The organism is Haloferax mucosum ATCC BAA-1512 (assembly GCF_000337815.1).
GTDB classification, from domain to species: Archaea; Halobacteriota; Halobacteria; order Halobacteriales; family Haloferacaceae; genus Haloferax; species Haloferax mucosum.
Genome location: NZ_AOLN01000011.1, coordinates 1 through 53,534, shown reverse-complemented (window position 1 = coordinate 53,534; position 53,534 = coordinate 1). Strand labels below are relative to the sequence as shown.

Annotated in this window: 65 protein-coding genes and 6 tRNA genes (1 of these 71 running past the window's edge); 29 read left to right on the top strand and 42 right to left on the bottom strand. The window is 62.0% G+C overall.

The features are described 5' to 3' along the window. The 12 genes from C440_RS06980 to ilvA all read right to left on the bottom strand — a co-directional run. Positions 1-765 carry the 5' portion of an alanine dehydrogenase gene (locus tag C440_RS06980; RefSeq protein WP_008319639.1) on the bottom strand. 234 nt of this gene lie to the left of the window's left edge, so 765 of the gene's 999 nt are visible here — the first part of the coding sequence; its start codon is at positions 763-765; the stop codon falls past the left edge of the window. Positions 766-880: 115 nt separating this feature from the next. Further along, positions 881-1,747, bottom strand: a complete 867-nt coding sequence (locus C440_RS18045; protein WP_008319638.1) for a hypothetical protein — start codon at positions 1,745-1,747, stop codon at positions 881-883. 108 nt (positions 1,748-1,855) lie between these two features. Next, complete coding sequence (gene thsB / locus C440_RS06965; RefSeq protein ID WP_008319637.1) at positions 1,856-3,502, bottom strand: thermosome subunit beta; 1,647 nt, start codon at positions 3,500-3,502, stop codon at positions 1,856-1,858. Positions 3,503-3,717: 215 nt separating this feature from the next. After that, on the bottom strand, positions 3,718-4,110 hold the full coding sequence (locus C440_RS06960) for a DUF7383 domain-containing protein (RefSeq protein WP_008319636.1): 393 nt from the start codon (positions 4,108-4,110) through the stop codon (positions 3,718-3,720). Between the two features lie 65 nt (positions 4,111-4,175). Next, positions 4,176-4,346, bottom strand: coding sequence for a hypothetical protein (locus C440_RS17705; protein WP_008319635.1), 171 nt, complete (start codon positions 4,344-4,346; stop codon positions 4,176-4,178). A gap of 454 nt (positions 4,347-4,800) precedes the next feature. Continuing rightward, positions 4,801-4,881 (bottom strand) — tRNA-Ser (locus tag C440_RS06955). 29 nt (positions 4,882-4,910) lie between these two features. Continuing rightward, a complete protein-coding gene (locus C440_RS06950) occupies positions 4,911-5,117 on the bottom strand; it encodes a hypothetical protein (protein ID WP_008319634.1) in 207 nt (68 codons plus the stop codon). After that, complete coding sequence (locus C440_RS06945) at positions 5,114-5,500, bottom strand: Rid family detoxifying hydrolase (RefSeq protein WP_008319632.1); 387 nt, start codon at positions 5,498-5,500, stop codon at positions 5,114-5,116. The genes C440_RS06950 and C440_RS06945 overlap by 4 nt, the downstream gene beginning before the upstream one ends. A gap of 61 nt (positions 5,501-5,561) precedes the next feature. Next, positions 5,562-5,768 carry a hypothetical protein gene (locus C440_RS06940; protein ID WP_008319630.1) on the bottom strand — a complete coding sequence of 69 codons (207 nt, stop codon included), beginning with the start codon at positions 5,766-5,768 and terminating at the stop codon, positions 5,562-5,564. Between the two features lie 32 nt (positions 5,769-5,800). Then, positions 5,801-6,799, bottom strand: a complete 999-nt coding sequence (locus tag C440_RS06935) for a cytochrome d ubiquinol oxidase subunit II (RefSeq protein ID WP_008319629.1) — start codon at positions 6,797-6,799, stop codon at positions 5,801-5,803. Beyond that, complete coding sequence (locus C440_RS06930) at positions 6,792-8,213, bottom strand: cytochrome ubiquinol oxidase subunit I (RefSeq protein ID WP_008319628.1); 1,422 nt, start codon at positions 8,211-8,213, stop codon at positions 6,792-6,794. The genes C440_RS06935 and C440_RS06930 overlap by 8 nt, the downstream gene beginning before the upstream one ends. A 249-nt stretch (positions 8,214-8,462) precedes the next feature. Next, positions 8,463-9,674: a threonine ammonia-lyase gene (gene ilvA / locus C440_RS06925; protein WP_008319627.1), complete on the bottom strand. Its 1,212-nt coding sequence runs from the start codon at positions 9,672-9,674 to the stop codon at positions 8,463-8,465. 366 nt (positions 9,675-10,040) lie between these two features. On the opposite strand from ilvA, the gene C440_RS17500 reads away from it, so the two are divergent. Then, positions 10,041-10,187, top strand: coding sequence for a hypothetical protein (locus C440_RS17500; RefSeq protein WP_161605920.1), 147 nt, complete (start codon positions 10,041-10,043; stop codon positions 10,185-10,187). Between the two features lie 67 nt (positions 10,188-10,254). Here the strand turns inward: C440_RS17500 and citZ are convergent, their stop codons facing one another. Next, positions 10,255-11,394 carry a citrate synthase gene (gene citZ, locus C440_RS06920; protein WP_008319626.1) on the bottom strand — a complete coding sequence of 380 codons (1,140 nt, stop codon included), beginning with the start codon at positions 11,392-11,394 and terminating at the stop codon, positions 10,255-10,257. A 283-nt stretch (positions 11,395-11,677) separates the two neighbouring features. Here citZ and C440_RS06915 point away from each other — a divergent pair, with 283 nt between their 5' ends. Further along, on the top strand, positions 11,678-12,886 hold the full coding sequence (locus tag C440_RS06915; RefSeq protein ID WP_008319625.1) for a potassium channel family protein: 1,209 nt from the start codon (positions 11,678-11,680) through the stop codon (positions 12,884-12,886). A 107-nt stretch (positions 12,887-12,993) separates the two neighbouring features. Here the strand turns inward: C440_RS06915 and C440_RS06910 are convergent, their stop codons facing one another. Continuing rightward, complete coding sequence (locus C440_RS06910) at positions 12,994-13,311, bottom strand: DUF7536 family protein (RefSeq protein ID WP_008319624.1); 318 nt, start codon at positions 13,309-13,311, stop codon at positions 12,994-12,996. 73 nt (positions 13,312-13,384) lie between these two features. Between C440_RS06910 and C440_RS06905 the strand changes: the two genes are divergently transcribed. Together C440_RS06905 and C440_RS06900 are read left to right on the top strand one after the other, a co-directional pair. Beyond that, on the top strand, positions 13,385-14,341 hold the full coding sequence (locus C440_RS06905) for a succinylglutamate desuccinylase/aspartoacylase family protein (RefSeq protein WP_008319623.1): 957 nt from the start codon (positions 13,385-13,387) through the stop codon (positions 14,339-14,341). A gap of 12 nt (positions 14,342-14,353) precedes the next feature. Then, positions 14,354-15,460, top strand: a complete 1,107-nt coding sequence (locus tag C440_RS06900; RefSeq protein ID WP_008319622.1) for a pyridoxal-phosphate dependent enzyme — start codon at positions 14,354-14,356, stop codon at positions 15,458-15,460. Between the two features lie 68 nt (positions 15,461-15,528). Here the strand turns inward: C440_RS06900 and C440_RS06895 are convergent, their stop codons facing one another. Next, the gene (locus tag C440_RS06895) at positions 15,529-15,804 is read right to left on the bottom strand and encodes a YgaP family membrane protein (protein WP_008319620.1); all 276 of its coding nucleotides are present in this window, start codon (positions 15,802-15,804) and stop codon (positions 15,529-15,531) included. Between the two features lie 135 nt (positions 15,805-15,939). Here C440_RS06895 and C440_RS06890 point away from each other — a divergent pair, with 135 nt between their 5' ends. Beyond that, a complete protein-coding gene (locus tag C440_RS06890; RefSeq protein WP_008319619.1) occupies positions 15,940-16,143 on the top strand; it encodes a hypothetical protein in 204 nt (67 codons plus the stop codon). A 25-nt stretch (positions 16,144-16,168) separates the two neighbouring features. Here the strand turns inward: C440_RS06890 and C440_RS06885 are convergent, their stop codons facing one another. From C440_RS06885 to C440_RS06875, 3 genes are read right to left on the bottom strand one after another with little or no spacing between them, the layout of a single operon-like run. Then, positions 16,169-16,903, bottom strand: a complete 735-nt coding sequence (locus C440_RS06885; RefSeq protein WP_008319618.1) for a protein-L-isoaspartate O-methyltransferase family protein — start codon at positions 16,901-16,903, stop codon at positions 16,169-16,171. A gap of 21 nt (positions 16,904-16,924) precedes the next feature. Next, positions 16,925-17,863, bottom strand: coding sequence for a class I SAM-dependent methyltransferase (locus C440_RS06880; protein WP_008319617.1), 939 nt, complete (start codon positions 17,861-17,863; stop codon positions 16,925-16,927). A 52-nt stretch (positions 17,864-17,915) separates the two neighbouring features. Beyond that, positions 17,916-18,572 carry an HVO_0476 family zinc finger protein gene (locus tag C440_RS06875; protein WP_008319616.1) on the bottom strand — a complete coding sequence of 219 codons (657 nt, stop codon included), beginning with the start codon at positions 18,570-18,572 and terminating at the stop codon, positions 17,916-17,918. 111 nt (positions 18,573-18,683) lie between these two features. Between C440_RS06875 and C440_RS06870 the strand changes: the two genes are divergently transcribed. Next, positions 18,684-19,958, top strand: a complete 1,275-nt coding sequence (locus C440_RS06870) for an outer membrane protein assembly factor BamB family protein (protein ID WP_008319614.1) — start codon at positions 18,684-18,686, stop codon at positions 19,956-19,958. Positions 19,959-19,985: 27 nt separating this feature from the next. On the opposite strand, the gene C440_RS06865 is transcribed toward C440_RS06870, so the two are convergent. Beyond that, the gene (locus C440_RS06865; protein WP_008319613.1) at positions 19,986-20,945 is read right to left on the bottom strand and encodes an aminopeptidase; all 960 of its coding nucleotides are present in this window, start codon (positions 20,943-20,945) and stop codon (positions 19,986-19,988) included. Between the two features lie 201 nt (positions 20,946-21,146). Between C440_RS06865 and C440_RS06860 the strand changes: the two genes are divergently transcribed. Beyond that, complete coding sequence (locus C440_RS06860) at positions 21,147-22,214, top strand: type II glyceraldehyde-3-phosphate dehydrogenase (RefSeq protein ID WP_008319612.1); 1,068 nt, start codon at positions 21,147-21,149, stop codon at positions 22,212-22,214. Between the two features lie 102 nt (positions 22,215-22,316). Here the strand turns inward: C440_RS06860 and C440_RS06855 are convergent, their stop codons facing one another. Further along, positions 22,317-22,808, bottom strand: a complete 492-nt coding sequence (locus tag C440_RS06855) for a metallophosphoesterase (RefSeq protein ID WP_008319611.1) — start codon at positions 22,806-22,808, stop codon at positions 22,317-22,319. 109 nt (positions 22,809-22,917) lie between these two features. Here C440_RS06855 and C440_RS06850 point away from each other — a divergent pair, with 109 nt between their 5' ends. Further along, complete coding sequence (locus C440_RS06850) at positions 22,918-23,217, top strand: hypothetical protein (protein WP_008319610.1); 300 nt, start codon at positions 22,918-22,920, stop codon at positions 23,215-23,217. A gap of 9 nt (positions 23,218-23,226) precedes the next feature. On the opposite strand, the gene C440_RS06845 is transcribed toward C440_RS06850, so the two are convergent. Both C440_RS06845 and gap read right to left on the bottom strand, forming a co-directional pair. Then, entirely contained in the window at positions 23,227-24,432 is a 1,206-nt protein-coding gene (locus C440_RS06845; RefSeq protein WP_008319608.1) for a phosphoglycerate kinase, read from the bottom strand. Positions 24,433-24,507: 75 nt separating this feature from the next. Further along, complete coding sequence (gap, locus tag C440_RS06840; protein WP_008319606.1) at positions 24,508-25,560, bottom strand: type I glyceraldehyde-3-phosphate dehydrogenase; 1,053 nt, start codon at positions 25,558-25,560, stop codon at positions 24,508-24,510. A gap of 245 nt (positions 25,561-25,805) precedes the next feature. Between gap and C440_RS06835 the strand changes: the two genes are divergently transcribed. Further along, entirely contained in the window at positions 25,806-26,168 is a 363-nt protein-coding gene (locus C440_RS06835; protein ID WP_008319605.1) for an Hsp20/alpha crystallin family protein, read from the top strand. A 19-nt stretch (positions 26,169-26,187) separates the two neighbouring features. On the opposite strand, the gene C440_RS06830 is transcribed toward C440_RS06835, so the two are convergent. The 3 genes from C440_RS06830 to nucS all read right to left on the bottom strand — a co-directional run bounded on the left by C440_RS06830 (position 26,188) and on the right by nucS (position 28,614). Beyond that, a complete protein-coding gene (locus tag C440_RS06830; RefSeq protein WP_008319604.1) occupies positions 26,188-27,060 on the bottom strand; it encodes an ATP-grasp domain-containing protein in 873 nt (290 codons plus the stop codon). Positions 27,061-27,127: 67 nt separating this feature from the next. Beyond that, positions 27,128-27,658 (bottom strand): 50S ribosomal protein L16, encoded by a 531-nt coding sequence (locus C440_RS06825; RefSeq protein WP_008319603.1) that lies wholly within the window; start codon positions 27,656-27,658, stop codon positions 27,128-27,130. 149 nt (positions 27,659-27,807) lie between these two features. Then, entirely contained in the window at positions 27,808-28,614 is an 807-nt protein-coding gene (nucS, locus tag C440_RS06820) for an endonuclease NucS (RefSeq protein ID WP_008319602.1), read from the bottom strand. A gap of 108 nt (positions 28,615-28,722) precedes the next feature. Between nucS and C440_RS06815 the strand changes: the two genes are divergently transcribed. The 7 genes from C440_RS06815 to C440_RS06790 all read left to right on the top strand — a co-directional run bounded on the left by C440_RS06815 (position 28,723) and on the right by C440_RS06790 (position 31,998). Further along, entirely contained in the window at positions 28,723-29,178 is a 456-nt protein-coding gene (locus tag C440_RS06815) for a pyridoxamine 5'-phosphate oxidase family protein (RefSeq protein ID WP_008319600.1), read from the top strand. A 169-nt stretch (positions 29,179-29,347) separates the two neighbouring features. Further along, a complete protein-coding gene (locus tag C440_RS06810; protein ID WP_008319599.1) occupies positions 29,348-29,746 on the top strand; it encodes a winged helix-turn-helix domain-containing protein in 399 nt (132 codons plus the stop codon). Positions 29,747-29,816: 70 nt separating this feature from the next. Next, a complete protein-coding gene (locus C440_RS06805; protein ID WP_008319598.1) occupies positions 29,817-29,978 on the top strand; it encodes a DUF7560 family zinc ribbon protein in 162 nt (53 codons plus the stop codon). Between the two features lie 109 nt (positions 29,979-30,087). After that, on the top strand, positions 30,088-30,234 hold the full coding sequence (locus C440_RS17700) for a DUF7560 family zinc ribbon protein (protein WP_008319597.1): 147 nt from the start codon (positions 30,088-30,090) through the stop codon (positions 30,232-30,234). A 119-nt stretch (positions 30,235-30,353) separates the two neighbouring features. After that, a complete protein-coding gene (locus C440_RS06800) occupies positions 30,354-30,815 on the top strand; it encodes a pyridoxamine 5'-phosphate oxidase family protein (RefSeq protein WP_049915590.1) in 462 nt (153 codons plus the stop codon). A gap of 54 nt (positions 30,816-30,869) precedes the next feature. Next, on the top strand, positions 30,870-31,517 hold the full coding sequence (locus tag C440_RS06795) for a DNA-binding protein (protein ID WP_008319595.1): 648 nt from the start codon (positions 30,870-30,872) through the stop codon (positions 31,515-31,517). Between the two features lie 79 nt (positions 31,518-31,596). Then, complete coding sequence (locus C440_RS06790) at positions 31,597-31,998, top strand: ArsR/SmtB family transcription factor (protein ID WP_008319594.1); 402 nt, start codon at positions 31,597-31,599, stop codon at positions 31,996-31,998. A gap of 272 nt (positions 31,999-32,270) precedes the next feature. Here C440_RS06790 and C440_RS06785 read toward each other — a convergent pair. The 4 genes from C440_RS06785 to C440_RS06770 all read right to left on the bottom strand — a co-directional run bounded on the left by C440_RS06785 (position 32,271) and on the right by C440_RS06770 (position 33,838). Next, a tRNA-Phe gene (locus tag C440_RS06785) sits at positions 32,271-32,344 on the bottom strand. A gap of 49 nt (positions 32,345-32,393) precedes the next feature. Beyond that, complete coding sequence (locus C440_RS06780) at positions 32,394-33,119, bottom strand: DUF2270 domain-containing protein (protein ID WP_008319593.1); 726 nt, start codon at positions 33,117-33,119, stop codon at positions 32,394-32,396. Positions 33,120-33,283: 164 nt separating this feature from the next. Further along, positions 33,284-33,478, bottom strand: a complete 195-nt coding sequence (locus C440_RS06775) for a cold-shock protein (RefSeq protein WP_008319592.1) — start codon at positions 33,476-33,478, stop codon at positions 33,284-33,286. Positions 33,479-33,643: 165 nt separating this feature from the next. Continuing rightward, complete coding sequence (locus C440_RS06770) at positions 33,644-33,838, bottom strand: cold-shock protein (RefSeq protein ID WP_004057907.1); 195 nt, start codon at positions 33,836-33,838, stop codon at positions 33,644-33,646. 181 nt (positions 33,839-34,019) lie between these two features. On the opposite strand from C440_RS06770, the gene C440_RS06765 reads away from it, so the two are divergent. Beyond that, the gene (locus C440_RS06765; protein ID WP_008319591.1) at positions 34,020-35,396 is read left to right on the top strand and encodes a sulfatase; all 1,377 of its coding nucleotides are present in this window, start codon (positions 34,020-34,022) and stop codon (positions 35,394-35,396) included. Positions 35,397-36,596: 1,200 nt separating this feature from the next. On the opposite strand, the gene C440_RS06760 is transcribed toward C440_RS06765, so the two are convergent. The 7 genes from C440_RS06760 to C440_RS06730 form a co-directional block, all read right to left on the bottom strand. Then, positions 36,597-36,791 carry a hypothetical protein gene (locus C440_RS06760; RefSeq protein ID WP_241432005.1) on the bottom strand — a complete coding sequence of 65 codons (195 nt, stop codon included), beginning with the start codon at positions 36,789-36,791 and terminating at the stop codon, positions 36,597-36,599. A gap of 21 nt (positions 36,792-36,812) precedes the next feature. Continuing rightward, on the bottom strand, positions 36,813-37,022 hold the full coding sequence (locus C440_RS06755; protein ID WP_008319589.1) for a hypothetical protein: 210 nt from the start codon (positions 37,020-37,022) through the stop codon (positions 36,813-36,815). Between the two features lie 142 nt (positions 37,023-37,164). Further along, on the bottom strand, positions 37,165-37,479 hold the full coding sequence (locus tag C440_RS06750) for a hypothetical protein (protein ID WP_008319588.1): 315 nt from the start codon (positions 37,477-37,479) through the stop codon (positions 37,165-37,167). A 325-nt stretch (positions 37,480-37,804) separates the two neighbouring features. Next, positions 37,805-37,878: transfer RNA gene (locus tag C440_RS06745), tRNA-Phe, on the bottom strand. A gap of 61 nt (positions 37,879-37,939) precedes the next feature. Then, positions 37,940-38,608 carry an SRPBCC family protein gene (locus C440_RS06740; RefSeq protein WP_008319587.1) on the bottom strand — a complete coding sequence of 223 codons (669 nt, stop codon included), beginning with the start codon at positions 38,606-38,608 and terminating at the stop codon, positions 37,940-37,942. 44 nt (positions 38,609-38,652) lie between these two features. Beyond that, positions 38,653-39,048, bottom strand: a complete 396-nt coding sequence (locus tag C440_RS06735) for a VanZ family protein (protein WP_008319586.1) — start codon at positions 39,046-39,048, stop codon at positions 38,653-38,655. Between the two features lie 310 nt (positions 39,049-39,358). Beyond that, positions 39,359-39,432, bottom strand: a tRNA-Val gene (locus C440_RS06730). A gap of 93 nt (positions 39,433-39,525) precedes the next feature. On the opposite strand from C440_RS06730, the gene C440_RS06725 reads away from it, so the two are divergent. From C440_RS06725 to C440_RS06705, 5 genes are all read left to right on the top strand, one after another. Then, complete coding sequence (locus C440_RS06725; protein WP_008319585.1) at positions 39,526-40,023, top strand: DUF192 domain-containing protein; 498 nt, start codon at positions 39,526-39,528, stop codon at positions 40,021-40,023. 99 nt (positions 40,024-40,122) lie between these two features. Continuing rightward, positions 40,123-41,151 carry a NosD domain-containing protein gene (locus C440_RS06720; RefSeq protein WP_241432004.1) on the top strand — a complete coding sequence of 343 codons (1,029 nt, stop codon included), beginning with the start codon at positions 40,123-40,125 and terminating at the stop codon, positions 41,149-41,151. A gap of 54 nt (positions 41,152-41,205) precedes the next feature. Beyond that, positions 41,206-41,475: a DUF7538 family protein gene (locus C440_RS06715; RefSeq protein ID WP_008319583.1), complete on the top strand. Its 270-nt coding sequence runs from the start codon at positions 41,206-41,208 to the stop codon at positions 41,473-41,475. 125 nt (positions 41,476-41,600) lie between these two features. After that, positions 41,601-43,538, top strand: a complete 1,938-nt coding sequence (locus tag C440_RS06710; protein ID WP_008319581.1) for an ABC transporter ATP-binding protein — start codon at positions 41,601-41,603, stop codon at positions 43,536-43,538. Positions 43,539-43,642: 104 nt separating this feature from the next. Beyond that, positions 43,643-44,365, top strand: a complete 723-nt coding sequence (locus C440_RS06705) for a creatininase family protein (protein ID WP_008319578.1) — start codon at positions 43,643-43,645, stop codon at positions 44,363-44,365. A 10-nt stretch (positions 44,366-44,375) separates the two neighbouring features. On the opposite strand, the gene C440_RS06700 is transcribed toward C440_RS06705, so the two are convergent. The 3 genes from C440_RS06700 to C440_RS06690 form a co-directional block, all read right to left on the bottom strand. Next, positions 44,376-44,810, bottom strand: a complete 435-nt coding sequence (locus tag C440_RS06700) for a DUF5790 family protein (protein ID WP_008319577.1) — start codon at positions 44,808-44,810, stop codon at positions 44,376-44,378. A gap of 88 nt (positions 44,811-44,898) precedes the next feature. Further along, positions 44,899-45,357: an NUDIX domain-containing protein gene (locus tag C440_RS06695; RefSeq protein WP_008319575.1), complete on the bottom strand. Its 459-nt coding sequence runs from the start codon at positions 45,355-45,357 to the stop codon at positions 44,899-44,901. Further along, positions 45,354-45,698, bottom strand: coding sequence for a dihydroneopterin aldolase family protein (locus C440_RS06690; protein ID WP_008319574.1), 345 nt, complete (start codon positions 45,696-45,698; stop codon positions 45,354-45,356). The genes C440_RS06695 and C440_RS06690 overlap by 4 nt, the downstream gene beginning before the upstream one ends. 102 nt (positions 45,699-45,800) lie before the next feature. On the opposite strand from C440_RS06690, the gene azf reads away from it, so the two are divergent. Continuing rightward, complete coding sequence (azf, locus tag C440_RS06685) at positions 45,801-46,589, top strand: NAD-dependent glucose-6-phosphate dehydrogenase (protein WP_008319571.1); 789 nt, start codon at positions 45,801-45,803, stop codon at positions 46,587-46,589. Positions 46,590-46,602: 13 nt separating this feature from the next. On the opposite strand, the gene C440_RS06680 is transcribed toward azf, so the two are convergent. Further along, a complete protein-coding gene (locus tag C440_RS06680; protein WP_008319570.1) occupies positions 46,603-47,379 on the bottom strand; it encodes a DUF309 domain-containing protein in 777 nt (258 codons plus the stop codon). Between the two features lie 142 nt (positions 47,380-47,521). Here C440_RS06680 and C440_RS18260 point away from each other — a divergent pair, with 142 nt between their 5' ends. After that, on the top strand, positions 47,522-47,746 hold the full coding sequence (locus C440_RS18260; RefSeq protein WP_083894004.1) for a DUF7564 family protein: 225 nt from the start codon (positions 47,522-47,524) through the stop codon (positions 47,744-47,746). Positions 47,747-47,916: 170 nt separating this feature from the next. Here C440_RS18260 and C440_RS06675 read toward each other — a convergent pair. Then, positions 47,917-47,989 (bottom strand) — tRNA-Arg (locus tag C440_RS06675). 161 nt (positions 47,990-48,150) lie between these two features. Between C440_RS06675 and C440_RS06670 the strand changes: the two genes are divergently transcribed. The 4 genes from C440_RS06670 to C440_RS06655 all read left to right on the top strand — a co-directional run bounded on the left by C440_RS06670 (position 48,151) and on the right by C440_RS06655 (position 51,953). After that, positions 48,151-48,684, top strand: coding sequence for a hypothetical protein (locus tag C440_RS06670; protein ID WP_008319568.1), 534 nt, complete (start codon positions 48,151-48,153; stop codon positions 48,682-48,684). Between the two features lie 256 nt (positions 48,685-48,940). Further along, positions 48,941-50,401: a single-stranded DNA binding protein gene (locus C440_RS06665; RefSeq protein ID WP_008319566.1), complete on the top strand. Its 1,461-nt coding sequence runs from the start codon at positions 48,941-48,943 to the stop codon at positions 50,399-50,401. 107 nt (positions 50,402-50,508) lie between these two features. Then, on the top strand, positions 50,509-50,940 hold the full coding sequence (locus C440_RS06660; protein ID WP_008319563.1) for a histone: 432 nt from the start codon (positions 50,509-50,511) through the stop codon (positions 50,938-50,940). Then, positions 50,940-51,953: a histone deacetylase family protein gene (locus tag C440_RS06655; RefSeq protein ID WP_008319562.1), complete on the top strand. Its 1,014-nt coding sequence runs from the start codon at positions 50,940-50,942 to the stop codon at positions 51,951-51,953. Before C440_RS06660 ends, C440_RS06655 begins: the two co-directional genes overlap by 1 nt. Here the strand turns inward: C440_RS06655 and cca are convergent. Continuing rightward, complete coding sequence (gene cca, locus C440_RS06650; RefSeq protein WP_008319561.1) at positions 51,932-53,293, bottom strand: CCA tRNA nucleotidyltransferase; 1,362 nt, start codon at positions 53,291-53,293, stop codon at positions 51,932-51,934. The genes C440_RS06655 and cca overlap by 22 nt on opposite strands. 136 nt (positions 53,294-53,429) lie before the next feature. On the opposite strand from cca, the gene C440_RS06645 reads away from it, so the two are divergent. Beyond that, a tRNA-Asn gene (locus C440_RS06645) sits at positions 53,430-53,502 on the top strand. The last annotated feature ends 32 nt before the right edge of the window (positions 53,503-53,534 follow it).

The following is a 53,534-nucleotide window of genomic DNA, read 5'->3' as shown; positions in this document are numbered from 1 at the left end:
ACCGGAGTGAGTCGTCTGCGCGTGGTCGTCGATGACGAGTTTCGCGTCGAGGAGAATCTCGTCTGCAAGTTCGTGTTTCCCTTCGGCGTCGGCACCCATCGCGTTGATATGGGTGTGCTCGCCGACGGCGTCACGCGGGACGACGGGCGATTCGACGGGCGTCACCGTGGAGAGCACGTCGCATCCGGCGGCCGCTTCGATGGAGCCTGCGCGGATGTCGAAGTCGTCTTCGAAGGCGTCGATGAAGTCGGCGACGCGCTCTTCGTCGAGGTCGGAGACGACGACTTCCTCGATGTCGCGGACTTCGCTGATTGCACGAAGTTGGGTGTACGACTGGACGCCGGCACCGATGATACCCATCGAGGAGGCGTCCTCGACGGCGAGGTGGTCGGTGGCGACGGCGGCGGCCGCGCCCGTGCGGAGCATCGTCAGTTCGGTTCCGTCGAGAAGCGCGAGCGGGAAGGCCGTCTCGGGGTCCGAGTAAATCATCGTGCCCATGACGGTTGGCAGGTCGAACTTGTCGCCGTTGTCGGGGTGGACGTTGACCCACTTGATGCCCGCCGCGTCCCAGTCGCCCGCGTCGAGGTAGGCTGGCATCGACCGGAAGTCGCCGTTGTACTGCGGCAGGTCGATGTAGGATTTCGGCGGCATCTGAGCGTCACCGGACTCGTACGCACCGAAGGCGTCCTCGATTGCCGAGATAAGCTCCGGCATCTGAACGTTCTCGTGAACGTCGTCTTTGTTCAGGAGTAGCGTCTTGCGCATGGAGACACGTTGCCGTACCACCTACTTAGTTCGTTCTATTTCTGCATGGAAGTCCAAGCCTTTTAGAAAAAGTGAGATAATTATCCAACTTGTCCGAACTGTATCTATTTCACAGTTAGCTGTCTTCGGACGTTGGGGCGGCGGTAATCGATATCCTTCGTTCGGTTTCGGCGGTTCGTAGGGTACACGAGAACGTGCTGTTTGGTTCGCTGACGTAGTCCGAAACGTCCAGTTGGTGTGTCGCCGTCGCCTCGGCACCTGCTTCGACAGGGAACGAAAACTCGTTGAACGAATACATCCCCGTCATGTTGAGACACACACGAAAGACGCCATCGGTGGACGACGTGTTTCGAACTGTAATCGTCAATTCAGCCGCCTCGTCAATCGGAATCCGGTTTGGTCCCTCGAACGAGACGAGTTCGAACGTGGGGTGAGGACCAGCGATTCGCTCGGTTGTGTCGGTCGAAAGCGACCACGAAACGCCAGAGCCACCGTGTTCGAACTGTAGTCTGAGTTCAGTTGCGAACTCGTATTCTGCTGGAACGGTGAAGGCGAGCCATCCACGTTTTCCTGACGCTGGCGGATACGCGTCGCTGACCGTCGCCGTGTCCGGTTGGATGGCGTGGAGAGCGGCGTTCCCAACGTTCTCTCGCGGGGCGAAGTCGTCGTCTCCCGCGAGGAGACGGAACGATTCTTTTTCGGGTGGCGTTCCCGAGTCCGACTCGGCAGAGACGTTCACGAACACGACCCACTCGTCGTCGAGTCGCTCGATTGCGCCCCAATCGACGTTCGAGACGTAGAAAATTGACGCCTGCGGATGCACCCATCTCGGGGTGACGACCGCGTCTCCGACGGTCGCTTCTTCGCCGAACGACAGTGGTCCGGCCACTCCGGAGTCGGTTCGTCCGAGACATCCAGCGAGTCCGACTGCGGACCCAAGACCGCCGCCGATTCCGGCGAGGTAGTCACGTCTGGAGGGCATAGCCGCGGCTACTCGGGAGTCCACAATATGTCTTCTGTCTAAAATAATCGGGTTGTCGCGCGATACAGCAGTGGAAAGCGTGTGAGTGTGGCAGTTACGTGCCTAAGTTCACATCGCGCCGCCCATACCGCCCATGCCGCCCATGCCACCCATGCCGCCAGCGGGTGCGCCGCCTTCGTCGTCGTCGTTGCCGCCCGTGGAGAGGTCACCAGCGGCGATGATGTCGTCAATCTTGAGGACGAGGTTCGCGGCTTCGGAAGCAGAGGCAACGGCCTGCTCTTTCGCGTGGGCCGTCTCGACGACGCCGGCTTCGAAGGCGTCTTCGACTTCGCCCGTGAAGACGTTCAGGCCAGCGCGGACCTGTCCTTCTTCGTGGGCCGCGCGGAGATCGACGAGCGTGTCGATGGAGTCGAGACCGGCGTTTTCGGCGAGGACGCGCGGGACGAGTTCGAGCGCGTCGGCGAACGCCTCGACGGCGAGTTGCTCGCGGCCGGAGACGGAGTCAGCGTAGTTGCGGAGACGCGACGCGAGTTCGACTTCGATGGCACCGCCGCCAGCGAGGACGCGACCGTCCGCAACCGTCGAAGCAACGACATCGAGGGCGTCCTGTACGCCGCGTTCGAGTTCGTCAACGACGTGGTCGGTCGAGCCACGGAGGAGTAGCGTGACACCGTGGATGTCGTCGCCGATGCCTTCGACGTAGAACAGGTCGTCGTTGCTGTCGCGGCGGATGGACGCGCGACCGAGGTCGGCCGCTTCGATGGAGTCGAGGTCCGAGACGACGGCCGCACCCGTGAGGTTCTTGAGGAACTTGATATCGGACTTCTTCGTGCGGCGGACCGCGAGGATGCCTTCCTTGGCGAGGTAGTGCTGTGCGAGGTCGTCGATGCCCTTCTGACAGAAGACGACGTCTGCGCCGGATTCGACGATCTGTTCGACCTTCGATTTCAGCTGTGCCTCTTCTTGGTCGAGGAACTTCTGAAGCTGGTCGGGGCTTTCGATGGAGACGTTGGTGTCGATGTCCGTCTCTTCGACTTCGACCGGTTCGTTGAGGAGCAGGATGTCGGCCTCGTCGAACTGGGTCGGCATGTCGTCGTGGACCGGGTCCTTGTCGATGACGGCACCGGTGAGGAGTTCGGACTCGGACGCGGAGCGGCCGGTCTGCGTCTCGATGGAGATGTTTTCGAGGTCAACGACGTGAGAGCCGTCGTGGGCTTCGACGGTGACCTGCTTGACGGCGCGAACGATGAGGTCGGCGAGAAGCTCCTTGTTGAGTTCGGAGCTTTTGCCGGTCATCGAGGTCTCTGCGACCTTCTTCAGGAGGTCTTCGTCGTCGGGTTCGACGGACTCCGCGATGTCGTCGATTTCCTCGCGGGCCTTCTCGGAAGCGAGGTTGAAGCCGCGGATGATGGCCGTCGGGTGGATGTCCTGTTCGAGGAGGTCCTCGGCGTTCTTGAGGAGTTCACCCGCGATAGCGACCGCCGTCGTCGTGCCGTCGCCGGCTTCGTCTTCCTGCGTCTCGGCGACTTCAACGATCATTTCGGCCGTCGGGTTGTCGATGTCCATCTCCTTGAGGATGGTGACGCCGTCGTTCGTGATGGTCACGTCGCCCATCGAATCGACGAGCATCTTGTCCATCCCTTTGGGACCGAGTGTGGAACGTACTGCCTCGGCGACCGCTCGTGCGGCCCGGATGTTGTACGCCTGCGCGTCGCGGTCTTTGACGCGCTGTGCGTCCTCTCCCATGATGATCATCGGCTGACCCTGTTGCATTCGCTGGCTCATAGACACCTCCTGATTGTTTGTGATTCTATATAAGACTTGTGCTGGTTGCACTCATAGAAGAATCGAATCGAACGACTCGATTCGCGCGCAATCGCGTGACTGAGTCACCCTCCGTTCGATTCCCGGGAAACCTTTGTTATGCTATTTCACACCACAATGTGGGTCGATTCACCCGTATTTATATACTACTTGGGGGTTGATTCCTTCCAATGAATTGTCACTGTTCCGACGGCGAATGCGTCGTATCCCGAGTCGTCGCGGACGATTTGAATCGTGTTCGTTCCCTCGACGAGGTCCGCGCCGGTGATGGTATCCACCCAGTACTGCCAGCCGTCGTTCGGCGGGATATCGAATCCCGAGAGTGATTCACCGTTGATTTTGATTTCGTGTTCGTACTCGCCGACGTCGAACGCTTGGATGCCTATGTACGGCTCTCGCGGTTCGTCGGTCGGCACTTCGAACTCGAACGCGTCGGTCTCGTCGCCGACGTCGTCAGCCCAGTCGAGGGCCAACGTCTCGGTAGTCGGATGGAGATGCGACCCGATGAAGACGGTCGCGTAGTTCGCGTGGTGTGGCACGCTCTGGCATTTCGATGCTGTCGATAAAAATTCGCGTGGTCGAGTCGATACCGCCGCGCGCGGCGTCAGTCGTCCTCCGGTAGTTCGTCCGCGAGGAACTCGCCGGACGTCTCGTCGAGCATCGGCTCGTCGTCTTCTTCGTCTAACACCTCTAATTCTTGTTCGTACAACCGCTCGGTGAGTTGGGTCCGCTTGTTGAGGCCCTTCTTCTCGCGGCCAGATTTGGTGTCAGGCATTGTCAGTCGTGCTATTGGCACCCATGGGGATGAATGTTTTGTCCGCTATACTGATACAGACACTATGAAGACACCACCGAGTGGTGTCGATACGGGTGATATGGCAGGCACACCGTGACAGCACGTTCGAGTGCAGCGAAGTTGGTTCGCTCGAATCTTCTCATTCGGAGAAAACGAGGAGAAAAGTTACCTTCCTATCGTGCGTACGAAAGCGGTCGAAGTTCCGAGTCGGCGACGATGGGCGAGTCGAATTTAGCCGCGACGACGACGCGTCGCTTGGGGCATCGTTTCGAGCGACGTGCCAAGCGAGGCATTTGAGGTGCCGAGTGAATGTGAACTGCCGTAGTGGACGACGTGAGCGAATAGCCCTCGACCCGCTCTGTCAGCGCTCGCCCGAACGCACCGCCCGTGGCGCGACGAGCGGCGTCGCTATGTGAGTTGCGTTCGGAAGAAGCGCCAGGAGAGGGATTTGAACCCCCGATCCCAGAGGGAACACGCTTTCCAGGCGTGCGCCTTACCGCTCGGCCATCCTGGCTTACAACGCAACGTTCCCGCCTGGATAATTTAAGCCCTTCCTTTCCGTTCGAATCGCGGCTCGGTGACGTATGTCACAGCCGCGACGACGACGCCGGCGGCGACCGCCACTGCGGCGACCGCCGCGACCGACGCGCCGATACCGAGTCCGAGGAGGACCGCGCCCTGTGCGAGAACGCCGACGAGGAGTACACTTACGGCACCCCACGCGAGCGCGGACCGGCCCCGCGGACTCACTCCTCTTCGACGACCGCGATGGCCTCGATTTCGACGCCGACGCCCTTCGGGAGGTTACCGGCTTGGACGGCGGAGCGCGCCGGCGGCTCGTCGTCGAAGTACGTCTTGTACGTGTCGTTCATCTCCTCGAAGTCGTCGATATCGGCGAGGAAGACGGTCGTCTTCATCACGTCGCTCGCGTCCGCCCCAGCCTCGTCGAGGATGGCCATCACGTTGTCGAGCGACTGCGTGGTCTGGGTGGTGATGTCCTCGTCGTCGAGGAGTTCACCCTCCGGCGTCATGGGAATCTGGCCCGCCGTAAAGAGAAGCGAACCGTTGGTCGTTGCCTGACTGTACGCACCGACTGCGGCCGGCGCTTCGTCTGTTTCGATAATGCGCTTCATACGCGGCACGATTCGCCACGACATGATAAATTACGCGGGAACGGTCCGCGTCGTCGCCGACTCAGACCGACTTTCCGGACAGGCCGATACCCGTGGCGAACACGCCGGACGTGAGTAAAAGCCCCATCCCGAGCGCGGTGACGACGTCGCCCTCGCTGAGTGCGACTCCGGCGACGACGACACTCGACACGATCAGAAAGAGGCCGAGGAGCGTGAGCGGTTTCGTGAGCGATTCGAGGGTCGAGTTGGTGTTGGGGAGTGTGACCATGGGTTGTCTGGGTTTGGTGGAGTGTGGTTCGTTCAGGAGTACGATTCGCCCGTTTCGATGGGACCGCTGAACGTCGAATAGAGGATGCCGAAGTAGGTGAATACGAGCGGCAACAACAGAGCGGAGGCGACGCTCAGGATGTTCAGCGGCAGTATCGAGATGATGGCGTCCGAGACGGTCAGCCCCGCCGCGGGGTCGGCTAACGGGAACAGCAACACCGCGACGAGCGCGACGAGCGCGAATACGAGAATCGGGACGGTCCCGAACGCGAGCGTGTAGCGTTCCGCTCGGAGCGTAGCGAGGTAGCCGCCGGCCGCGACGAGGGTGACCACGACGAGCGCGAGCGGAAGTGGCGCGAGCAGTCCGATATCGGTCCGGAACACCACGAGATAGACGAGGGTGGCCACGACGAGCGCGAGATACGCGCCGATCGCTTTCGGTCCGTAGCCGACGATGTCGCGCCGGAGTGCGCCGCGCGTCTTCATGCCGAGAAAGCCGACGCCAGCAACGACGGTGAGCGCAACGACTGCCAGTCCGACGACGACGCCCGGAATCGACACGAGCGAGTCGATGCCGAGGAGCCAGTGTGCGGTGAACACGCCGAGGAAAAACGGCGCGCTCACGCTACCGGCGACGAAAGAGCGCCCCCACCACGTCTGCCACGTCTCGTCGTGGCGCTGTTCGTACATCTCGGGGGCGAGACCGCGGAGGATGAGCGCCCCGAGGATAGCGAACATGAGCAGGTAGTGGCGGCTAAAGAGGTTCGCGTACACGGCCGGGAACGCGGCGAAAAGCGCCCCGCCGAAGACGACGAGCCACACCTCGTTGCCGTCCCAAAACGGGCCGATTGCGGCCAGAAGCGTTTCGCGCTCTGCTTCGTCCTCTCGGGTCGCAAACAACGCCCCAACGCCGAAGTCGAAGCCGTCGAGGAACAGGAACATCCCGAGGATGAAAAACACAAGCCCGAACCAAAGCTCTTCGAGCGGAAGCCCGAACAGCGGGTCGGTTGCGAACGCGCCGTAATCAGTCATCGCCGGTCACCCCCGTGGATGCGGTTTGGGGAGTCGTTTTGAGACTGTCGAGGCTCGGCGGTCCCTCGCGGATGATACGCCGGATGACGTAGGTGTACAACCCGAGTAGTCCGGTGTACACCACCGCGAAGCCGACGAGCGTGAGCGTGGCCTCGAAGCCGGTGAGTCCCGGTGAGACGCCGTCGCTCGTCTTCAGAACGCCCTGAATGACCCACGGTTGGCGGCCGACTTCGGTGACAATCCAGCCGACTTCGACGGCGAAGATACCGAGGAGCGACGACCCGACGAACGCCTTGTGCAACAGGTCGTCGTCGTACAACTCGTCGGTCCACCAACGATACGCCGCCCAGAAGGCGAGCAAGATGAACCAGAAGCCAGCGGCGACCATGAGTCGGAACGACCAGAAGACGATGGCGACCGGCGGAGCCTCCGTCTCGAACTCGTTCAAGCCGGTGATTTCGGCTTGTGGGTCACCCCCACTTGCTAACCACGACGCGCCGCCGGGAATCCCGATGCCGAGCAGTTCCTTGGCGCGCGGGTCGGTGATGTGTTCGAGACTTGTCGGGACGGCGAAGATGTACTCCGGGACGTAGCTGTCCGTCTCCCAGACGGCCTCCATGGCGGCGAACTTCTGTGGTTGCGTCTCGTAGACGTGGCGACCGTAGGCGTCGCCGTGAATCGCCTGAAACGGCGCGGTCACCAAGAGGACGACGAGCGCGATTTTGAGTGTCTTCCGCCAGAAGCGCGCGTCGCCGCCGTCGTCATCGTTACCGATATCGCGTTGCCAGATGTGATACGCCGCGACGCCGGCCATGAACAGCGCGACCGAAAGTACCGCGGCGTTCTGCATGTGGACGAACATCCACGGGAACCGCGGGTTGGCGTATGCCGCGATTGGGTCAACGAGCGAGACGACGAGTTGGCCGCTCTCGCTGGCGAGTTCGTAGCCACGGGGCGTCTGCATCCACGAGTTGGCGATAAGAATCCAGACCGCTGAGAGCCACGTTCCGAGACCCACTGCGACGGCAGAAACCATGTAGAGCGCGTCCGAGACCTTCTCGCGGCCGAAGACGAACACGCCGAGGAACGTCGCCTCAAGCATGAACGCCATCATCCCCTCCGCCGCTAACGGCCCGCCGAACAACTCGCCCGCGGCGGTCGAGAACGCGGCGAAGTTCGTCCCGAACTCGAATTCGAGGACGATACCGGTCACCGTCCCGACGACGAAGGAGATGGCGAAAATCTTCGTCCAGAACCGTCTGAGTTGTTCGTACACCGGGTCGTCGGTGCGGATGTCCTTCCACGTGAAGTAGATGAGAAACGGTGCGAGACCCATGCTCATCACGGGGAAGATGATGTGGACGATGGTGGTAAGCGCGAACTGCAACCGGCTGGCGATTACTGGGTCGAGCATAGTTGAGGGTGGTGGGCGCAGGGCAGACGGCTGGCTGGCGACAGGGTGCCCGTAAAACACCTCTGTATGCAGGGGACGTTAATGCAATCGTGCTTCCCAAAATCTGAAAACCATCAGAGGAGGCTTGAGACCGGTGAATTCTACATAATCATACAGCAAAAAAGCGGTCCGACGGGGGCTGGGGTGTCCCAGTGCGTCTCGATGTGGGTCGAGAGGCGGGACGTCGGTAGCCGACACCCGAGACGTGTTTCAGTCGAGGACTTCGACGTCGTACCCCTGCCCACGGAGGGCCGACAGCACTTCATCTACGTGTTCCGGCCCCCGCATTTCGAGGTCGAGTTCGACTTCGGTGGCGTTCAACGCAATCTTCCGTGAGGTGCGGTCGTGGCGGACGGCGTAGATGTTCGCCTTCTTGTCGGCGATAATCTCGATGAGTTGTTCGAGCGACCCGGGTCGGTCCTTGAGTTCGGTTCGAATCTTGAGGTACCGGCCCGTCTCGACGAGACCGCGCATCAACACGGTCGTCAGCGTGTTCATGTCGATGTTCCCGCCGCACAGCGCGGGGACGATGACCTCGTCGTCCTCGTAGTCGAATCTCTCGAAGAGAAGCGCCGCGAGTGCGACCGCGCCCGCGCCCTCGACGAGCGTCTTCGAGCGTTCGAGCAGGTACGTGAGCGCGACGGCGATTTCCTCGTCGGAGACCGTCACGACCTCGTCGACGCGCTCTTGGATGACTTCGAAGGTCTTGTCGCCCATCCGGCGGACGGCGATGCCGTCGGCGATTGTGTCGGCCTCGTCAAGCGTCTGTACCGACCCCTTCTTGAGCGAGTCGGCGACGCTGGAGGCCTTTTCGGCCTGCACACCGATGACGCGCGCGTCGGGATGCTGCTCTTTGATTGCGGTCGAGATACCCGAGATGAGACCGCCGCCGCCGATTGGAACGACGACGGTGTCGAGAGACGGACAGTCTTCGAGAATTTCGAGTCCGATAGTTCCCTGTCCGGCCATCACGTACTCGTCGTCGAAGGCGTGGACGTACGTCCGGCCTTCCGCGGCTTCGATTTCGTGGGCTTTCGCCTGCGCCTCGTCGTAGTCCGTGCCGTGGAGGACGACGTTGCCGCCGTAGCGCTCCGTGGCTTTCACCTTGGAGATGGGCGCGTGCTCGGGCATCACGATTTTCGAATCGACGCCCGCCCGCGTTGCCGCGAGTGCGACGCCTTGCGCGTGGTTTCCGGCGCTGGCGGTCACGACGCCCGCGTCCTTTTCTTCCTCCGAGAGCGTGGTGATGCGGTTCGTCGCGCCGCGAATCTTGAACGACCCCGTCCGCTGTGAGTTTTCGAGTTTCAGGTGCACTTCGGCACCTGTCATGTCGGAGAACGTGTGGGAGTACTCAAGTGGTGTCCGTCGTGCAACATTTTCGACGCGTTCACGAGCGGCGTGAATATCGGCAAGAGAGAGCATAAACGGAACTCTATGGGGTTGGTGTTTAATCGTTTGGGATTCGCTCGCCCTGAGTCCGTGCTGGCGATGCACACGTCGCCCGCGCGCGAACATCTCGCAGACCGGAGTCTGACGAGCGATTCGGCTACCGAGGTAAGAATGGGGGAAAGGGGGAATGCACGCGTGTGACGTGCAAGTTGTCTACTGGTCTCTGTACATATAAACGTCCCCCACCCGGAGTGAAAGTGTAATCGCAAGACATAATCGGGGTCCGAAGCTCGTCTGACGCTCGTCATTCGTGTGTCGGCTTCGCCAGAGTGCCCGCGAGCGATAGTCGAATCTCTGATAGTTTGGGTGATAGTAACACGCTCTGTCCCGAGGCGAACGATGGAGCGACGGCGCGACGGCACGACGGAACGACGTGCACACTCCCGAGCGCCACAGGTCACACGCGACCGTGAGTCGCCCGAAGCCGACGGTACCGGGTCGCTCACGTTCGAACGCGCATCCGCTCGTCGGTTCTCGCCGTCGTAGTCGTCTCAAAAAACGGGCAGTCGTCGGTCGCCGCCGTCTAGTGGGTCGTGAATACCGTCTGCGTCTCTTATCGCTCGTCGAGCGCCGGGAAGTCGAGGTCTGTGTCCCCGGTGTAGCGAGCGCGCGGGCGAATGAGACGGTTGTCGTCGTACTGTTCGAGGACGTGCGCAATCCACCCGCCGACGCGGGAGACAGCGAAGATGGGCGTGTAGAGGTCTATCGGGATGCCCATCTGGTAGTACGTCGAAGCGGAGTAGAAGTCGACGTTGGGTGCGAGACCCTTCTCGCCGCTGATGTACTCCTCGACTGCGACCGACATCTCGTACCACTTCATGTCGCCTGCGGCCTTGCCGAGCGCCTCGGACTTCTCGCCGAGAATCTTCGCGCGCGGGTCCTTGACGTTGTAGACGCGGTGTCCGAATCCGGCGACGCGCTCGCCGCGGTCGAGGGCGTCTTTGACCCACTCGACGGGGTCCATGTCGCTGTCGTCAACGTCCTTCAGCATGCGCATGACGTTCGCGTTCGCGCCGCCGTGGAGCGACCCCGAGAGCGTACCGACCGCGGAGGTGACCGCGCTGTACATATCCGAGAGCGTGGACGCGGTGACCATCGCGGAGAACGTCGAGGCGTTCAGTCCGTGGTCGGCGTGCAACACGAGCGCCATGTCGAACGTCTCGGCGAGTACCTCGTTCGGTTCTTCGCCGTTGAGCATGTAGAGGAAATTCGCGGCGTGATTCAGGTCGCTATTCGGTGCGACGTAGTCGTCGCCGCGGCGGAACCGAGCGTAAGCGGCGAGCACCGACGGCATCTTGGCCGTGATGCGCTTTGCCTTTTCGAGGTTGACCTCGCGGTCGGTCACGTCCTCGAAGTCGGCGTGTTCGTCGTACGCCGACATCGCGGAGACGAGCGTCCGAAGCGCGGCCATCGGCGACTCGTCCTGTTCGGCGAGTTCGCGTGCCACGTCGAGGATGCCGTCGCCGAGGTCGCGGTGGGCCGCCAGTTCGTCGGAGAACTCGTCGAGTTCCGAACTGGTCGGAAGTTCACCGTGCCACAGGAGATAGAGAACCTCCTCGTAACTCGCGTCGCGTGCGAGGTCTTCGATGGCGTAGCCGCGATAGATAAGTTGTCCCGCGTCGCCGTCGATGAAACTGAGCTCCGATTCGGTGACCAGCACACCTTCCAGCCCCCGCTTCAGTTCGCCTGACATACCCGGAAGATTGCTTACCATATCAAAAAAGCGTTATCGTTTTATCGCATATGTTATCGACCGCCATACACATACCATAGCAACGCTATCTTGCGATTTTTCACATCCACCGAGCCTAACCCCGACTTCGACGATTGTCGTCATTCAATAGCCTCTTAAAATCCCGCTCGGTTTGTCGGACTCACCCGCGAGGTCATATGGTCTGCCGGCGTACCACGACCGAGAGACGGTGCCACCGATATTCCTGACAAGTCTTTTAGCGTCACGTCGTGAAGGCGGGCGCATGAATCCGGAGGACATCGAGTACGAGCCTGTCAGCGTGAAGGCGGTCCTCGCCGAGATGAAAGACACCGCCGAGTTGCTCATCGACCTCTCGTACTCGGCTGTCCTCCACGGGAACGACGAACTCGCGGCCGAGGTCCTCGGTCTCGAAGAGCGGATGGACATCCTCCAGTTGCAAGCGCGCATGAGCCTGATGATGGCCGCGCGCAGTCCCGAGGACGCCGAAGAACTCGCGCCCGTTCTCGGCGTCGTCGGCGCGGCGGAGAAGATTTCCGACGCCGCGGGCGACATCGCCAAGATCGTCATCGAGGACATCGGCCTGCCGGACGCTATCCGCGCCGCGCTCCCCGAGGCCATCGAGACGACGATTCGGTGCGAACTCACCGACGATTCGGTCTACGCCGACCGGACGCTCGGCGACATCAACATGGAGACCGAGACGGGCGTCCGCATCGTCGCTATCCACCGCTCCGGCGAGTGGGTGACGAACCCGGACCACGAGACGATGCTCCGCGCGGGCGACGTGCTTCTCCTCCGTGGCCGCGACGACGGTCTCAGAACCGTCCACGAAGCGGCGACCGGCGTCAAATACGACCCGCCGGACGTGCCGGAACCGACGATAGAAGACCTCGAACGCGCTGTCGATTCCATCGTGCTCATGAAAGACATGAGCGAACTCGCTGTGGACCTCGCTTACGGAGCCGTCTTGTTCGACAGCGAGGGCGTCGCAGAAGAGGTCGAAGAACTCGAAGCGGAAGTCGATGCGCTCAAATCGCGGTTCGAGGCGTGGACGCTCCGGGCCGCGAGTCGCATCGAAGACCCCGTGTCGCTCCGCGGACTCGTCCATCTCGCGGGCGCGACCGAGATGATAAGCGACGCCGCCCTCGAAATCGCCGAGGGCGTCCTCCGCGGCATCGACGCACACCCCGTCGTCGCCGCCGCGGTCAAAGAGTCCGACGAAGTCATCATCCGCCTCCGCGTCGCACCCAAAAGCACCCTCGCGGAGGCCACACTCGGCGACCGGCGCGTCAAAACCGAAACCGGGATGCGCGTCATCGCGGTCCGCCGCACCGGTGGCCGCGAGTGGGTCGTCTCGCCGGGGTCGGACACCCGCCTCCACGGCGGCGACCTCATCATCGCCAAGGGAACCCGCGCCGGGGCCGAACGCCTCGGCGAACTCGTCGGCGACGAACGCGAATTCGACGGGTAACGCGAGTAACGCGGTCGGCGTGGGGTGTCTGAACCGGCGTTTCGCCGCTTTGTCTCTTCACCGTCTCGTCGCTTCGCTGTTTGGCCGCTTCCCACTCTGTCGCTCTCTCAGACCGTCTTGCTCAACCGATACGCCGACACGACCGTCAGCACCGTCGCAACGAGGAGCGCTGTCGCCGACGCGAGGACGAACGCGAGAATGAGGAACCAGCCTTCCGGACCGAGAACGGGGTATTGGCGCGTCCCTTGGAACGGCCCGAACAGTTCGAGGACGCGGAAGAGGTAGGCGGTCGCGGCGAGGCCGAACCCGACAACTACGCCGATAGCGGCGTTTCGCGGCACGTCGAGTGCCTGTACGAGACCCCCCGCTGGCGGCCGCTCGGGAACGTCGTCTGTCACGGTCGCCAGTTGCAACCGCGAGACCAAAGCGGCACCGCTTTTCGCCGACGAGTATTGCCGGACCGAACTCCTAAAGGGAAATGGGGCCGAGTTTCGCGGTATGATTACCTTGGGAACGGCGAGTGCGGCCCCCGGGGAGATGGACGTGGGCCGCCTCGAGGTGGGTGAGTCCCGCGACGGCGGGACTGTCGGCCTGCCCGTCGCCGTCATCAACGGTGCGTCGCCCGGAAAGACGCTCTACATGCAGGCCGCCTCGGATGGCGACGAACTCAACGGCGTCGGCGTCGTCCAGCGCGTCGTTCCGCAACTCGACCCCGCAGAGATTTCGGGAACGATTCTCGTCGTCGGTATCGTCAACTATCACGCGTTTCAGGTCGCCCAACACCGCAACCCCATCGACGACACGAAGATGAATCGCGCGTACCCGGGCGACGAACGCGGCACCTCGTCGGAACGCATCGCCGCCGCGACGTTCGAGGCCGCCCGTCGCGCCGACCTCATCTTGGACCTCCATCAGGGTTCGACGAGCCGGATGATAAACGAGGTTCGCGTCCGCTGTGGTCGCCACCACCGAATGCACGCGAAGTGTCTCCGCCTCGCCAAGACCTTCGGGTGCGGCTACGTCCTCGACCAGAAAGGCCCGGACGGCCAACTGGCGCGCGCCGGCCCGGACGCCGGTATCCCGACTATCGACCCCGAACTCGGTGGCTGTGTCGGCTGGGACGAAGAGAGCATCGAGAAGGGCGTCCAAGGCGTCCACAACGTCCTCCGCGACTACGGCTTCGTTGACGGCGACGTGGAACTCGAAGCGCAGACTCGCGCCCGTGGATTCGACCAGTACGGGTCGCCCGTCGGCGGTCTCGTCCGGTTCAAACGCGAACTCGGCGAACGCATCTCGACCGGCGACGTCGTCTTCGAAGTGACAGACGTGTTCGGGTCGCTCAAGGCCCGCGTCACAGCCGACCACGACGGCATCTTCTGGCGCGCTCGCCGCCTTCCACAGGTCGCCTCCGGCGAGTACGTCTGTTCTGTCGGCATCGACCTCGATACGTACTAAGCTCACCCTACCATGACTACACCTTCCCTCCCGTCCCGACTTCGACTCGCGTGTGATTCCTGTGAAACCACGTACGACGAGTGGCGCTGGCGCTGTTCGTGCGGTGCGCCGCTCGACTTCGATGTACAACCACGACCGACGCCCGCCTCGGCGACACCCGCTGACGCCGACTTCGACTACCGCCGCGGTCTCTGGGCGTTCGACGACTTCCTCCCGACGACGCCGCAGGCCAGCCTCGGCGAGGGAATGACGCCGCTCGTGGATGCGCCCGAGTGGGAAGCCTCGTTCAAGCTTGAGTACGTCTTTCCCACCGGGTCGTTCAAAGACCGCGGCGCGACGTCGACGCTCTCTGTCGCGTTGGAACTCGGCGTTGACCGCGTCGTCGAGGATTCGTCGGGGAACGCCGGTGCCGCAATCGCAACCTACGCCGCCCGCGCCGGCATCGACGCGGAAATCTACGTCCCCGCGTCGGTCAAGCCCGCGAAAGTGCGCGCTATCGAGCGCGCCGGTGCGAACCCGGTCCGTATCGAAGGGACGCGCCAAGATGTGACCGACGCGTGCATCGAGGAAGTCGAAAACGGAAACGCATGGTACGCGAGCCACGCGTGGAACCCGGCGTTCTTCGCGGGGACGGCGACTTTTGCGTACGAAGTCGCCGCCCAGCGAGACTGGTCGGTCCCCGACGCCGTGGTCACGCCGCTGGGTCACGGAACGCTCTTTCTCGGCGCGTACCGCGGGTTCCGCGCGCTCTACGACGCCGGGTGGATAGACCGGATGCCGGAACTCTACGGCGCGCAGGCCGCCGGCTACGCCCCAATCGCCGACGCCCGACACCACACGACAGACGAGACAAACGACGTGGCCGACGGCATCCAGATTCACAATCCCGTCCACGAGACGGAGATTCACGAGGCACTCGACGAGACCGGCGGCGACGCAATCGCGCTCTCGGCCGACGCCGTCGAAGACGAACTCGACAGACTCCACCGGCACGGCTTTTACACCGAACCGACGTGCGCCGTCGCGCCCGCCGCGCTCCGCGAACTCCGACTCGCAGGCACGCTCTCGGCCGACGCCGACGTGGTCGTGCCGCTGACAGGGAGCGGTCTGAAGTCCTAACTCGCGGTGAGGCCGTGACTCGCGGCGTTTTCGACGTCCGAACGACTCGTTTTAGCTCCGAAAAAAGCTCACTGCGCGCGGGTGTCGCCCGTGGTTCCGGCGTCAGTGTTTTGCGTCTCTTTGTAGGTGTTGAAGTCGAGCGCGTCGTTGAGCGGGCATTTCTGAGTTACCGCGGTCGTCGCAAGGACTGCGCCGACGAGGAGCGCCGCAACTGCGATAACGACCCCGAGTGTTCCCGCGGCAATCGTCAGGAATCCCGCCAGTGCCGCGGCGCCGACGATGATGAGCGCCGGTCCGAGGACGGCGCGCGCGATACGGTCGTATCCGCCAACATTCTTCTCCATGGTTGTCTCACCGTGTATGTGTATGACGCCCACACATGAATCAGTTACCGGAGATTCTCAGAAGCGAAGAACTGTGAGTGTCGCGGCGGCGTATGTGTCGATGATGATTTGATTTCCGCTGTCGATACTCGAGCGATGTCTTCACTCGCGTTTCTCCTCCCCAGCGACGACGAACCAATCGGGCGCTTTCTCGCCCTCACGCTCGTTGTCTACCTCGTGTTGACTGGTTTCGCAGGCGTCTGGCAACTGCTTTTGGCGATGGTCATCGCGCTTACCATCTGGACCATCGTGGTGACGATTCAGGGGTACCGGTACGGGCTCCTCGAAGGAACAGTCTGACTGAGACCGACCCGCGCCGCCGAGGTCACTGCCGCGTTTCCCAATCGATCCACTCTTGTTCCCAGCCGTGGCCGGCGTGCCAGCCGCGGCCTTCGTACTCGGGGTCCTCACGACGGGTTCGGTTTCGAACGATGCTGCCGGTCTGTTCGCCATCGACGAGCAACGGTTTGAACGAGAGCGGGCCGAACGTCTCGGCGACGTCACCATCTTCGATGGCGACGAGCGTCTGCTCGCCGACGCCTTTCGGCATGACCAGTCGGCCGCCGTCTTCGAGTTGCGCGAGGAGCGTACGCGGCGGTTCGACCGCCGAGGCTTCGACGAGGATACCGTCGAACGGGGCGTACTCTGCGAGTCCGTCCGCACCGTCGCGGCAGTCTACGAGGACGCCCCCGTAGCCCGCGCGCTGGAGGTTTTCCCGCGCTTCGTAGACGAGTCGACGGGTGATATCGACCGCGTGCACCCGGGAGTCGCCGACGATTTCGGCGAGTACGGCGGCCGTGTAGCCAACGCCCGCGCCGACGACGAGCACGTTATCTTCGGGTTGCGGGTCGAACGCGGCGAGGAGGCGAGCGACTGTCGTGGGCGAGAGAATGGTCGTGTTCGTCTCGCGGTGTTCTGTCGGGCGGTTCTGGTACGGTGAATCGGTGACGAACTCGTGGCGCGGGACACTGCGCAGTGCGAGGCCGACGGCCTCGGGGAGCGGGCCGAGCGACTGCTCTAACCCGTCCACCATGTCTTCGCGCAGGACCGAATTGTCCATGTTCGAACTCGGAGGTCGGCACTAATCAACCGCACGTTCGGCGACCACCGCCTGCAACTCCGTTCCCGGCACCTCTCGGACCATCTGGCGCTCGAATCCGGCCGATTCGACCCACGACCGAATCGTCGCGTCGTCGTAGAGGGCACCGCGACCGGTGGCGAGTGCGGCGGCCGCCCGCCGAGTCGTCGCCGCGGTCGAACACCGCCCGTGAATCGTGTCGATAAACACGGCGACGCCGCCAGGCGCGAGAGCGCGATATGCTCCCGCAACGAGCGATTTCGCTTCGGCTGGGTCTCGTCCCGCGAACGCGTCGCCGACGAACACGAGACCGAACCCGCTCACTGGCGGTGTCGTCGGGTCGCCCGCGACGAGTTCGATACCTGCCCGCGAGAGAAGCGGTCGAACGACTTCGACGGTTTCGGCGTCGTCGAGAACGGTCACGTTGCGGCCGCGGGCGCGGAACTCGCGGGCGAAGACGCCCGACGCGGCGGCGAGGTCGAGGACACGGGTCGCATCGGGTGACTCCCGGACGGCCGCGGTCACGCAGGCCCGGACGACGGCGTCGTCGGTGGCGTCGTGCGCGCCGAGTCGGTTTCGAAGCCAGTCGTCGGGGAGCGTCGGCGGTTCGCCGGTCGCCATCGTCTCCGGGAGGTCGGTGTACAACGAAAACGAGTCGAGGGCGTGCGGTAGTCGGCCAATCGAGCGCACGTCGCGTTTGGCGAGAAATCCGAGCGCGCGATTCGTGATTTCGTACTCGTCGCCGACGCGTTTGATAAATCCTATCTCGGCCAACGATTCGACGGCGATGCTGGCCGCTCGCGGCTCGATACCGGCCTCCGCGGCGACTGCGTCGGCGGTTCCAGCGTTCGTCGTGAGCGCGTCGATGACGCCGGTCTCTCGGGCGGCCCAGAGGAGTGCGAGCGATTCGACCGACGATTGCGACCGGTCCCAGGTGGGCATGGTCGCATCGACGGGGTACGAAAAGAAAGGTCGTGTGTTGTCGAAGCTGGCGTTACCAGACGGACCACGCCGACGAGGTCTGGTCCCGCGCGTAGACGCGCTTTGCGTCTTTCGCGTACACCATGTCGCCGGGGTGGTCGAGTTTTCCATGGCGGTATTCGGGCGCGTCCGAGCGAACGACGAGACCTTCGATTTCGACCTCTTCGTCGCCGAACGACTCCGTCTCGCCGACGACGAACTCGTAGTCACCGGGGACGTTGACGGTGACGCTCCGGGTCTCTTCGCGCTTTCCGTCTTTCGGGTGGATAGTGACGTTGACGCCGACGTTATCGACCACGCGGGTCCAGACGGTTTTCACGTCTTGTACCTGTGCTTCCTCGGCGCGCTCTTCGGGGCCGACTTCGATGCCCGTGATGCGGACGAGTTGAATCGCTTCGGGCGTATCGACGATGAACTCCTCGCCGAGCGAGATAGTCGCTTCTTTGGGCGCGGCGACCTCGGTCGAGACGGACGACCCGTCCTGCGAGACGACGACGTTCATGTCGATTTCATCGGGGAGCTCGACTTTCTCTTTGTGGACCTGACCGCACTCGGTACACCGGACGGTCGAGTGACCGCCGGGCTTCAGCACCTCGTGGACGGTGGGTTCGTCGGGCGAACACGACGGACAAGAAAGGGGGACGCGTTCACCGGCGTCGGGTTGGCTCATAGAGGCTGTTACCCCATCAGGCCGTAAAAAGCCGCCTTTCTCTTCGTGCGCGTGGGAGTCGGTGTCGGGGTAGATTGTGACGCTTTTCCGGCCGCGTCGCCTATCTCTGTTGTGCTCCGAACGACTCGCCGCCGGTACCTCGCAACTTTCGGAACTGCGGGTCTCGCGGTGACCGCCGGATGCATCTCCAGCGACGACCCGTCCTACGAGGGGACGTGGTCGCGTCGCGGCTTCGACGACGCGAGAACCGGCGTCTCGCCCGCGAGGGGGCCGACCGGCGGTCTCCACATCGCGTGGCGGGCGAGCGTACACGGTGGGTATCCGGTCAGTACGCCCGTCATCGCCGACGAAACGGTCTACCACCTTCACACCCGCGGGGGTATCGACCGCCGACACGACACTGCCGTCTCCGCGTTCGACGCCGCGACCGGCGAGGAGCGCTGGCGAACGACCGTTTCGGTCTCGGGGACCGACAGCCTCGCGTATCATCACGACTCGGTGGTCGTCGCCGACGACCGACTCTACGTTCGGACGTTCGAGGGACTCCACGCGCTTTCGACAGTGGGTGAACACCTGTGGACGCACCCGGTTCCCACGACGGCACAACCCTACCCAATCGTCGCACCGCCGGTGGTCACAGACGACGTCGTCGTGACCGCAACCTACGGCGTCCGCACCCCGCCGGTCGCCGTCGTCGCGGTGGACGCGGACACCGGCGAGACGAGATGGCGAGTCGGATTCGATGCTCGTCGAATACCGTGGACACTATCGGCCGCCGACGGAACCGTCTTTGTCCCCTTCCTGCGCGGCGACGCCGGCGTGGTCGCGCTCGACCTCACGACCGGGACGAATCAGTGGTCGCGGTCGCTTCCGGTCGATGGTCCGGTGACGATTTCGGCCGACACGATGCTCGTTCCGCTTCGTGAGAACGCGACGGAGTTCGTCGCGGCGGTCGCCCGCCGCACTCGACGGCTCGTTTGGCGAGTGCCGGCGGGGCGACGAACCGAATCGGGGGTCGCCGTCACCGATGACCTCGCGTACTACTGCGCCGACGGCGTGGTCGTGGCACGACGCCTCGACAGCGGCGACCGCGTCTGGTCGTTCGGCCCTGACCCGCGAGTCTCGCTCGGGTGGACGCCTGTCGTCGCCGACGAACTCGTCTACGCCGTCTCCGCCCGGGCGCGCGAAGGGAGCGCGCCTGCTACCCTCTACGCGCTCGACCGGGAGACCGGGACCCCACGCGGTCGCGGACGGCTTCCACGGTCGGTGACGCGCTCCGGGCTTGCCGTCGTCGGCGGAGCGGCGTACGTGGCGCTCGGGCACGGCGAACTGCTGTGTGTCGAATCCTGTTCCGGTGCGGTTGCCGGTCGCTGTCTTCTCGAATAACGTGGAAAAACGCGGTGTGGCGCGTGCTCAGGGCTGTGGCAGTTCGACCGCGTCGCCGTCGGCGTAGACCGTCGGGTCGCGGATGATGCCGTCGAGGTGGAGCGGCGCGTCGGTGTCGCCGCCGATGCCCGCGTCGTCGCCGATGGCGATGTGGACCGTCCCGGCGGCCTTCTCGTCGAGGAGGACGGAGCCGACGAGGTCGGTCACGCCGACGTTGGTACCGATGCCGAGTTCGGCGAGGTTGTAGGCGTCTCGCCCCACTTCCTCTGCCGCGGCTTCGACCTGTTCGCGGATGTCGTCGTCAGAAATCTCGGTGACATAGCCGTCTTCGACTTCGAATCGGAGGTCCTGTCCGTCGTCGAGGAGTCCATGCGGCATCATCGTCCCGTCAACGACGTAGGTGCCAGTCGCGGACGCGGGGCTGAGGAAGACCTCGCCCGCCGGAAGATTGGAAAACGAGCCAGAGTCGGCGATTGCGCCGGTGTCGGCGAGCCATTCGCGGTCACCGCGGACGAACGTGATGTCCGTCCCCTTCTCTGTGGTGACGCGGACTTCGTCGGCGTCGCCGACGGCGTCCAACATCGCCTTGCTGTGGTCGTAGATGGTGTCGTAGTCGGCGTCGAGACCGGTGACGAAGACCTCCTCGGTGATGCCGGGGAGCGTCGCACCGCGAGCACCCGCGTCGCAGGCGTCACCGCGTGCGCGAGTGTGACTGAGGCTTTTCGTCGTCGGCGCGAGGAAGGCGTCGCAAGACTGCATCGCGGCGGCGACCGGCGCGGGCGGCTCTTCTCCGTGTTGGTTCCCCGGCGGATAGCGGATGATCGAGGCGTCGTCGGTCACGTCGCAGGCGACGTCGTAGAGCGCTTCGCCGATGCGCGTTCGCTTGTCGTCGGTGACGACGAGGAGCGACTCGTCGGCGGCGAGGTCGAGACACTGATGGACCGCCGTCTCGCTCGCGGCGCGGAGAGAAGCATCGTCTGTTGGCATGTGGGTGCCTGCGTCACCTGTCGTGTTAGGCGTTCCCATCTGTACGCCCGCGCCCGGTTTTCGGCACCAAACGGGCGAGTTCACCCGCCACGACCGACTTCACTCACTTCGGAGATAATCCAGCGACTCACTCGCTCGAGAGTTAGTTTCTGTAAATTAACCATCGAAATAACTATGTTCGACTACGGTCGTTGCTCATCCATGATACGAGTGGGTGTCAACGGCTACGGTACAATCGGAAAGCGCGTCGCCGACGCAATCGAGGCGCAACCCGATATGGAACTCATCGGCGTGGCCAAGACGCAACCCAATTTCGAGGCACACACTGCAGTCGAACGCGGCTACCCGATGTACGCCGCCATCCCAGAGCGGTCCCCGTTGTTCGCCGAGGCGGGCATCGACCTCGCTGGCGAGGTAGACGAACTCGTCGCCGAGGCCGACGTCATCGTCGATTGTACGCCCTCCGGTATCGGTGCCCAAAACCGCGAACTGTACGAGACGCACCACACACCCGCTATCTTCCAAGGCGGCGAAGACGCCGACGTCGCCGACGTCAGCTTCAACGCCCGGTCGAACTTCGACGCCGCACGCGACGCCGACTACGTTCGCGTCGTCTCGTGTAACACGACTGGACTCTCGCGCATCATCGCGCCGCTCGAAGAGGAATACGGCGTCGAGAAGGTTCGTGCGACCCTCGTCCGCCGCGGCGGCGACCCCGGACAGAACTCTCGTGGGCCTATCAACGATATTCTGCCCAACCCGATCAAAGTCCCCTCTCACCACGGTCCCGACGTCAAGACGATTTTCCCCGACCTCGAAATCGACACCCTCGGACTGAAAGTTCCGGCGACGCTGATGCACGTCCACGCCCTCAACGTCACGCTCGAAGACGACGTGACCGGCGCGCACGTCCGGCAACTCCTCGAAGGCGAAGACCGTGTCTACGTCATTCCCGAAGGGCTCGGCATCGACGGCGCTGGCAAACTCAAAGACTTCGCGCTCGATGCGGGTCGCCCACGCGGTGACATGTGGGAAAACTGCGTCTGGGGCGAATCCATCGGCGTCAACGGCCGCGACCTCTATCTGTTCCAGGCTATCCACCAGGAATCCGACGTGATTCCGGAGAACATCGACGCCATCCGCGCGATGTTCGACACCGAAGACAAACGCGACAGCATGGAGCTGACGGACCGAACCCTCGGCGTCGGCATCTCCGGCGACCCTTCTGGGTTCTCTGAGCAGGCGCGCGCGGAGTTCGCTGACGACTAATCGGCGAATCGCCTGTTCAGCTTTCTACTCTTCTTACGGTTTCACGGCTGACTCACTCGACACGTACGTTTCATTGCGCGCCCGCCCGCTTGTTTTCGCCGTCTACTTCACCCGCTCGAACGCCACGGTTCCGGTTCCGAGGTCGATGACGGCCACGTAGAACGCGTCGTCAGCGCCGGGAATCGGGAGTCCGCCGGGGTTGACGTGCGTCGTTCCGTTTCGGTGTTCGACCGTCTTCTCGTGGGTGTGGCCGCGCAGGACGTAGTCGTAGGTTCCCGCGTCGATGAGGGCGTCCACTAGCCCCGATTCGGTCCCGTGATAGACGGCGATATCGTCGCCGCCGAGCGTCAGGTGCGCGAACTCGTCGTGATACGTGCCGAACGACTCGACCACCTCGCGCAGTTTCCACTCGCCGTCGTTGTTCCCGCGAACCGCGTGGAAGTCGAACCCCGCGTCGAACGGGGTTGCAGAGAAGGGCGCGACGATGTCGCCGCAGTGGACGACCGCGTCCACGCCTTCGGTTTCGAAGTGTGAGACGGCGGCTTCGACGGAGTCGAGGTTGTCGTGGGTGTCGGAGACGACGCCGAGTTTCATGGATGTCGACTCGACTCGACGGCGTCGGCTATCAATCTTGACCGACACTTATAGTCCGAGCGCCCGCTGTCGTCTGTATGTCCACTTTGCCATCGACTCGGAGGCCGTTATGAACGTTGACCCGAACCGCCACCGTGACGACGCCCACGACGACGAGTCGCCAGACGCGACTGACTCGGACATTCTCGTCCTCGCAACCGGCGACCGCGGAACCGTCTTCATCGGCGCGGTGCTCGTCGGGGGTTCGTCGTACGGCGCATTCCACACACTCGCAGTCCGCGCGGCTGGCTCGTTCCCGACCGGTGAGGCTCTCTCCGCGATTTTCACGCTCGCTGTCTTCGCAAGTGGCGTGGTCTTCCTCGTCGAGGGGGCTGCCAGTATCGTCGCCAAAAAGAACGCAGATTCCTAATTTCGACCTTCAGTCCTGCGTCAGCACTTCAACACCCGCCAGCGGCGCGCCAGTCAGCGCACGGATGTACGCGCCGCCAGCGATAGAGACGTGACCGAAGTCGGCTTCGTCCATGCCGTACATCTCGATGGCGCGGGAGGTGTCGCCGCCGCCGACGACCGAAAAGCAGTCGGTCTCCGAGATGGCTTCGAGGACGCCGACGGTGCCCGTGGCGAAGCGCTCGTCTTCGAATAGGCCGAGTGCGCCCTTCACGAAGACGGCCTCGGAGTCGCGGATGATGGGTTCGTACTCGTCAACCGTCATCGTGCCGACGTCGAGATAGGCGCGGTCCTTCGTCGTGATGTTGGCGACGGCGATTTCACCGCGCTCGTCCGTGTCGTCCTCGTAGGCGAGGTCAACGGCGAGTTTGATTTGGTCGCCGCGTTCGTCGAGGAGGGCTTCGATGGTCTCGCGGTTCGCCTCCCACTGGTCGTCGAAAAAGTCCATGCCGTCGAGGTCGAAGCCGACCTCGTGGCCGGCGGCGCGGAGGAAGAGTTCGCCCGCGATGCCGCCGAGCAAGAACTGGTCGACCTTGTCGCCGAGGTTGTTCATCACGTTGATGACGTCGGTCGCTTTCGTCCCGCCGACGACCATCGTCACCTGTCCGTCGAACTCGCGCGTCGCAATCGAGGAGTTCGCCTCGTATTCGGTCTCCATCACGCGGCCCGCGTAGGCTGGCAGTTCGAGGGCAAACCCGACGAGCGAGGCGTGCGAGCGGTGGGCCGCCGAGTAAGCGTCGTTGATGTACGCGTCGAAGTGAGGTGCGAGCGTCTGGACGAACTCGGTGTCGGCTTTGACTTCTGGGTCTTCTTCGGGGAGTTCCTCGTCGCACATGCGGGTGTTTTCGAGGAGGAGAATCTCGCCCGCAGACAGGGACTCGATGGCGTCGATAGCTACCTCGCCGTAGGTATCGGCCACGAACTGCACGTCGCGGCCGACGTGGTCTGTGAGGATGTCGGCGTGCTGTTCCAGCGAGACGAAATCGTCGCCGCCGGGGCGTCCTTGGTGGGCCATGAGGACGACGCGATGGCCCGCGTCGGCGAGTTCGCGGACCGTCTCGGCGTGACGGTCGAAGCGGCGGTTGTCCTGTACCTCGCCGTCTTCGACGGGCGAGTTGAGGTCGAGTCGAACGAGAACGCGCTGTTCGGGAGTGAGGTCGTCGAGCGTGTTGAACATCGGGTGGAAGAACGTGGAGTGGTTACTTAGTGATAGGCGGGTCAGGCCGAGAGGGCGGTCGATTAGAGTGAGTGATTACTGGTGCGTGACGAAGTGTGCGACGTCGAGCATCCGGTTGGAGAAGCCGTACTCGTTGTCGTACCACGTCAGAATCTTGTAGAGACCGCCGTCGTTGACTTGGTTGGTCGTGTTGAGGTCAACTGTACTGGAGAAGGGGAGACCGAGGATGTCACGCGACGTGACTTCGTCGTCTGTGTAGCCAAGGACACCGGCGAGCGGGCCGGAGTCGGCGGCGGCGCGGAAGGCGTCGTTGATATCCTCGACCGACGGCTTGTCTTCGAGGCGGACGACGAGTTCCGTGAGGGAACCGTTCGGAACCGGCACGCGAATCGCCATGCCGTCGAGTTTGCCGTCGAGCTGGGGCAGAATCTCGGTGGCGGCCTGCGCGGCACCGGTCGTCGTCGGGACGATGTTCTCGGCGGCGGCGCGGCCACGACGCTGTTTCGCGTGGGGGCTATCGATGAGGTTCTGGCTTCCCGTGTAAGCGTGTACGGTCGTCAGGAGACCGTTTTCGATGCCGAACTCCTCGTCGAGCACCTTCGCAACCGGCGTGACGGAGTTCGTCGTACAGGAGGCGTTGGAGACGATGTCTTCCCCGTCGTACTCGTCGTGGTTGACGCCGTAGACTATCTGCTTGACCGGCTCGTCGCCCTTCGGCGGTGCGGAGATGACGACTTTGTCTGCACCCGCATCGAGGTGGGCGGAGGCGTCTTCCTTCGTGCGGAAGATGCCCGTACATTCGAGCGCAACGTCCACGTCGAGTTCACCCCACGGAAGCTCCGCGGGGGACTGAACGTTGTGGAGGCTCACCGACGTGCCGCCGATGGAAAGCGAGTCGCCGTCGCGTTCGACGCCGTCGAGGCGACCCATGACGGAGTCGTACTTTGCGAGGTACGCCATGTCGTCGAAGTCCATGACGTCGTTGATGGCGACCAGTTCGACGTTCGGGTTGTCGAGGACGGCACGGAAGATATTCCGGCCGATTCGGCCGAATCCGTTGAGTGCCACCCGCACCACGTCCGATTCATCCACGTTCTCGCCCGCGCTGAGGTAGGATTTTTCACTCATGTTCGAGTAGTTTCCACGTATATATCCCAGACGCAAGAGTATACCTGTTTCGGTAAATCCGACTTAATCGAACGTTACCTTTCATATACAATCGCAATTCGGTCAGAAATAATCGCGGTCGGTCACACCCAGACGACAGATGACGCACAAGAACGGGCACAACCGAAGACGCCCCGCGCACGAGCGTCCCGGAGCGGGTTGTCGCGGGCAGAAAGGTTTTATCCCCCGATTTCATAGCGGCCCCCATGGTCAGAGACGACCGCGACGACCCGTTCGACAACATCTTCGATGAAATCGAACGGATGATGAACGACATGACCGGAGGAGACGCTGGCTTTGCCTCCGAAACCCACATCCACGTGTACGATGAGGGTGCCTCGCTTCGACTCGTCGCGGACCTCCCGGGCGTCGATAAAGACGCTATCGACCTCAAGTGCGACGGTGAAACGCTGACTATCAGCGCCGCCGGAGACCGCCGCGAGTACGACGAACGCGTTCGCCTTCCGGCACGCGTTGACGAACACTCCGCATCGGCAACCTTCAACAACGGCGTCCTACAGGTCACGTTCGACCGCGCTGAGGACTCCGCCGCTATCGACGTCGAGTAACCGACGGCGACACGGCTTCTCACGATTTTTTTGCAACCCGCTCGACGAGCGCCGCCAGTCGGTCGAAAAAGTCGTCGTCGTACTTCGCGTCGTCGTCGATAGTCGGCCGGGCGTTCGTCTCCGAGACGACGACGCGCCCGTCGGATTCGAGGATATCGACGCCGAGATAGCGGATACCCAACTCCTCGGCTACCGCCTCGGCGAGACCTCGGTGTCGCTCCGGGAGGTCGGTGCCGACGGCCACTGCCCCGCGATGGACGTTGTGTTTCCAGCGACCGTTTTCGCGGGCACCCTCGGACAGTCGGCGTTCGACCGCACCGACGACCCGTCCGTCGAGCACCATCGCCCGGTAGTCACGGGCGTCCGGAAGCCACTCTTGGACGAGATAGGACTTGTCACCGGTCGCCCGGTAGTCGTGGACGAGACGCAAGTGGTCTACGAGTCCCGACAGCGAATCGGGGTCGTGAGCCTTTGCGATGCCCGTACCGCGCGTCGTCGAGTTCGGTTTGACGACGACGGGGTAGTCGAGTCCCGCGGCTTCGACGGCCTCGACGAGTGCAGACTCACTCGCAGGATTCGAGACGTAGACGGACTTCGGAACCGGGATTCCGGCTTCCGTGAGTGTTGCGATAACGCCCGCTTTGTTCCGCGACGTGAGGATATCCTCTCGCGTGTTCACCCACGGGATGTCGTGTCTAGCGGTGACGACGCCGCCTTCCATCGCTCGCGTGGGGTAGACGAGTCCGACGTCGAACGAGTCGCTCGGCGGCGACGAGAGGTCGAGTACGAACTGTTTCGATCGAAGGTGCCCGACGTCGATACCACGTTCAGAAAGCGGGTCACGCAGTCGCTCAAAGGTCTCACTGCTGGTCGTCACCGCCAAGCGGAGCATACGCTACGAGGCGGGGTCCCGGATGAAAAGTTGGTGGGTTCGTGGTGACCCGTGCGTCGATGCGAGATTACGCGACGAGCAGTTCTTCGCCACGCTCGACGACGATGCGGCACGGCGGCGACATCTTGTTGTACGCGCGGCGGAAGGCGTCTTTCGCCGTTGCGGCGTCCTCGACGTCGCAGTAGATGGTAAAGACTCGCTCGCCTTTGGGGATACGAGCGGCGGTACCGACGACCTTCCCGAACGACTGGCGCATTCCGTCGGAAACACGGTCTGCACCGGCACCGGTTGCCTGCTTGTTCTCGCGGATGACGTGGTGCGGGAACTTGCGCAGAATCATCTTGTACTGCTTTTCGCCGGCGTTCTTGAGCATCAGACGGTTGGCCGAGAGACGGGCAGATTCGAGCGAACCATGGCGAATCTGGACGTCTTCTTCGACTACCAGGCTAATCTGGACGGGGTAGTCCTCGGGGTCCGCCTGCAGGTCGCCCATGTTGTGCTGTGCAATCTTCGAACCGGGGATACCCGTGATGTACTCACGTCGGGTGTATGCCGGGTTCTTGATCTCCCGGTACATAGAGGCGGGTTTGTCTGACATGGTTACTTGTGAAACCGAAGGGTCAGGCGGGCTAAAAACGCTTCGAAGCTTCACTGGCCATCCGGTCGTGTGAGCCGCTCACACGACGGTTCGGCCCGCTCCCGAATCGACACCACGGAGACTCCCGACACGACGTGCCGCTCGATTCGCTAGCCGTCGGCGTCCGGGTCGTCAGTATCTACTGATTCGGCTTCGGCCACCGCTTCGTCGTCGGTCGATGCTTCGTCCGGCGGTTCGCCCGTCTCGGGGTCGAGCGCGATGAACTCCAGGCCCTCCCGGTCGAGGAGATCGGCGGTGCGGTCGGTGATAGAGGGTGCGACGAGAACCCCACGAATCGGTTCGTCGTCGCCGAACTCCCGTCGCAGGGCGTCTACGTACCGGCGAAGTTGGCTCGCCGCCGAGGGACCGACCCGGCGGCGCTTTAGTTCCACGACGACCGGAACGCCGTCCGCGTCATCGCCGAAGATGTCGAGTGCGCCGGCGTCGCTCTGCCGTTCGGTTTCGAGCGGTTCGAACCCGGGTTCGAGGACCGACGGCTCCGCGAGGATGTGTTGTCGCAGGTCTTCTTCGCTCCCGACGAGTTCGAGGTCGCTCCGGTCGTCAACCGCGTATGCCGAACACTGCTCGACGCGCTCGAAGAACACGTCGAGTCGCTCGTCCGGACTCGACCGCGTGCTTCGAACCCTGAGCCGACCGTCGCGCACGCCCGCGGAGTGGGTACAACCCGGCGGTTGCCAGTTGACCGGCGTCCGTTTTTCGTCCGTATGGACGAGGATGGAACCGTCCGGTTTCAGGACGACTAATCGGTCACCGGGACCGAGTTCGCTCGTCGCGCGCCCGTCGTAATCGACCGTACACCGACCGAACACGGTGACCATATCGCCGCGTTCGAACGCCGATTCGAGGTGGACGAGCGCGTCGCGGTGTGTCGGCCGATGGAGTGTGTTCACCGTCATCCGGGTGTCGCACCGCGATTCGGGTTCGGCGGTGATAAGCCCCGCGCCGTGACCGGAAACATCTCCATTCGATGTCACTCTTATATCGCTCCCGTGCGTATTTGTACCATGGCACCCGACTTCCCCGAACGCAACCAAATCGAGATGCCGGACGAGGAGATAGACCGAATACTCCGCGAGGAGGGCGTCGGCGTTCTGTCGTTCGCCGACGGCGACGTCGCATACGGTATCCCGCTCTCTTTCGGGTACGACGCCGACAGAAAGCGGCTCTACTTCGTCTTCTTGCGCCCCGGCGAGACGTCGAAAAAGACCGAGTTCGCGGAGGCAACCGACCGTGCGAGTTTCACCGTCTGGGACGCACCTGCCCGTCACGAGTGGCGGAGCGTAGTTCTCGAAGGCGAACTCCATCCAATCGCCGACGACGAGTGGTCCCGTGTGCAGGAAGCGCTCGAAGACAACGCGTGGTACCCGAGTCTCTTTTCGGAGACTGAGCCGATGCAAGACATCCTCGGGTGGGAACTCCGCATTGACCACCAGTCGGGCCTCCAGCGTCGCAGTCCGTGATTCTTCGAACCGCCGCGTCGCGGACGTAACGCCGCCATCGCATAGCTGACAGACCGGTCGAACTGCCGCCGCTCGCTTGGCCTACTCGGTCTCCATCTCATCCGACTATTTAAACTACCCCGGATAGTGCGGGCCGGAATACCTCCGGGTACGGGACATCAATAGAAGTATGAACACATCCCCGACACTCACTGCTCGTAACTCTCCGTACGCTTCGAACGCCCACGACGCCGCGCAGGCCGCCGACCCGTCGGCCGTCCTTTCGGTACTCAGCGACGACGACAGCCGTCGCATCCTCGCCGCCTGCGACGGGAGCGCCCGAACCGCTCAGGAGTGCGCAGACGTGTGTGACGTTCCGCTTTCGACCGTCTACCGAAAACTCGACCAACTCACCGAAGCGTCGCTTCTCGACGAGCGTCGTCGGATTCAGACGACTAGTCACCACCCGCGAGAGTTCGAGACGAACTTCGATACGCTCTCGTTTTCGTTCGACGACTCCGGCGTCGGCGTCGCCTTCCGAAACGTTGCGACCGACGGCGGGGAAGACGCCGAGGAGCGACGGTCGTAATGTCGCACACTGTGCCTGTCGCCCGAGAAACGGAGTCGGAAGCCGCGTTCATGAACCCGGAGGTGGACTGATGAGTGCACGCTCGACGACCGGCGAATACGAGTTCGCGTGCCCACAGTGCGGTGAGGGGTTCGAAGTCAACCGCGGTATGCGCGGTGCCGTGCTCGACCGCGGGTGTCCAATCTGTGGGTCTGTGGCCTCGAAACGCGACTTCTCACCGCTTTCTCTGTGATTCTGTGTTCGCCGTTCGACCCGATTGCTCCTCAAAACCGTGTGTCTTCTTCTCACTCGTCAGGAAACAGTAGGCTACATATACATGTGTCTCCCGTACTACGAACAAGATGAGCGACGGCACGGACTACACCTTTGTTTGCCCGGTGTGCGACGAGTCCATGCTGGTCAACGATTCGATGCGCGACGCGCTTCTCGACAACGGGTGTGTCATCTGTAGCGCCTCGCTCACCACGGATGCGTTTTCCAGTGCGTGATTCGGATTCAGTTCACTACCTCTTTTCTCCCTCTCTAATTCGAGACAACTATCCTAGCAGTCTCTCGCTCCGAGAAGTAACAGTAATTACGCCCGACGCCAGTCTGCATGTACGAACCGATGTCTCTGGATCAACAGACAGAACTCTCGCCCGACGAGGTCCATGCGGTCCTGACGCGCCACGAGACGGGCGTCCTCTCGCTTGCGAAGGCTGACGAGCCTTACGCTATCCCTATCTCCTACGGGTACAACCCCGAAACCGACTGTTTTTATCTCCGACTCGTCTCCACGCCTGAGAGCGAAAAACGTCAGTTCCTCACTTCCTCGCCCAGTGCGCGCCTCGTCGTCCACGAGGCCGACGGCGACAGCTATCGGAGCATCATCGCCGACGGAACTCTCGAACGGGTTTCACCCGACGACTTGACCGTCGAGCGCATCGTCCAGTACGGGGACGCAAAACGACCGCTGTTCGAAATTTGGGGGGAGACGAAACGAAACCTCGACATCCAACTGTTCGAACTCACACCCGACACTCTGAGCGGCCGCGAGGTCGAACTCGACCCCGAAACGCACGACACGTGATATCTCGCCGTCGCCTAGTCGCCGCCGAACTCCGCCGTCTCACAACCTAATTCAATGCCCGCCGGAATCCGCGCGACTGTCGAGTTCGACACGCCGTCAGTGTGTCAAATCGCCTCGATTGCACACGCGGCGGATTCAGCCGTCAACACCGTTTCCAGAAGCGTCGTCGCCGACTCCGACACCGCGAGCGTCTCGGAGTTCGTCGTCGAAACCGAGGACCCGCCCGACGACACGTCGCTCGACCCAATTTTCTCCTACGGGTCGAAGCATCTCTACCGGTTTTCTCACGACGACCCGACCGGCTGTCCGTGCGAGTGCCTCGGCGAGTTCGGCTGTCCTGTAGACCGGTATTTCGCGTACCAAGGAACGCTCACGCTCGTCTTCCACGCGGCCGATTACGAACAACTCCAGGATGTCATCGGCGAACTCCGCGAGCGATTCCCCGGGACCGACATCAAACGACTCGTCCGGTCGCCGACGAGCGACGCGCCCGGAGACAGCATCTTCGTTGACCGAAGCAAGCTGACGACTCGCCAGCTCGAAGTCATCCAAACCGCGTACGAGATGGGGTACTTCGAACGGCCTCGCGGTGCGAATGCGACCGAAGTCGCCGCCGCGCTCGACATCAACCAGTCCACGTTTTCGGAGCATCTCGCGGCCGCGCTCACGAAATTACTCGGCGATATCCTCGAAGCGAGATAGCGTTCCGGCGACGGAGTATATAAACGTCCCACGCTATCGTGGTTATCAGTTGGTCCCGTTTGCGCAGTTTTGTTGGAGTATGAGTCAGGCTTCAGTTTCCGTCTCCACTCGCTCTCAGACTCGCTCGCCATCTGCCGACGCCGACCAAGTCGTTGCTGACTCCGAGACCATCGGGACGCTCTTCGACGTTCTCGACGACGCCAACGCTCGCTGTATCCTCGACGCGACCGACGGTGTGGCGCTGTCGGCGAGCGAAATCGCAGACACCTGTGATATCCCGCTTTCGACCGCCTACCGAAAACTCGATCAACTCGTCGATGCCGGTCTCCTTTCGAAGAGCCTGCGCGTCTCGCGGTCAGGGAAACACACCTCGGAGTACGAACGCGCTATCGACGACGTTACCGTCTCGGTCACGTCGTCCGGACTGGAAGTCCGCGTCACTCACCGCGCCGTCGATTCGTCCGAGTCAGTCGTCACGTGAGTGTCGGCACGTCGTCTTTTTTCCCGCGGAACGTTCTCAGTCACAGTTTTCGAACCAGTGAGGTGACTCGCGGGACTCGCTGGTTCAGAACCGGTCGGGTTGCATATTCGCGGGCGACAGCTCACTCGCTTCGCTCGTTCGTGTTGTCGTCCGCAGAAGTATGCCGCCTCCCGGATTTGAACCTGAGGACGACTCACGATGTTCGTCTTCCAGGGTTCGAATCTGTCCGGCGTCAGTTCTCGACCGTTCGCTCCGCTCACGGTCTCAAAATATGCCGCCTCCCGGATTTGAACCGGGGACAGCTCGATCTTCAGTCGAGTGCTCTCCCAGTCTGAGCTAAGGCGGCGCACTCTCACAGATGCACAGCGGCGAAAAAACCATTTCGAATTCCGGCGCTATGAATCGGCGTACTCGGGTTGCTCCCATCCGGTCACGTCGCTCGGGATGAGTTCGCCGTTGACGTGCCACTCCCGCGGCCGGAACGTGATTCCGAGAAGCGTCGCGTAGAATCCGGCGACGAAGGCGACGACGATGTTCCCGGGGATGCTCCCGACGCTGGCGCTGGTGACAAGCGTCGTCGTATCCGTGTACGCCGTGAGTTGGATGACCCACGCGGCGAGCATCACGAGGAACAGCGGGAGGTACACCCGTCGAAGGCGGTGGGCTAACGCCTCCTCGAACGGAATCTTCAGGTTCGGCTTGCGGTAGTCCTCGCCGAGTTTCTGTCGCCAGTTCTCGTCAACGACACCACCATCGGGGTCGAGCGCGTAGGCGAACACGTTCTGTTGGAACATCCGCACACGAGACCGCCAGATGTCGTACGCGCGGAAGCGGCGCGCCTCAATGGCGAGGAAGATACACAGCGTCACCACCCCGAGCAGGATGATGTAATGCGGGTGCGTCTGTGCAGAAAACGACCACGTGAGGATACCCGCCATCAGCGTAATCGCCCAATTGCTCGTGCGGTCCAGTCGTTCGCGCCACGATTTCATACGGTGAATTTCACCACGATAGAGGTGTGCAAACGACGACCCTGGCCCCATCGTCTCGTCGAAGACGCCTGCCCCGATGTGTGAATCGAGGTTTTGCTCGGGTGGTTCTCGCTCCCCTTCCTCGGACATTGTTGTTCATTTTATGCACAACTACCGAACGATAAGAGCCTTCTGGGTTCTGTGAATGCATCACTTTCGACAGTGGACGACTCCCGTTCGACAGGCGCAAATCGAGACACGCACCGCTCACGGGGGTAAAAAATTCTCAGAAGTCTGTTCGTCTGCGTACGGAATTACAGGCGCGTGAGGTTCGTCGCGCGCGGGCCCTTGGGGGCCTGCTCGATGTCGAACTCCACTTCCTGCCCTTCTTCGAGGTCCGGGCCGCCAATATCTTCCATGTGGAAGAACACGTCGTCGTCCGCGTCGTCAGTAGAGATGAAACCGTAACCGCCTGTGTCGTTGAAGAAGTCAACCTTGCCTTTCGCCATTGCCTTCGTACAACGGCCCCACGGACGGTTAATCCTTCCGAATGTGTGTCTGTGTTTCTCACACGGTTGCTATAGCAAGCCACCCAGAGCGGCCGCTCACGGAGGTAAAAATACGGAAGAAAGTTCGTCAGTCTGTGAAGTTACAGCGGATGAACGGAAACCTGCTTAGAGGCGGGTAACGTTCGTCGCGCGGGGACCCTTGGGGGCCTGTTCGATGTCGAATTCGATTTCCTGACCCTCTTCGAGGTCCGGGCCGCCAACATCTTCCATGTGGAAGAACACGTCGTCGTCCGCGTCGTCAGTAGAGATGAAACCGTAACCGCCAGTGTCGTTGAAGAAGTCAACCTTACCTTTCGCCATTGCCTTTGAACCCTGTCTCCTCATGCGCATAAGTCTTCTGAAGATGCCGTCACCGACATTTCTGACCGTCTGGGACCCTCGCTGAAACGGGTCAATTCATTTCGTCTGCACGGGGCGTATCTCTCGAAAAATAGCTACCCATAGATACCCTTTTGTCATTCTGAATAGATATAGACAACTGATGAACACCCTCCTCGTTACGGTCGATTCCCTCCGTGCAGACCACCTCGCACAGTACGGTTACGACCGAGATACGATGCCTGCGCTCGACCGGTTGGCCGAAACTGGGACCGTCTTCGAGAACGCGTTTTCCAACGGCCCATACACGCGTATCTCGGTTCCGTCGTTTCAGACGTCGCACCACCTCGCATACGAGGCGATGGACGAATTTCCGACGATTGCGTCCATTCTCTCGACGGAGAGTGACACTACGACCGCAGTCGTGGGGACACAGACCGGAATCGGTCTCGTTGACGGCGACTTTCGGTTCGATGAGACGATCGACCTCGGCAGAGATTCCTACCACGAAACGGCGACCAGCGAGCGGTCGCTCACGGAGAAGCTCCGAGACCAGATCAACCGCCCGGCGACGAAGATAAGCAAGTACCTCCAACGGCGCGAAAACGAGCGCCTCTACAACGCGCTCCGAACGCCCTACAACGTCCTCTTCGAAGACGGCGGCTTCCAGTACTTGGGGTATACTAGTGCCGAACGAGTGACCGACCGAGCGCTGTCGTGGCTCGAATCGAACGCCGACTCCGACTTCTTCCTCTGGGTTCACTACATGGAGGCACACCGCCCGTACGGCGTCCACGACGACGACCCGGCGTATCTCGATAGCCCGCTCGACGAAGACCGAATCAAGGCGTTGATGAAGAAAGCCGGGTTGCGGCCGGACGAAATCACCGACCGAGAGCGTCAGTTGCTCATCGACCTCTACGACTCCGACGTTCGGTACTGTTCGCGGCATCTCGACCGACTGTTCGACGGTCTCGAAAGCCGCGGTCTCTGGTCCGACTGCAACATCCTGTTTTCGAGCGACCACGGCGAGGAGTTCCGCGAGCACGGCGCGTTCTTCCACCGAAACTATCCCTACGACGAACTCACGCACGTCCCGCTCCTCGTGAAGACGCCGACCGTCGATACTCCGGCACGAATCTCAGAGCCGAGAGAACTGCTCGACCTCGCACCGACAATCACGTCGTTCCACCTTCCCGAGTCGGTGACCCCCGAGTTCGAAGGCACACACCTGTTTACGGGCGACGCTCGGACGGTCTTTTCACTCGGACAGCCGAACGAAATCGCCCCCGCGGTCGCCGTTCGGACCGACGAGTGGAAACTCATCACGAGCAACTCGGTGGACCAACTCTATGACCTTACCGCCGACCCGGCCGAAGCACGGAACGTTATCGACGACAATCCGGACGTCGCCGCAGAACTCCGCGACCGCATTCCCGAGCACCTCGTCACCCGCGACGTCAACCCGCCACGAGCACCGAAAGACGACGTGGACCGAGAGCAACTGGAAGCCCTCGGCTACATGGAACTTCGGGAGTAGCGTTCTCCGGCAGTAAGGCCGCACGAAGGCTCGCTAGCAGGAATTCCGGATTTGAACTTCCCCACTCACTGTGTTCGCTCGCTGGTTTAGAATCCGGTCGGGTTGCATTGGATTCTCACGCGGTTCGCTCCGCTCACCGGTCAGAATCACAAGAATGCCGCCTCCCGGATTTGGAATTTTAACGGTATATAGTAAGCTTTGTAATCAGTTGTGATAAACAGCGAGAAATGTCTAATGCCAGTGGTCAATATTCTGTAGAATACTAATAAGATGGACCTAAGCGATATACTGAAAAAAGATAGTCGTGTTTTTTCCCGGGACGATTATACATGCGTGGCGTGTAATTCAGAAGGCGATTATGATAGCCTCTGGGCCGCTTCGTTTGGTGATGAACATATCCGGAGAACCGTATGTACCAGTTGTGCTCAACGGATTATCAAACTCATCTTCGAGGAGGGTCAGCGAACACCCAACAATAACCGAAACCTTAGCGAGGACAACGTGGGACTGCAAACTGAACGATATCTTGATGAGACTTTCGCATCTTTCTTCCGCTGGCTATTTGGACTTCCTCTCCGGTTGACAATCATATTAATAAGACTCTGTATTTTACCCTTCTATTTGATATATTTATTTCTCAAAGAAAATGGGAGTATTGAAGCGTTCAGAGAGGGTTACGAGAGTTCAATGTCTGAAGACAAAAATGATTGATGATAATGGTGTCCAGAACACATTATTTATGTTCTGTTTCGAATGTGGAACTTGGACAATCGCGCCACTCCAAGACGTGACCCACTACATCGGCGATATCCTTAATTAGACTATAGTAGAATTTGGAAGTCTTTGCTAGGACATCCGCCAAAGACTGGTGTCTCTAAGAACGATAGAACAGGTGAATTCTTCTGGGAGAAATCAAATACCCCCGACCCCCTTTATACTTTCAAAAATTGACACGTCTGCGACTTCTATAGCGATGGCCTTTGAATCCTCTCCTTGAGCGTTCTTTTTGTGTAGAAACCCGATTCCAAGTGCGTTAGTCATCTCCATGCGATTCAGGGCTGTTGGACGACTACCATTCAACTCCTCCATGACTTCGTTGGTCTTGGAAGTCTCCGGGTTCAAGCTGGACTAATTCACGTACAAGTCGTCGGCGCTTCCAAGTTCGAGCCTGAATTCCCCTATATACGATACCAATGATAGTCACTCGTCAACGACCTTCGCAATCAGATGTGGTCCCTCATACGCTTCCAAAATTCCATCAGGGTCGTCAAGGTCGGGAGTCGTGTGGTGGCTTAGCTCCCAGCGAATCCAGTCCTCAAACCCCTCTTCGATGGTTTCGACCACGTCGCCGTTCTCAATGATACCGAGGTCGTGTAGCTCGTCGTCGTGGTACATTTGAAAGAGAATCTGCATTAGCTATTCTTCGTCTTCTGCCAGCGGAACGGCGTTGATATAGTGGTTATTCAATGCCCGCCTCAGGTGGTTCTCGTCATCCAAGTCATACTCTCCTTTTATCGTCGCCCCCAGTTCGCCAGTAGGGTCCTCGACTATCTCGCCGTCAGCAATCTTCCCGAGGACATCCCAGCCGTCCCGCTCTTCGTTGAGTCCGAAAATGCGCAATGCCATGTGTCTTCTCCGTCCTCGATAATCACCTTGATTTGTCATAAGCCTCCCGAGAAAGACTGATTCAGCCTGCAATGGCCTTCAACAGTGAAGACGCCCTACTTGATGGTGTAGAGAATGCGTCCAGAGCGTAGTCTGTCAAGGTTCAGAGTTCCGTATCGAAATCGGATTCTTTCGCCCATCGCCCGTATGCATCATCGCTCAGGTCTTCGAGGATATGACGTGAATCCTCGCTATCGTAGCCCGCCATCACATACCCATTCGAGTACGAGGCAGCCAGATACCGGAGCAGTTCCCGTCCATCCGTGTACTCGCTGATGATTGGGTCGCGTTCGTCCTGAATCCGGTCTCGAAGCGATTCAGCCGTCGGCGTCTCGCCTATCACCTCACCTTCAATTGTAACTCGAGCTACCTCCTCTGGGTCCTCCCACGGGTTTCTGGAGATGATGACTTCGACCATTTCCTAGTCTGAGTGATTCTGTCTGCGATAATAGAGTTACTGTCGTAGAATTTGGTCATAGGTGGTCTGATCATAACCCCAGGCGTCGAATGAGTCAGAACGCCAGACAGGGTTGAGGCGCGCAAAAGTCCCTGTCAAATCTCCCTCCACGCAGTGATGGAGTATAAATACGGTAAAACGCTGTCTCGTGAATTAGATGCGAGGAAAACAACTATGCCGCCTCCCGGATTTGAACCTGAGGAAGACTCACGATGTTCGTCTTCCAGGGTTCGAATCTGTCCGGCGTCGGTTCTCGACCGTTTGCTCCGCTCACGGTCTCAAAATATGCCGCCTCCCGGATTTGAACCGGGGACAGCTCGATCTTCAGTCGAGTGCTCTCCCAGTCTGAGCTAAGGCGGCTTGTACTCTTCCGAAGCCGGAGCGAAGGAAAAAGACTTTCGAATCGCCTGTCGGCGATGGGTCAGCGTCGCTGGCCCTCGGTTGCACTCGTCCGCGCCCGCTCTGCGCGCTCGCGGATACCCTTCAACATCTTCCGTTCCATAGCGAACTGGACCGGCTCGACGAACAGCCGATTCATCACGCGCTCTCGGAGCGTCTCCGAGCGCCCCCGGAATCTGACCAGAAGTCTCGTCGCGCCGGGCGTCACCTCGTGCAACACGAACGTCCACGTCGCCTGACTTTCGCCGGTCTCCCAGCCGGGAGCGCTCAATACGAGGCTCCGGCCCGGGTCAACCAACGCGACGTGGAACGACGGCGTCTCCGACCCGGGTGGTCCGAGTCGCACCTCGTCACCAACGTCGAGACGCTGGTATTCCGGGAGGATACGGTCTGCGTTGTGTATCTCTAACCCGAAGAGAGTCTCCAGTCGCTCGTAACTGTAGAACCCGCCACGGCTTTGCCCCAACTGCACCAGCCACGGCCAGACGACTCGCGCCGGTGCCGCAATCGTGATTCCACGCGTTGACGATACGTCGCAGTCGCTGACGAAATCATCTCCCGGAAGCGACTCGGTCGCTTCGTCGTTCGTCGCCCCCCACTGTCTGTGCCACGGTCGAACTGCGAAGTGATACGCGCCGGCGATTGCGCCCCCCGCGAGACCGAGTGCCCGGATGCGTCGTTTCGTGCCCATTGCCCTCACTGCGTGCGTGACGTTTGTCAGGGGGTGAAATAACGCTACCCCCATCGTCTTTCGGCTCGGGTGACACCGAACCAGAGTAGCCCGCCGACGACCGCCCCGAGAACGTTCGCACCCATGTCTGCCACACTGAACGCCCGGTACGGAAGTCCGGCCTGTACGACTTCGATGCCTATCCCGTAGACGCTCGCACCCGCGATTGCGACCCAGATTTCGTGACGGTCGCCGCCGCGTACTGCGAACGCCAGCCCAAACGCGAACCCCGCATACCCGAGTGCGTGCAACCACTTGTCGAGTCCGACGAGTCCCAGCACCCCGCTCGGCGAGAGGCTCCCCGGCGGTGTCGAACTCACCGACGCGACGAGGATGACGACTGCGTAGGCGACGACGGCCAGCCTTCGGCGCGACGTGGGTTGTGTGTCGAGACGACTCACTGTCGAGACGTGCGGCTGTGTTCGAGTAAAAACATTCGTGTGGTACCGTGGCCGTTCAGACGACTCAGGCCCAGTTCTCTTCGTCGTATTGTGTCGTCAGGTGGACTCGGGTGGATTCGAACCTCGGTCGCTATCGCTCCCTGATTCGATTCAGTCCCGGGTTCACGAATTCGCGCTCGCTGTCGCTCGCACAGAATTAGTGGACTCGGGCGGATTCGAACCGCTCCGTCAACCTCGCTACGCTCGGTTGCCGCAAGGTTCTCCCACCCTCACAGATGTTTCTGGACTCACGTTGTTCGCCACAGAAACATGGGCTCGGGCGGATTCGAACCACCGACCTCAGCCTTGTAAAGGCCGCGTCATAACCAACTAGACCACGAGCCCGTACCCCAACTGTACCGGTTCGCGCTGATAACGGTTTTTGTTTCCTTCGACTCCCGGAACCCTTAGACACGTAGGGACCCTGCGTGTCGAGTGATGCCTTCTCGCGCACGGACTGCCGTCTTCGTCGTCGCCGTGTTGGTCGTCGCGGCGAGTGTGGTCTATCTCACGAACCCGGGAGCCGTCCCCGGGACGACGTCGGAGTACGAGCGAACCACGCTCACGGTGGTCGATGCCGAGACGGGCGACACGCTCACGGTGGTCGATGCCCGGGTCGCAGACACCTATCCCAAGCGCTACGTCGGGTTGAGCGAAAGCGAACCCCTCGACGCGGACGAAGGCATGTGGTTCGTCCACGACACCCCCGGAACCTACGCCTACGTGATGCGCGGTATGAACTTCTCGATAGACATCGTCTTCGTCGCCGAAAACGGCACAGTCACGGGCATCCACCACGCCGAACCCGCTCCCGAGCGAACGAGCGATTCCGACTTGACTCGCTACCGCGGGACCGGAAAGTACGTTCTCGAAGTCCCCTACGGCTACACGAACGAAACGGGAATCGACGTGGGTGACCGCGTCGTCGTCGGGTGAAACCGAGACTCCTAACGACCGACTATTCCGGCGTTAATCCAGCGAGCCTCGCTTTCTGCGCCGCATAACTTTACTGCGCTGCCACGTCCGCATTGCCGAATGATGACACGCCGGGTCACACGTCGAGAGGTGCTCAAGGGTGTCGGTGTTGCTACACTCCTCGGGGGAACGACAGGAATGCTCACGGTCGGGTCGCGGCTGGTTTCTGGCGACGCGACAATCACCGACCCCGGCCGGTATCACCTCGACGGTGATATCGACAGTCTGGAAATCGCCGCCGAGAGAGTCCGCGTCGATGGACGCGGCTACACAGTCAGAGGTGTGACGAAGATATCGGGACGGAATCTCTCGATTTCGGCCCTCGTGATGGGCGACGGCGTCCGAATATTCGACGCGCGGCAGGTGTCTCTCGACGACTCCCGAATCGACGTGCGGGCCAACCCGCAATCGGACGTGGATACGCTCCTCTCTATCGAAGACAGTGAGCACTGTTTCGTGACGGACACGGTACTGTACGCCACCGACCGGACAGGCGTCCAACTAACCAACGCGCACGACAACCGGTTTCGGTCGTGTACGATGACCAGCGCAATCGTCGTCTCACTCACTAACGCGGACAGAAACAGGTTCTCCGACTGCGAACTGCTGAGCGAGGAGTCGGTCGTCGTCCTGCACGAGAGCGACCGAAACGTGTTCAAGTCGAACGTCATCGACTCCGAGTCCCCCGGCTTCACGCTCGTCAACAGCGAGCAGAACCGACTGATCAAAAACGAACTCGACATCCTCGTCGCCGGGTTCGTACTCCGCGAGAGCGACCGCAACCTCGTCCTGAAGAACACGGTCGATGGCGATTTGGGCGCTCGCGGCGCGATATTGGCGGACGCCGACGACAACCGACTCGTCCACAACGACTTTTGTGACCTCGTGCTCCCGCACGCTGACGACCCGTTGGTCGTCGTCTCGCCGGACTCGACCGGGAACACCATCCGGAACGTCGAGTGTGGTGCAGACTCCGAGCCGTCATCGGAGACGCCACCGCCGATGACGCCCAAACCGGCGGAACCGACGCCGGAGACACCAAAACAACCGAAACATGACGAACTGTACTGTACGGTCTCCGACGAGTAGCCCTGGGGACGAGAGAACGAAAGGTCCGAATGTCCTGAACGCGACCACCGAGACATGGGAGAACGCGTCTCGGAACTCGCTGAACTGCAGGGGTGGCGTGCGGAAGGGTTCGCCGCGCGGGTCCACTACCGAGGTGCTGACGACGCCTACAGCATCGAGTATTACGAACCGTCGAACTGCATCGTCTACTGGAAAGTAAAAGACGACGGCGAACTGGCGGTGCCGGTCAGCAGGGAGACGGTTCCGAACCCGCTCCGCGAACGCGTCCGACAGGACCTCGACGAGGCGAATATCGACCCCGAAATCGAGGGGCGCGTCCTCTAACCGCGGGTTCGAGAGCGCGATAGCACCGAACCGTATCGACGCACAGAGAGTCACGACGCCGGACTACCGGCCGAAAACTCGGTCCACCCGAGCACTTTACTGCGAGCGTCCCCTGGAACGATGTCGTGTCTCCCGATACAGACGATGACCCGTTCGAAGACCAGAAAGAGCGGGTTGACAACCCGATGCGTCGGCTGTTCTCCGAATACGGGCGTGAGAACACCTTCCAGTTCGTCGTCGGCGTCCTTGCGAGCATCGCCGCTCGGGTGTTGGACCTCCTCCCGCCGGTCATCTTAGGACTCGCCATCGACGCGATTATCCGCCAAGAGAAGTCCTTTGCGGCCGGATTCCCCGTCCTCCCCGAGGCGTGGATTGCACCGTTCGTCCCGCCGGGTCGAAGCGGCCAGTTCGTCCTTGCCGTCGGCATCATCGTCTTCAGTTTCACCGCCGGTGCCGTCTTCCACTGGCTTCGAAACTGGGGATGGAACTCCTACGCACAGCAGATTCAACACGCCATCCGGACCGACACCTACGACCGGATGCAACTGCTCAATATGGACTTTTTCGCCGACAAGCAGACCGGAGAGATGATGTCCATCCTCTCGAACGACGTGAACCGCCTCGAACGGTTCCTCAACGACGGCATGAACTCGTTTTTCCGACTGTCCGTCATGGTGCTCGCAATCGCCGTCGTCCTCATCTCCTACAACTGGCAGTTGGCGATGGTCGCACTCCTCCCGGTCCCCCTCATCGCTCTGTTCACGTGGAAGTTTGTGGATATCATTCAACCGAAATACGCCGACGTGCGCTCGTCGGTCGGTAAACTCAACTCCCGCTTGGAAAACAACCTCGGCGGCATCCAAGTCATCAAGACGTTCAACGCCGAGTCCCACGAATCCGACCGTGTTGACGACGTGTCGATGGATTACTTCGACGCCAACTGGGACGCCATCAACACGCGAATCAAATTCTTCCCGGCTCTTCGAATTCTCGCGGGTATCGGCTTTTCCCTCACGTTCGTCGTCGGCGGTCTGTGGGTGATAAACGGCCAAGGTCCCGGCCCGTTCACCGGGACGCTCGAAATCGGTGAGTTCGTCACGTTCATCCTCCTCACCCAGCAGTTCGTCTGGCCTCTCGCCCAGTTCGGGCAAATCATCAACATGTACCAGCGTGCTCACGCCTCCAGCGCGCGCATCTTCGGGCTGATGGACGAACCGGCCCGCCTCGCCGAGCAACCTGATGCTCCCGACCTCACCGTCTCCGAGGGCCGCGTCGAGTACGACGACGTTACCTTCGGCTACGGCGACGGCGAGACCATCGTCGAAGACATTTCTTTCGAGGTCGGCGGCGGCGAGACGCTCGCACTCGTCGGCCCGACCGGTGCCGGGAAATCGACCATTCTCAAGTTGCTGATGCGGATGTACGACACCGACGAGGGGAGCGTCAGCATCGACGGACAGAACGTCCGCGACGTGACGCTCTCCAGTCTTCGGGAGTCCATTGCGTACGTCAGCCAAGAGACGTTCCTGTTCTACGGGACCGTCCGCGACAACATCACCTACGGGACCTTCGACGCCGACGACGAAGACGTGATTGCGGCCGCGAAAGCCGCCGAAGCCCACGACTTCATCTCGAATCTCCCCGATGGCTACGACACAAAAGTCGGCGAACGCGGCGTGAAACTCTCGGGGGGCCAGCGTCAGCGCGTCTCTATCGCGCGAGCGATTCTGAAAGACCCCGATATCCTCGTCCTCGACGAGGCGACTTCGGACGTTGACACCGAGACCGAGATGCTCATCCAGCGCTCGCTCGACAGCCTCACCGCAGACCGGACGACGTTCAGCATCGCACACCGTCTCTCGACGATCAAGGACGCCGACCAAATCGTCGTTCTCGAAGACGGCCGTATCGTCGAGTTCGGCACCCACGATGACCTCTTGGGCGACAACGGACTCTACGCCCACCTCTGGGGCGTCCAAGCTGGCGAAACCGACCAACTGCCGGACGAGTTCGTCGAACGCGCCGCTCGCCGACAGGCCGAAATCGACGCTGGCGACGACTGACGGCGGCCGAGGACGGCGGCTGACGGCGACCACCCGGAGATGCCGGCGGTGAAGGCCGCTCGCGGACCGCCCACCACTAAGACGGCTCCCGCCTTTCTCTCGGCATGCGACTCTCCGAGGCCACTTGGACAGCGGTCGCCGACCTTGACACCGACCTCGCGCTCCTCCCGGTGGGGAGCACCGAACAACACGGTCCGCACGCACCGCTCGGTACGGACGCTCTTAACGCCGAATCCATTGCCGAAGCGGGTGCGGCGGCGTTCGACGGCGACGTTCTCGTCGGTCCGACCATCCCGGTCGGCGTCGCGGAAGAACACCGCGCCTTCGACGGGACGCTGTGGGTCTCGCCCGATACCTTCCGCGCGTACGTCCGCGAGACCATCGAATCGCTCGCCCACCACGGATTCGACCGCATCGTCGTCGTCAACGGCCACGGCGGCAACGTCGAAGCCCTCGCGGAGTGTTGTCGCCGCGTCTCTCGCGGCGGCGACGCCTACGCCGTCTCGTTTACGTGGTTCGACGCCGTCGGCGAACACTCGTCGGACATGGGACACGGCGGCCCACTCGAAACCGCACTGCTCAGACACACACACCCCGAACTGGTCCGCGAAAACCGAATCGAGGAGGCACGAGACGGCGGGTCGGACCACTGGGGCGAGTGGGTCTCGGGCGTCAACCTCGCACACGACTCCGACGAGTTCACCGATAACGGAGTCGTCGGGGACCCAACCGACGGCGACGCGGAGCGCGGGGAGAAATTAGAATCGCTCGCGGCCGACGCGCTCGCGTCGCTGGTTGCCGCAGTCGAAACGCGGAACCTCGACTAAGCGCGGGTGGCTACTCTTCTTCTTCTTCTTCTTCGTCGTCCTCACTTTCGGCGGCTTCTGCGGCTTCGGTGAGCGCGCCGCGCAGTTGCGGCATCGTGTTGGTGAGTTCGCCGACGAGTTCGTGGGCGTCTTCGACCATCTCGATGAGTTCTTCCAGTTCTTCGATTGCGTCTTCGAGGTCGTCGGGGTCGTCGAACGCCTCGGCGCGCTGGCCGATGACGAACCACTTTTTCGCCTGCCGGACGTGCTCGGCCGCGCCTTCGACGTCGAGCGAGGAGCGAAGCCCGTTGAGGACGCCGAGTACGTTGTTTGCGTCCGCATTCCACACGTCGTCCGCGTCCGGGAGGGACGAACGGGCCTCGTCGAGGTGCGTCTCGACATCGGCACGCATCTCCGCGGCCGCCTCTCCGAACAACTCGTCGTCGCCGAGCGTGCTTTGACTCATGCCAGCACATTCGGCACGTGGAGGTTTAAAAACGACCCCAAAAGTGAAAGTGAAATCGGGAGACTCGATTGCGGTCGCGGGTGATTTCTCACGGGATGTCACCGAGGTATGCCGCGTCCCGGGTGCCGCTTTCGACACGTTCTCGAAGCGGGTCGGCGAGTCCGCGCGGGAAGAACCACAATTCGGAGAGCGAATCGACCGCGAGCCACTCGACGCTCACCTGCTGAGGGTCTTTCAGCATCGGTTGAGTCCGCTCACCGGAACCGAGTTCACACCAGAAAAAGTGGTCTACGCGCTGGTCGTCGTCGCTTCCGTCCTCGAAGTGACTCGACGGCACGAAATCCCGGACGAACGCGAGCGACTCGACGGAAACCTCGTAGCCGGTCTCCTCGCGGACTTCTCGGCGCACCGTCTCTGCGAGGGTTTCGCCCCGCTTTTGCTCTCCGCCGGGTGTCAGATACCAGTGTTCGCGCTCGGACTGGTACTTGACCGTCAGGAGGCGACCGTCGTCAACGACGAGGCCGCGGGCGGCGATTCGCGGGTTCATGTTTCGACCGAGACGAGTTTCATTAGCGGGTAGCCGTCTTCCATCTCCATTTTCGTACGGGCGGTCACGCCCTCGTACTCGATTCGCATCTCGACTTCCATGAAGCGGCCCGTGAGTTCGGTGTAGTCGGCCGTCGAATCGGCGAGTTCGGTTTCGAGCGCGTCGTCGAGAATCGTGACCGACACGGACTCGCAGTAGGGCTGGTTCTCGATAGAGTCCGCCATCGCCCGTTCGAGACTGCGGGCGCTTTCGGGTGACACCGGCGTGCCAGCGAACTGGTGATAGAGCGTCCCGAATTTGATGCCCGCCTCGAAGCAGGCCGTCTGCGGGTCTGTAACCATAGCTGGAGATATGTCGCTCGCAATTAAAGTTCGCCGGTCGGTCGCGCCCCCGCGGGTACGAACCGGACCTTACTTAATCTCCCTTATCGGACCTAGAATCGAATGGACCAGCCGGTTTTGCTGACGGGGGCTGGCGGGCGCGTCGGCCAGGCGATATTAGGGCACATCGGCGAGGCCTACGACTGGCGGCTACTGGACCGCGAGCCACTGTCTGACGAAAAGATTCCTGCATCAGTTGACTCGACGGACGTGTACGTCGCAGACGTCACCGACGAGACCGCCGTGCGAAACGCCATGGACGGCGTGCACGCGGTTATTCACCTCGCGGGCGACCCGCGTCCCGAAGCGCCGTGGGACAGCGTCCTCCGGAACAACATCGACGGCACGCAGAAGCTGTTCGAAGCCGCCGTCGATGCAGGCGTCGAGAAGTTCGCGTTCGCCTCTTCGAACCACGCCGTCGGCGCGTACGAGACGACCGACAGAACCCCGGAGATGTACCGCACTCACCACGAGTTCCGACTCGACGGAACCGAGCTCCCGCGTCCGAGTAACCTCTACGGTGTGAGCAAGGCCACGGGCGAGACGCTCGGTCGATACTACCACGACCACCACGACCTCTCGGTCGTGAACGTCCGCATCGGCAACCTCACCCAACACCACCCGCCGAAAGAGTACGAACGCGGACAGGCGATGTGGCTTTCGTACCGCGATTGTGGGCACCTCTTCGAGTGCTGTATCGAGGCCGACTACGGCTACGAAATCGTCTACGGCATCTCCGACAACGACCGCAAGTACTACTCTATCGAGCGCGCCCGCGAAGTGCTCGGCTACGACCCGCGGGACAACTCCGCGGAGTTCACCTTCGAGGGCGAACCGCTGGACGAAGCTTGATTCGAACGGCAGGTTAGTCGAACAGACCGGTCACGTCGTCTTCACGCCGACGCTTTCGTCTGACGTGTTCTGTCAATCGCTGAAAGACGAGTCCGCGCTGTGTCTCGTTTTGCACGAAGTCGAAGACCATCGCGGTGAACTGCGTTTGCGTCCCCGTTTCGACCTCGGCGCGAGCGTATTCGATTGCGTCCGTAACGACTGACTCATCGTACCCGTCTCGCTCTTCTGCGAGCGTCTCGGCGGCGACGACGATGGCTTCGAATTCGAGGTCGCCGTAGGTAACGACCCGACCGTCGAACCGGAGTTTCGGTGGTGTGTGCCCGTTCTCGCCCGCGTCGGTAGCCGCAGTATCGGCGTTGGAATCTGCGTGCGCGGTGGCGTTGGTGTCCGTAGCAGTGGCGGCACCGGCGTCGGTGTTAGTGTTGCTGTCGGCTTCGCGGTCGCTCTCGGCGTCGGCAGTGGTACCGGTGTCGGCGGCGGTGCTGTTTTCACCGGCGGCCGCTTCGAGGTGCGCGAGATACGACCGAACGGCGTCGAGATTCACGCCGCGGTAGTCGTCGTCGAGACCGGACAGATACTCCCGTGCGCTTCGTGCGAGACCGACCGCGCCGGCGTCGTTGTCGTCTCGGACGTGGTGGACCGCCGCGGTAAATTGGATGAGTCCGTGGAGAAATCGCTCGTCGTCGGTCTCGTCTTCGAGACGGAGCCACGTTGCCTCCCACGCGCCGTGTGCCGCCCGGTACGCGCCCGCGTTGTAGATGGCGATGCCGGCGCGAAGCGAATCGTCCATGCGTGCGGTTGTCCGCGGACGACTAAAGGTTCCGCGCACGACGGTTTTACCCGGCAGGGCGGGCATACTTATCCGTGTTCGGAACATATGTGGTATAATAGCACATGACTAACCCCGAATCCCTCGACCGAGGTATCGAACGATGACCCAGTCCCCGGTTTGTATTCGCTGTGGCGAACAGTATCTGTTCACTCGGATGTACAAGGGTAATTACTGCCAGGACTGCCACGGAGATTGGACTCCGAAGCCACGGTCCGAGGAAGCGCCTCGTCCCCGTCCGCAGAGTCCCCATACCACGTCGTCTGTCCGACGGCGTGATGCTGGCGAGGTGGCCGAAGAACCCGAACCGCCATACGACGAGGCGTGAGGACCTATTTTTTGCGCGTGTAACCACCGGTAGCCGATGCTCCGGATTTTTGCGAGAATCGACGTTAGGATTGCATTAATCGGCGTCGTGACTCACCTCTTCAGTGGCTGTGTAGTACCGAACCCGAGAGACACGGAGGTCTCTCGAAAGTCGGGTTTCGTAGAAGATAACGTCCTGACGGAGATTTGAACTCCGGTCCCTGGCTCCGCAAGCCAAGAGGATAGTCCACTACCCTACCAGGACTGTCTTACTGCATCCTTCGGTACTCGACGGTTACTTAAGACGGTTACGATGTAGGATGCCAGTGAACCGCGGGACCACGCCACGGGCTTGGCTCGAATATCCCCGAGTAGCGGCACATTCTGGACACAAGCTCTTTTTTGTGAGATTCCCTACCAGTAGTCGTGAAACGACGCGCCCTCCTCGTTGGTGCCGCCGGGTTGTGTGCGACGCTCGCCGGGTGTACGAACGACGGTGACGACGGGAACGACAGTGACGGCGACGACGAGCAGTCGCCCACCGCCACGGAGACGACCACTCCGACGGAGACGCCCGCCCATCCGCGACTCGTCGGCCGGACCCTCTCTCCCGAGACGGCTCGTAACTGTTCTCCCGATGGCCAAGCGCAGATTTCGCACACGACGACGGGTGTCGAGATTTCCGGGTGCATTTGGGGGCGAAACGGCTGTTCTGTCGCCCGTCTCGGTCGCACCGACTACGATGTCGAGGCGGATGTCGCAACCGTCGTGGTCGAAACCGTCGAAGACGCCGAACCCGGTGAGGCGTGTACGCAGGCGATTGTCGTCCGTGGCTACGTGGTTCAACTCCGCTTCGAGGTCGGCCTTCCCGAGCAAGTCGTCGTCGTCCACGACGACGCGAACGGGCGGCGGGAGGTCGCCCGCCGAACTCGAAACGAAAGCGAGTCAAAACGACAATAACGCGGCGAGACGCGGCTCGCAGACCTCCGACTGCACCCCGAACTGCTTCCCGAACCGCACTCTCTAATCGCCGCCGAACGTTCATATCTGAAACCGGAGCTACCACCGCTATGTCACTCGATTCACACCGCCTCTCGGAGGCTTCGACCGAGCGGAAAACAACGCTTAAGCGCCGCCCTTCCCTGTTCGTCCATAGTATGAGTACGACGTGTGGTCTGCCGCGACGTGCGCACTTTGTGCAGGGAGGTGACGCCTGATGGGCGTCATCGAAGACGTCTACGACGACCTCGACACCGACGTCGCGTTCGAGGAGTTCGAAGCGGCGGTCAACGACAAGGTCGAACAGATGGGCGGTCTCGCGGACGAGGAAACCGCCGCGATGCTCATCGCCCACGAACTCCGCGACGAGGAGGTAAACGGCATCGCCGACATCGAACCCGGGATGGAGGACGTGAAGTTCCTCGCAAAGGTCGTCAGCATCGGCGAACTCCGCACCTTCGAACGCGACGACGAGGACGAAGACGGCCGAGTCATCAACATCGAAGTCGCCGACGAGACCGGCCAGATTCGGGTCTCGCTGTGGGACGGCATGGCCGCTGGCGCTGAGGAGAACCTCGAAGTCGGAACCGTGCTTCGCGTCGCCGGCCGACCCAAAGAGGGATACAACGGCGTCGAAGTCAGCGCGAGCAAAGTCGAAGAGGACCTCGACGCCGACGTCGATGTCCAAGTGCTCGACACCTACCGCGTCGAGGACCTCGCGCTCGGCCTGTCCGACGTGAACCTCGAAGGCAAGATTCTCGACACCGGAACCGTCCGTACCTTCGACCGCGACGACGGCTCTGAAGGGCGGGTCTCTAACCTCTCTGTCGGCGACCCGACCGGCCGCATCCGCGTCACGCTCTGGGACGAGCGCGCCGACCTCGCCGAGGAACTCGAAACCGGCCAGTCGGTCGAAGTCGTAGACGGCTACGTCCGCGAGCGCGACGGCTCGCTCGAACTCCACGTCGGCTCTCGCGGCGCAGTCGAGGCCATCGACGAGACCATCGAGTACGTGCCCGAGACGACGGATATCGGCGCGCTCGAACTCGGCCAGACGGTCGATATCGCGGGCGGTGTCATCGAGTCCGATGGGAAACGAACGTTCGACCGCGACGACGGCTCTGAGGGGCAAGTTCGGAATATTCGCGTAAAAGACGACACCGGCGACATCCGCGTCGCTCTCTGGGGCGAGAAAGCCGACACCGACGTTGACCTCGCCGACTACGTCGTCATCACCGACGTTCAAATCAAAGACGGCTGGCAGGACGATCTCGAAGCCTCCGCTGGCTGGCGCTCTTCGGTCACGGTCATGGACGACGCGCCCAGCGACGCGGGCGGCACCACCGATACCGACGCGGCCAGCACGAGCGACCACGGTCTCGGTGCCTTCTCCAGCGACGGGAGCGCCCCCGAGTCGTCCGCGGGCGACGACACTGCGGTCGAATCGGATGCGTCGTCAACGGCCGATTCGTTCGAGAGCGCCGGCGAGTCGGTCGAATTCACTGGGACGGTCGTGCAGGCAGGCAACCCGGTCATCCTCGACGACGGTTCGCAGACGAAGACCGTCGAGACCGACGCGGACCTCGGACTCGGGGACGAAGTGACGGTCAACGGAACGGAGACCGACGGCCGCATCGACGCGGAGACGGTCGAAGTCCACACCGGCGCACAGCGGTAACACGACCGTTTACACCCGTCAGCTCGGTAGAGAGCGGTGCGTGAGATAAAATCCAAGTGGCACCGCTACGGAAAGGATTATACGCCGCACGGACCCGATATGTGGGTATGAGTGTCGAGCTACCGTTCGCCCCGGTAGACGCGATTATCCGGCAGAACGCAGGTGAGTTGCGAGTCAGTGCAGGCGCCGCCGAAGCGCTCGCCAGTCGGATTCAGGACCACGGTGCTGAGTTGGCGATAGACGCCGCCGAACGGGCGACGGCGGACGGTCGCAAGACGTTGATGGCCGCTGACTTCGGGGTCCAGCAGGTCGTTGACCGGGACGACCTCTATCTCCCCATCGCACCGATCGACCGCATCGCTCGCCTCCGAATCGACGACCGCTACCGCGTCGCAATGGACGCCCGAATCGCACTGGCCGATATCCTCGAAGACTACGCCAACAACGTGGCGGGTGCCGCTGTCAAACTCGCCCACCACGCCGACCGCCGGACGGTCCAAGCCGAGGACATCGAGACCTACTTCTCTCTTTTCGAATAATGCGCTTCGGATACAACGAAACGTGTCTCGAACACGACACCGGTCCGCGACATCCTGAAACGGCCGACCGCCTCCGCGCGATTCGCCGCGGGTTGGCGAAACGCCACGGCGTCGAGTACGTCGAAGCGGCACCCGCCGAGAAATCGACCGTCGCCGCCGTCCACGAGGACGCCTACGTCGATGAGTTCCACGATTTCTGCCGGAGCGGCGGCGGCAACTGGGACCCAGACACCGTCGCCGTCGAACAATCGTGGGTCGCCGCGCTCGCCTCCGCGGGTCTCGCCGAGTGGGCCGCGCGCACCGCGCTCGACGGCGACGACGGCCGCGACACGCCCTTCTCACTCGGTCGCCCGCCGGGGCACCACGCCGTCGAAGACGACGCCATGGGCTTTTGTTTCTTCAACAACGCCGCCGTCGCCGCGCAAGCGGTCATCGACGACGGTCTCGCCGAGCGCGTCGCTATCTTCGACTGGGACGTCCACCACGGCAACGGCACGCAGGACATCTTCTACGACCGCGACGACGTGTTCTACGCGTCGATTCACGAGGACGGACTCTACCCCGGCACCGGCGAACTCGAAGAAACCGGCGAGAGCGGTGCTGAAGGAACGACTCTCAACGTTCCGCTTCGTGCTGGCGCGGGCGACGCCGACTACGTCTACTCGTTCGAAGAGGCTATCGCGCCCGCGGTTGAGCGGTTCGACCCCGACCTGTTCATCGTGAGCGCCGGCTTCGACGCCCACCGACACGACCCGATTTCGCGGATGCGCGTCTCGACCGAGGGCTACGCGATGCTCACGGCACACGTCCGGAAACTCTGTGACGATACCGACGCCGCAATCGCGTTCGTTCTCGAAGGCGGCTACGGACTCGACACGCTCTCAGAAGGCGTCGCAATCGTCCACGAGACGTTCGACGGCCGCCACGCCATGGAACCGGACGAGGACCCCGCCGACAAGAACATCGACCTCATTGACGATGTCCGAGACGTTCACGGTCTCGGGTCGAAGTAACGGGCCAACTCGCCGCCGAACGTCGCCGCGAGGGTGGCCACCTCGTCGCCGACGAGCACGTCGTATCCGTCTTCTCGAAGCGTCGATTCAACGTGTTTGCCGAGCGCGACGTCGAACAGTGCGCCGCTCGTCAGAAACGCCGTTGCGGACGTGAACTCGCGCTCGCGCTCGACGACGTAGCGGTCGCCATCGAGAAACGGCCCGTAGTAGCCGTTTCCGTTCTCGTATGCGCCGTAGAACCCTTCAGCGTGCTGTCTGACGTGAACCGGCGGGCCGACGTGGCGTTCGACTGCGGGCCGTTCGGCGACCGACAGTTCGACGAAGAGCACGGCGTCGTCGGCGGCGAACAACTCGGTTCTGAACACGTCGAAGCCGCGTCTGTCGAGTTCGTCGGCGACGCCGTCGAGCGACTTCCGGAGTTGCGGATAGAGTTGGTCGTCTACGAGGTCCGGCGCGTCGAAGACGACGGCCGCCGCGGTCGTCCCGCGGCGGTCGAGATGCGAGCGAACCTCGTTCGCGTCGAGTACCGGAGGGTCGGCGCGGAAAAATAGCTCCTCACGCGGGTCCGCGAGGAGGTCCCGAGCGTAGTGCTGGAGTCGCGCGACGTTCTCCGCCGAGCAGACGGCCGCGACGTTTCGCTCGGAGTCCGTCGGGTCGATGACGACGAGCGGGTCCGAAAACGTCCGTGTGCCGTGGTCTTCCGGGTCGAATTCGACCTGCGGGTGCCAATCGCTCGCCGCCTGTATCAGGGGTTCGAAGCCGCCGTGTTCGAGGACGAGGAGTTCGGCGAGGTAGCCCGAGAACCCTTCCGTTCGGAGATCGCTTCCGTATGCACCGATGCCTTTCAGGAAGCGCTTGAACACGCGCACGTCGGCGGCGAGGTCGTCGTCGAGATGCTCGACGAGGTATTCGTTGTGGAACGGCGTGCGGTCCACTGCCGAACGAATCTCAGGGGCTGTCGGCACGTCGTAACACGGAACGAGGTCCACGTCGAAGCCGTCGTAGTCGCCTTTGACGTACGGGTGTTCGGCGTACTCCTCGTGGCCGTTGGGGAGGACGGCGTGGCCGACTTCGAGTCCGTACGATGCTAACTGCTCGCGGTCGAGGTCGTCGGGAAACCGAACGAAGAGGTCGATGTCGCGGTCGCCAGAGAGCCACGTTCCGCGGGCGGTACTGCCGACTTGGAGCACGTCAGCCGTCACTGGCACGTCGTCGAGTGCGTCGTGGACGCGGGTTTCGAGTGCCGCCGCCGCGTCGGCGAGCGCTCGGCGTTCCGCCTCGTCGGGGTCGATGCGCTCGCGGACTGCGGCGACGACCGCGGCGAGGTCCGAGTTCGTCATGCCTGTTGCTTCCGCGTCGGCGGGCGAAAGCGTGACGGTGCTTCGATGGCCCCGTCAGTCGGTGTCATCCGTCAGCCGTCGTGCAAAAACGAAAGCCCTATGAAGAAACGTCGAATACGAAGGAGTGCAGACGAAAGCCGCCGTAGCTCAGTTGGTAGAGCACCTCGCTGTTAACGAGGTTGTCCCAGGTTCGAGTCCTGGCGGTGGCGCTTCTCTCACTTTCAACGCCTTCGAGCAACGT

What these genes read in the sequence shown, in the direction of transcription:
- C440_RS18045 (WP_008319638.1), bottom strand. Translation starts at nt 1,747, where the DNA reads ATGCCCTCCAGACGTGACTACCTCGCCGGAATCGGCGGCGGTCTTGGG.
- thsB (WP_008319637.1), bottom strand. Translation starts at nt 3,502, where the DNA reads ATGATCATCATGGGAGAGGACGCACAGCGCGTCAAAGACCGCGACGCG.
- C440_RS17705 (WP_008319635.1), bottom strand. Translation starts at nt 4,346, where the DNA reads ATGCCTGACACCAAATCTGGCCGCGAGAAGAAGGGCCTCAACAAGCGG.
- C440_RS06945 (WP_008319632.1), bottom strand. Translation starts at nt 5,500, where the DNA reads ATGAAGCGCATTATCGAAACAGACGAAGCGCCGGCCGCAGTCGGTGCG.
- C440_RS06940 (WP_008319630.1), bottom strand. Translation starts at nt 5,768, where the DNA reads ATGGTCACACTCCCCAACACCAACTCGACCCTCGAATCGCTCACGAAA.
- C440_RS06935 (WP_008319629.1), bottom strand. Translation starts at nt 6,799, where the DNA reads ATGACTGATTACGGCGCGTTCGCAACCGACCCGCTGTTCGGGCTTCCG.
- C440_RS06930 (WP_008319628.1), bottom strand. Translation starts at nt 8,213, where the DNA reads ATGCTCGACCCAGTAATCGCCAGCCGGTTGCAGTTCGCGCTTACCACC.
- ilvA (WP_008319627.1), bottom strand. Translation starts at nt 9,674, where the DNA reads ATGCTCTCTCTTGCCGATATTCACGCCGCTCGTGAACGCGTCGAAAAT.
- C440_RS17500 (WP_161605920.1), top strand. Translation starts at nt 10,041, where the DNA reads ATGGAGCGACGGCGCGACGGCACGACGGAACGACGTGCACACTCCCGA.
- citZ (WP_008319626.1), bottom strand. Translation starts at nt 11,394, where the DNA reads ATGTCAGGCGAACTGAAGCGGGGGCTGGAAGGTGTGCTGGTCACCGAA.
- C440_RS06915 (WP_008319625.1), top strand. Translation starts at nt 11,678, where the DNA reads ATGAATCCGGAGGACATCGAGTACGAGCCTGTCAGCGTGAAGGCGGTC.
- C440_RS06905 (WP_008319623.1), top strand. Translation starts at nt 13,385, where the DNA reads ATGATTACCTTGGGAACGGCGAGTGCGGCCCCCGGGGAGATGGACGTG.
- C440_RS06900 (WP_008319622.1), top strand. Translation starts at nt 14,354, where the DNA reads ATGACTACACCTTCCCTCCCGTCCCGACTTCGACTCGCGTGTGATTCC.
- C440_RS06895 (WP_008319620.1), bottom strand. Translation starts at nt 15,804, where the DNA reads ATGGAGAAGAATGTTGGCGGATACGACCGTATCGCGCGCGCCGTCCTC.
- C440_RS06890 (WP_008319619.1), top strand. Translation starts at nt 15,940, where the DNA reads ATGTCTTCACTCGCGTTTCTCCTCCCCAGCGACGACGAACCAATCGGG.
- C440_RS06885 (WP_008319618.1), bottom strand. Translation starts at nt 16,903, where the DNA reads ATGGACAATTCGGTCCTGCGCGAAGACATGGTGGACGGGTTAGAGCAG.
- C440_RS06880 (WP_008319617.1), bottom strand. Translation starts at nt 17,863, where the DNA reads ATGCCCACCTGGGACCGGTCGCAATCGTCGGTCGAATCGCTCGCACTC.
- C440_RS06875 (WP_008319616.1), bottom strand. Translation starts at nt 18,572, where the DNA reads ATGAGCCAACCCGACGCCGGTGAACGCGTCCCCCTTTCTTGTCCGTCG.
- C440_RS06865 (WP_008319613.1), bottom strand. Translation starts at nt 20,945, where the DNA reads ATGCCAACAGACGATGCTTCTCTCCGCGCCGCGAGCGAGACGGCGGTC.
- C440_RS06860 (WP_008319612.1), top strand. Translation starts at nt 21,147, where the DNA reads ATGATACGAGTGGGTGTCAACGGCTACGGTACAATCGGAAAGCGCGTC.
- C440_RS06855 (WP_008319611.1), bottom strand. Translation starts at nt 22,808, where the DNA reads ATGAAACTCGGCGTCGTCTCCGACACCCACGACAACCTCGACTCCGTC.
- C440_RS06850 (WP_008319610.1), top strand. Translation starts at nt 22,918, where the DNA reads ATGAACGTTGACCCGAACCGCCACCGTGACGACGCCCACGACGACGAG.
- C440_RS06845 (WP_008319608.1), bottom strand. Translation starts at nt 24,432, where the DNA reads ATGTTCAACACGCTCGACGACCTCACTCCCGAACAGCGCGTTCTCGTT.
- gap (WP_008319606.1), bottom strand. Translation starts at nt 25,560, where the DNA reads ATGAGTGAAAAATCCTACCTCAGCGCGGGCGAGAACGTGGATGAATCG.
- C440_RS06835 (WP_008319605.1), top strand. Translation starts at nt 25,806, where the DNA reads ATGGTCAGAGACGACCGCGACGACCCGTTCGACAACATCTTCGATGAA.
- C440_RS06830 (WP_008319604.1), bottom strand. Translation starts at nt 27,060, where the DNA reads ATGCTCCGCTTGGCGGTGACGACCAGCAGTGAGACCTTTGAGCGACTG.
- C440_RS06825 (WP_008319603.1), bottom strand. Translation starts at nt 27,658, where the DNA reads ATGTCAGACAAACCCGCCTCTATGTACCGGGAGATCAAGAACCCGGCA.
- nucS (WP_008319602.1), bottom strand. Translation starts at nt 28,614, where the DNA reads ATGACGGTGAACACACTCCATCGGCCGACACACCGCGACGCGCTCGTC.
- C440_RS06815 (WP_008319600.1), top strand. Translation starts at nt 28,723, where the DNA reads ATGGCACCCGACTTCCCCGAACGCAACCAAATCGAGATGCCGGACGAG.
- C440_RS06810 (WP_008319599.1), top strand. Translation starts at nt 29,348, where the DNA reads ATGAACACATCCCCGACACTCACTGCTCGTAACTCTCCGTACGCTTCG.
- C440_RS06805 (WP_008319598.1), top strand. Translation starts at nt 29,817, where the DNA reads ATGAGTGCACGCTCGACGACCGGCGAATACGAGTTCGCGTGCCCACAG.
- C440_RS17700 (WP_008319597.1), top strand. Translation starts at nt 30,088, where the DNA reads ATGAGCGACGGCACGGACTACACCTTTGTTTGCCCGGTGTGCGACGAG.
- C440_RS06800 (WP_049915590.1), top strand. Translation starts at nt 30,354, where the DNA reads ATGTCTCTGGATCAACAGACAGAACTCTCGCCCGACGAGGTCCATGCG.
- C440_RS06795 (WP_008319595.1), top strand. Translation starts at nt 30,870, where the DNA reads ATGCCCGCCGGAATCCGCGCGACTGTCGAGTTCGACACGCCGTCAGTG.
- C440_RS06790 (WP_008319594.1), top strand. Translation starts at nt 31,597, where the DNA reads ATGAGTCAGGCTTCAGTTTCCGTCTCCACTCGCTCTCAGACTCGCTCG.
- C440_RS06780 (WP_008319593.1), bottom strand. Translation starts at nt 33,119, where the DNA reads ATGTCCGAGGAAGGGGAGCGAGAACCACCCGAGCAAAACCTCGATTCA.
- C440_RS06775 (WP_008319592.1), bottom strand. Translation starts at nt 33,478, where the DNA reads ATGGCGAAAGGCAAGGTTGACTTCTTCAACGACACAGGCGGTTACGGT.
- C440_RS06770 (WP_004057907.1), bottom strand. Translation starts at nt 33,838, where the DNA reads ATGGCGAAAGGTAAGGTTGACTTCTTCAACGACACTGGCGGTTACGGT.
- C440_RS06765 (WP_008319591.1), top strand. Translation starts at nt 34,020, where the DNA reads ATGAACACCCTCCTCGTTACGGTCGATTCCCTCCGTGCAGACCACCTC.
- C440_RS06760 (WP_241432005.1), bottom strand. Translation starts at nt 36,791, where the DNA reads ATGTACCACGACGACGAGCTACACGACCTCGGTATCATTGAGAACGGC.
- C440_RS06755 (WP_008319589.1), bottom strand. Translation starts at nt 37,022, where the DNA reads ATGGCATTGCGCATTTTCGGACTCAACGAAGAGCGGGACGGCTGGGAT.
- C440_RS06750 (WP_008319588.1), bottom strand. Translation starts at nt 37,479, where the DNA reads ATGGTCGAAGTCATCATCTCCAGAAACCCGTGGGAGGACCCAGAGGAG.
- C440_RS06740 (WP_008319587.1), bottom strand. Translation starts at nt 38,608, where the DNA reads ATGGGCACGAAACGACGCATCCGGGCACTCGGTCTCGCGGGGGGCGCA.
- C440_RS06725 (WP_008319585.1), top strand. Translation starts at nt 39,526, where the DNA reads ATGCCTTCTCGCGCACGGACTGCCGTCTTCGTCGTCGCCGTGTTGGTC.
- C440_RS06720 (WP_241432004.1), top strand. Translation starts at nt 40,123, where the DNA reads ATGATGACACGCCGGGTCACACGTCGAGAGGTGCTCAAGGGTGTCGGT.
- C440_RS06715 (WP_008319583.1), top strand. Translation starts at nt 41,206, where the DNA reads ATGGGAGAACGCGTCTCGGAACTCGCTGAACTGCAGGGGTGGCGTGCG.
- C440_RS06705 (WP_008319578.1), top strand. Translation starts at nt 43,643, where the DNA reads ATGCGACTCTCCGAGGCCACTTGGACAGCGGTCGCCGACCTTGACACC.
- C440_RS06700 (WP_008319577.1), bottom strand. Translation starts at nt 44,810, where the DNA reads ATGAGTCAAAGCACGCTCGGCGACGACGAGTTGTTCGGAGAGGCGGCC.
- C440_RS06695 (WP_008319575.1), bottom strand. Translation starts at nt 45,357, where the DNA reads ATGAACCCGCGAATCGCCGCCCGCGGCCTCGTCGTTGACGACGGTCGC.
- C440_RS06690 (WP_008319574.1), bottom strand. Translation starts at nt 45,698, where the DNA reads ATGGTTACAGACCCGCAGACGGCCTGCTTCGAGGCGGGCATCAAATTC.
- azf (WP_008319571.1), top strand. Translation starts at nt 45,801, where the DNA reads ATGGACCAGCCGGTTTTGCTGACGGGGGCTGGCGGGCGCGTCGGCCAG.
- C440_RS06680 (WP_008319570.1), bottom strand. Translation starts at nt 47,379, where the DNA reads ATGGACGATTCGCTTCGCGCCGGCATCGCCATCTACAACGCGGGCGCG.
- C440_RS18260 (WP_083894004.1), top strand. Translation starts at nt 47,522, where the DNA reads ATGACCCAGTCCCCGGTTTGTATTCGCTGTGGCGAACAGTATCTGTTC.
- C440_RS06665 (WP_008319566.1), top strand. Translation starts at nt 48,941, where the DNA reads ATGGGCGTCATCGAAGACGTCTACGACGACCTCGACACCGACGTCGCG.
- C440_RS06660 (WP_008319563.1), top strand. Translation starts at nt 50,509, where the DNA reads ATGAGTGTCGAGCTACCGTTCGCCCCGGTAGACGCGATTATCCGGCAG.
- C440_RS06655 (WP_008319562.1), top strand. Translation starts at nt 50,940, where the DNA reads ATGCGCTTCGGATACAACGAAACGTGTCTCGAACACGACACCGGTCCG.
- cca (WP_008319561.1), bottom strand. Translation starts at nt 53,293, where the DNA reads ATGACGAACTCGGACCTCGCCGCGGTCGTCGCCGCAGTCCGCGAGCGC.